This window comes from Nitriliruptor sp. (genome assembly GCF_040882075.1).
Classification (GTDB): domain Bacteria; phylum Actinomycetota; class Nitriliruptoria; order Nitriliruptorales; family Nitriliruptoraceae; genus Nitriliruptor.
This window is the reverse complement of record NZ_JBBEBZ010000035.1, coordinates 1-40,461: the sequence shown is the minus strand read 5'-3', so window position 1 is coordinate 40,461 and position 40,461 is coordinate 1. Positions and strand designations below refer to the sequence as shown.

40 protein-coding genes are annotated in these 40,461 nt (G+C 72.3%); 3 read left to right on the top strand and 37 right to left on the bottom strand.

The window, feature by feature from the left end; translation table 11 throughout:
• The 6 genes from WEB03_RS01990 to polX all read right to left on the bottom strand — a co-directional run.
• Window positions 1-814 (bottom strand): branched-chain amino acid ABC transporter permease (locus WEB03_RS01990; RefSeq protein WP_368069296.1); only part of this gene is annotated, 814 nt, incomplete at its 3' end.
• A gap of 1 nt (window position 815) precedes the next feature.
• Window positions 816-1,991, bottom strand: a complete 1,176-nt coding sequence (locus tag WEB03_RS01985) for a hypothetical protein (protein ID WP_368069295.1) — start codon at window positions 1,989-1,991, stop codon at window positions 816-818.
• A gap of 76 nt (window positions 1,992-2,067) precedes the next feature.
• Window positions 2,068-3,576, bottom strand: coding sequence for an ABC transporter substrate-binding protein (locus WEB03_RS01980; protein WP_368069294.1), 1,509 nt, complete (start codon window positions 3,574-3,576; stop codon window positions 2,068-2,070).
• A 47-nt stretch (window positions 3,577-3,623) separates the two neighbouring features.
• Complete coding sequence (locus tag WEB03_RS01975; protein WP_368069293.1) at window positions 3,624-5,027, bottom strand: hypothetical protein; 1,404 nt, start codon at window positions 5,025-5,027, stop codon at window positions 3,624-3,626.
• A gap of 105 nt (window positions 5,028-5,132) precedes the next feature.
• Entirely contained in the window at window positions 5,133-5,822 is a 690-nt protein-coding gene (locus WEB03_RS01970) for a DNA-3-methyladenine glycosylase (RefSeq protein ID WP_368069292.1), read from the bottom strand.
• Entirely contained in the window at window positions 5,822-7,633 is a 1,812-nt protein-coding gene (gene polX / locus WEB03_RS01965) for a DNA polymerase/3'-5' exonuclease PolX (protein ID WP_368069291.1), read from the bottom strand. The genes WEB03_RS01970 and polX overlap by 1 nt, the downstream gene beginning before the upstream one ends.
• Before the next feature lie 54 nt (window positions 7,634-7,687).
• Here polX and WEB03_RS01960 point away from each other — a divergent pair, with 54 nt between their 5' ends.
• On the top strand, window positions 7,688-8,326 hold the full coding sequence (locus WEB03_RS01960; RefSeq protein WP_368069290.1) for a hypothetical protein: 639 nt from the start codon (window positions 7,688-7,690) through the stop codon (window positions 8,324-8,326).
• Here the strand turns inward: WEB03_RS01960 and argH are convergent.
• From argH to WEB03_RS01860, 20 genes are all read right to left on the bottom strand, one after another.
• Complete coding sequence (argH, locus tag WEB03_RS01955) at window positions 8,323-9,735, bottom strand: argininosuccinate lyase (protein WP_368069289.1); 1,413 nt, start codon at window positions 9,733-9,735, stop codon at window positions 8,323-8,325. The two genes, WEB03_RS01960 and argH, sit on opposite strands and share 4 nt — an antisense overlap.
• A 94-nt stretch (window positions 9,736-9,829) precedes the next feature.
• Window positions 9,830-11,050: an argininosuccinate synthase gene (locus WEB03_RS01950; protein ID WP_368069288.1), complete on the bottom strand. Its 1,221-nt coding sequence runs from the start codon at window positions 11,048-11,050 to the stop codon at window positions 9,830-9,832.
• A gap of 70 nt (window positions 11,051-11,120) precedes the next feature.
• Window positions 11,121-11,612, bottom strand: a complete 492-nt coding sequence (locus WEB03_RS01945; protein ID WP_368069287.1) for an arginine repressor — start codon at window positions 11,610-11,612, stop codon at window positions 11,121-11,123.
• Window positions 11,609-11,995 (bottom strand): response regulator transcription factor, encoded by a 387-nt coding sequence (locus WEB03_RS01940; protein ID WP_368069286.1) that lies wholly within the window; start codon window positions 11,993-11,995, stop codon window positions 11,609-11,611. Before WEB03_RS01940 ends, WEB03_RS01945 begins: the two co-directional genes overlap by 4 nt.
• The gene (locus tag WEB03_RS01935) at window positions 11,992-13,221 is read right to left on the bottom strand and encodes an acetylornithine transaminase (protein WP_368069285.1); all 1,230 of its coding nucleotides are present in this window, start codon (window positions 13,219-13,221) and stop codon (window positions 11,992-11,994) included. The genes WEB03_RS01940 and WEB03_RS01935 overlap by 4 nt, the downstream gene beginning before the upstream one ends.
• Window positions 13,218-14,177: an acetylglutamate kinase gene (gene argB / locus WEB03_RS01930; RefSeq protein WP_368069284.1), complete on the bottom strand. Its 960-nt coding sequence runs from the start codon at window positions 14,175-14,177 to the stop codon at window positions 13,218-13,220. Before argB ends, WEB03_RS01935 begins: the two co-directional genes overlap by 4 nt.
• Window positions 14,177-15,400, bottom strand: a complete 1,224-nt coding sequence (argJ, locus tag WEB03_RS01925) for a bifunctional glutamate N-acetyltransferase/amino-acid acetyltransferase ArgJ (protein ID WP_368069283.1) — start codon at window positions 15,398-15,400, stop codon at window positions 14,177-14,179. The genes argB and argJ overlap by 1 nt, the downstream gene beginning before the upstream one ends.
• Complete coding sequence (argC, locus tag WEB03_RS01920) at window positions 15,397-16,437, bottom strand: N-acetyl-gamma-glutamyl-phosphate reductase (protein WP_368069282.1); 1,041 nt, start codon at window positions 16,435-16,437, stop codon at window positions 15,397-15,399. Before argC ends, argJ begins: the two co-directional genes overlap by 4 nt.
• A 95-nt stretch (window positions 16,438-16,532) precedes the next feature.
• Entirely contained in the window at window positions 16,533-16,955 is a 423-nt protein-coding gene (gene arfB / locus WEB03_RS01915) for an alternative ribosome rescue aminoacyl-tRNA hydrolase ArfB (RefSeq protein ID WP_368069281.1), read from the bottom strand.
• Between the two features lie 60 nt (window positions 16,956-17,015).
• Window positions 17,016-18,599, bottom strand: coding sequence for an LVIVD repeat-containing protein (locus WEB03_RS01910; protein WP_368069280.1), 1,584 nt, complete (start codon window positions 18,597-18,599; stop codon window positions 17,016-17,018).
• 111 nt (window positions 18,600-18,710) lie between these two features.
• Complete coding sequence (pheT, locus tag WEB03_RS01905) at window positions 18,711-21,221, bottom strand: phenylalanine--tRNA ligase subunit beta (protein WP_368069279.1); 2,511 nt, start codon at window positions 21,219-21,221, stop codon at window positions 18,711-18,713.
• A 46-nt stretch (window positions 21,222-21,267) separates the two neighbouring features.
• On the bottom strand, window positions 21,268-22,293 hold the full coding sequence (gene pheS, locus WEB03_RS01900) for a phenylalanine--tRNA ligase subunit alpha (protein WP_368069278.1): 1,026 nt from the start codon (window positions 22,291-22,293) through the stop codon (window positions 21,268-21,270).
• 87 nt (window positions 22,294-22,380) lie between these two features.
• A complete protein-coding gene (locus WEB03_RS01895) occupies window positions 22,381-23,400 on the bottom strand; it encodes an ATP-binding protein (RefSeq protein WP_368069277.1) in 1,020 nt (339 codons plus the stop codon).
• A gap of 33 nt (window positions 23,401-23,433) precedes the next feature.
• Window positions 23,434-24,219 carry a TrmH family RNA methyltransferase gene (locus WEB03_RS01890; RefSeq protein WP_368069276.1) on the bottom strand — a complete coding sequence of 262 codons (786 nt, stop codon included), beginning with the start codon at window positions 24,217-24,219 and terminating at the stop codon, window positions 23,434-23,436.
• A gap of 82 nt (window positions 24,220-24,301) precedes the next feature.
• The gene (locus WEB03_RS01885) at window positions 24,302-24,745 is read right to left on the bottom strand and encodes a DUF86 domain-containing protein (protein WP_368069275.1); all 444 of its coding nucleotides are present in this window, start codon (window positions 24,743-24,745) and stop codon (window positions 24,302-24,304) included.
• On the bottom strand, window positions 24,742-25,206 hold the full coding sequence (locus tag WEB03_RS01880; protein WP_368069274.1) for a nucleotidyltransferase domain-containing protein: 465 nt from the start codon (window positions 25,204-25,206) through the stop codon (window positions 24,742-24,744). Before WEB03_RS01880 ends, WEB03_RS01885 begins: the two co-directional genes overlap by 4 nt.
• 51 nt (window positions 25,207-25,257) lie before the next feature.
• Window positions 25,258-25,626, bottom strand: a complete 369-nt coding sequence (gene rplT / locus WEB03_RS01875) for a 50S ribosomal protein L20 (protein ID WP_368069273.1) — start codon at window positions 25,624-25,626, stop codon at window positions 25,258-25,260.
• A 79-nt stretch (window positions 25,627-25,705) separates the two neighbouring features.
• Window positions 25,706-25,900 carry a 50S ribosomal protein L35 gene (gene rpmI / locus WEB03_RS01870; RefSeq protein ID WP_368069272.1) on the bottom strand — a complete coding sequence of 65 codons (195 nt, stop codon included), beginning with the start codon at window positions 25,898-25,900 and terminating at the stop codon, window positions 25,706-25,708.
• 29 nt (window positions 25,901-25,929) lie between these two features.
• Window positions 25,930-26,583: a translation initiation factor IF-3 gene (infC, locus tag WEB03_RS01865; RefSeq protein WP_368069298.1), complete on the bottom strand. Its 654-nt coding sequence runs from the start codon at window positions 26,581-26,583 to the stop codon at window positions 25,930-25,932.
• Window positions 26,584-26,895: 312 nt separating this feature from the next.
• On the bottom strand, window positions 26,896-27,360 hold the full coding sequence (locus WEB03_RS01860) for a hypothetical protein (protein WP_368069271.1): 465 nt from the start codon (window positions 27,358-27,360) through the stop codon (window positions 26,896-26,898).
• A 169-nt stretch (window positions 27,361-27,529) separates the two neighbouring features.
• Between WEB03_RS01860 and WEB03_RS01855 the strand changes: the two genes are divergently transcribed.
• On the top strand, window positions 27,530-27,793 hold the full coding sequence (locus WEB03_RS01855; RefSeq protein ID WP_368069270.1) for a phosphoribosyl-ATP diphosphatase: 264 nt from the start codon (window positions 27,530-27,532) through the stop codon (window positions 27,791-27,793).
• 78 nt (window positions 27,794-27,871) lie between these two features.
• Window positions 27,872-28,717: an ATP phosphoribosyltransferase gene (hisG, locus tag WEB03_RS01850; RefSeq protein ID WP_368069297.1), complete on the top strand. Its 846-nt coding sequence runs from the start codon at window positions 27,872-27,874 to the stop codon at window positions 28,715-28,717.
• Between the two features lie 3 nt (window positions 28,718-28,720).
• Here the strand turns inward: hisG and WEB03_RS01845 are convergent, their stop codons facing one another.
• The 11 genes from WEB03_RS01845 to WEB03_RS01795 form a co-directional block, all read right to left on the bottom strand.
• Entirely contained in the window at window positions 28,721-29,719 is a 999-nt protein-coding gene (locus WEB03_RS01845; RefSeq protein WP_368069269.1) for a transglycosylase family protein, read from the bottom strand.
• Between the two features lie 151 nt (window positions 29,720-29,870).
• Window positions 29,871-32,087 carry a UvrD-helicase domain-containing protein gene (locus tag WEB03_RS01840; RefSeq protein WP_368069268.1) on the bottom strand — a complete coding sequence of 739 codons (2,217 nt, stop codon included), beginning with the start codon at window positions 32,085-32,087 and terminating at the stop codon, window positions 29,871-29,873.
• A gap of 29 nt (window positions 32,088-32,116) precedes the next feature.
• Complete coding sequence (gene ribH, locus WEB03_RS01835; protein WP_368069267.1) at window positions 32,117-32,614, bottom strand: 6,7-dimethyl-8-ribityllumazine synthase; 498 nt, start codon at window positions 32,612-32,614, stop codon at window positions 32,117-32,119.
• Window positions 32,611-34,038 carry a bifunctional 3,4-dihydroxy-2-butanone-4-phosphate synthase/GTP cyclohydrolase II gene (locus WEB03_RS01830; RefSeq protein ID WP_368069266.1) on the bottom strand — a complete coding sequence of 476 codons (1,428 nt, stop codon included), beginning with the start codon at window positions 34,036-34,038 and terminating at the stop codon, window positions 32,611-32,613. Before WEB03_RS01830 ends, ribH begins: the two co-directional genes overlap by 4 nt.
• A gap of 73 nt (window positions 34,039-34,111) precedes the next feature.
• Window positions 34,112-34,765 carry a riboflavin synthase gene (locus tag WEB03_RS01825; RefSeq protein ID WP_368069265.1) on the bottom strand — a complete coding sequence of 218 codons (654 nt, stop codon included), beginning with the start codon at window positions 34,763-34,765 and terminating at the stop codon, window positions 34,112-34,114.
• The gene (gene ribD, locus WEB03_RS01820) at window positions 34,765-35,892 is read right to left on the bottom strand and encodes a bifunctional diaminohydroxyphosphoribosylaminopyrimidine deaminase/5-amino-6-(5-phosphoribosylamino)uracil reductase RibD (protein WP_368069264.1); all 1,128 of its coding nucleotides are present in this window, start codon (window positions 35,890-35,892) and stop codon (window positions 34,765-34,767) included. Before ribD ends, WEB03_RS01825 begins: the two co-directional genes overlap by 1 nt.
• 161 nt (window positions 35,893-36,053) lie before the next feature.
• Entirely contained in the window at window positions 36,054-37,046 is a 993-nt protein-coding gene (locus tag WEB03_RS01815; RefSeq protein WP_368069263.1) for a response regulator, read from the bottom strand.
• On the bottom strand, window positions 37,043-37,723 hold the full coding sequence (gene rpe / locus WEB03_RS01810; protein ID WP_368069262.1) for a ribulose-phosphate 3-epimerase: 681 nt from the start codon (window positions 37,721-37,723) through the stop codon (window positions 37,043-37,045). The genes WEB03_RS01815 and rpe overlap by 4 nt, the downstream gene beginning before the upstream one ends.
• 38 nt (window positions 37,724-37,761) lie before the next feature.
• Complete coding sequence (locus tag WEB03_RS01805) at window positions 37,762-39,078, bottom strand: transcription antitermination factor NusB (RefSeq protein WP_368069261.1); 1,317 nt, start codon at window positions 39,076-39,078, stop codon at window positions 37,762-37,764.
• Window positions 39,075-40,016: a methionyl-tRNA formyltransferase gene (gene fmt, locus WEB03_RS01800; RefSeq protein WP_368069260.1), complete on the bottom strand. Its 942-nt coding sequence runs from the start codon at window positions 40,014-40,016 to the stop codon at window positions 39,075-39,077. Before fmt ends, WEB03_RS01805 begins: the two co-directional genes overlap by 4 nt.
• Window position 40,017: 1 nt before the next feature.
• The coding region (locus WEB03_RS01795) for a peptide deformylase (RefSeq protein WP_368069259.1) at window positions 40,018-40,461 on the bottom strand (444 nt) is incomplete at its 5' end.

Here is a 40,461-nt window from a genome sequence, read left to right as displayed (position 1 = left end):
GGAAGGTCAGCGACAGCGTGAAGCTGAAGGTCAGGTTGGAGACGATCTGCTCGATCGAGGCGAAGAGGGCGCCGGCCAGACCCGCGACCGCACCGGAGATGACGAACGCCAGCAGCTTGTACCCGGTGACGTTGATGCCCCAGGAGGCCGCCACACGCTCGGAGTCACGCAGCGCACGGATGGCGCGACCCGCCTTCGACGCCGTGACCCGACGGTCGATGACCCAGACCAACGCGAGGGCGGCGATGCAGAGGTAGGCGTAGGGCACGTCGTCGAGGGCGAAGGCCGGACGGGGCGCGGGCATGCCGGCGCCGCCGCCGGTCACCGCGGGGATGCTGAAGACGACCTGTTCGGAGAAGAGCCCGAACGCGAGCGTGACGAGCGCCAGGTACAGCCCCTGGATCCGGAGCGCGACGCCGCCGAGGAGCACGGCGACGATCGCTCCGATCAGCACGGCGACACCCGCCGCGACCAGCCACGGCAACCCGAGCTCGGTCAGGGCGTAGCCGGATCCGAAGGCTCCGAACCCGAGGAACGCCGCGTGACCGAGGGAGACCTGACCGGTGTAGCCCACGAGCACGTTGAGGCTCAGGGCGACCATGGCGAACACGGTGACGCGGGAGACCACGTTGACGTCGGTCGCGGGGACGACGAGCGGGAGCAGCAGGACCAGCCCGATGGCGGTGGCCAGGACCAGCACGCGGGCGATGATGCCGCGCGGTGAAGGACGCCAAACCGCCGCCTTCGCGGTCGGCCCGGACGGATCGGTCGAGGGCGCAGGGGCAGCGGAGGGGCGCACGATCGTGCCGGCCACGTCAGGCCTCCTTCCCGAACAGGCCCCTGGGGCGGATCAGCAGCACCAGGAGCAGGACCACGAAGCTGGCCAGGGTGGGTGGGCTCGGGATGACGCTCGTGAGCCCGTAGGTCGTGGCGATGGCGTTGGCCAGGGCGGCCACGAGGCCGACCAGTACGCCGCCGACGACGGCACCGGTCATGGAGGTCATCCCTCCGAGGACCGCAGCCGTGAAGGCGGGGATCAGGAAGGTGGTGGTCATCAGCCCCGGGGTCAGACCGGCGAAGTACCCGGCCCCGAGGATCCCGCCGAGCGCCGCGAGTCCTCCGGCGAGGCCCCAGGCGAGTGACGACATGGCGCGCGGGGAGACCCCGTGCAGGGCCGCAGCGAACGGCTCCTGCGCGGTCGCGAGGAGGGCGGTACCGAGCTGGGTCCGGAACAGCAGCGCCAGCCCGGCGGCCACCACGACGAGCACGGAGAGGATCACGAGGTTGTGCGCGTTGGTCTGCAGGAGGCACCCGTCGTCGCCGCGAACGAAACACACCGAGCCCTGGAGGACACGCGGGAACGTGCGCGACTGGAGCTCGAAGACGACGACCTGGCCCCCGATGAGCAGGAAGGAGACACCCGCCGTCGCCACGAGGCTCGTGACCGGGTTGGCCTCGGCGAGCCGCTGGACGACGAGGGTGTTGACCCCGATCGCCAGGACGGCCCCCGCCAGCACGCCCACGAGCGCGAAGAGGACCAACCGCACCAGGCTGATGCTCGCGGGGTCGAGGATCGCCGCGCGGTCGAACCCCGTCAGCAACATGAGGACGAGGAAGGCCGGCACGGTGCCGAGCTCCCCCTGGGCGAAGTTGAGGACCTTCGTGGAGCGGTAGACCAGCGCGATGCCGAGCGCGACCATGGCGTAGACGGCGCCGACCGAGACCCCGTCGACGACGACGCCGCCGACGTCGATCCGGCTCGCACCGAGCGCCGCGATGGCGACCAGGCCGACCACGCCGGCGAGCACGGCCTTGCGGTGCTCGGTGACGAACTCGGTCGCCTGGTCGAGCCGCGACGGGCCGGAGGGCTCGCCGGTCGACGACTCCGCGAACCCGGGTTCGACCGGGAGAGCAGCCGTGGTGTCGGCCGATGCCGAGTCGTCGTCCTCGCTGACGACGCGCACGCCACCGGCGTTGCGCTGCTCAGTCACGGATCTCTCCTCGCTGACGGGCAGGTTCGGCCGAGCCGGACAGCCGGCCTCGGTGCTGCTCCAGTGGTTCGACCGGTCAGAAGCCCGACTTGAAGGTCCCGCCGTCCTTGTAGGTCCGCGAGCCGCAGTCGGCCTTCAGGACGTGGACGCCGGTGCTCCCGAAGTTGTTGTTCGGGCTGAAGTTCACGTCGGGGAAGACCCCGGTGCTGACCTTCCCGGCGTTGGCGACCACCTCGCGGTAGTCCTCGCGGGTCAGGTCGGTACCGAAGATCGACTCGTACTTCTTGAACAGCTCGTGCTGCATCTTGGCGGTGCCCCAGATGGCCCACGCGATGTCGTCGATCGGCACGTTGAACTTGGCCGCCGCCTTGCGGAAGTCGGGGTCGAGCTTGTCGGCGGTCTCGAGGGCCGGGAAGGGCGACAGGAACGTGCCCTTGCCGACGTGCGGGCAACCGGAGTTCAGCACCGCGTTGAGGCCCTTGGTGATACCGACGCCGACGTACTGGAAGTCGTAGCCCTGGTCCTTCGCGGTCTGGGCGAAGCGGATGTAGTCGAGCGGCGAGGTCAGCATGTAGATGACCTTGACGTTCGCCTGCCCGAGCTGGCGGGCGTAGGTCCCGTACCAGGAGGTGTCGCCCTTCGGGTGGCGGAGCGTGCCCTCGTAGTCGATGCCGGACAGCGATCCCTCCCAGCCGGCCACCGCATCGTCGAAGTTCCGGGTCTGGGTGACGATGGCGGCCGTCTTCTGACCCGAGAAGTTCTTCTTCACGTACTGCGCGAGGAGCGGACCCTGCTGCTTGTAGGACATCGAGGCCGCGAAGTACCACGGGTTACCCGCCAGACCGGCCTCGGTGACACCGGCCGACGAGTAGGGCACCCGTGCCTGGCCGGCCCACTGCCCGCAGGCCTGGATCTGGTCGGTGCCACCACCCCCGGTGAGCGAGAAGGCTCGGCTGGCGAGCTGGCGGCAGACCTGGCGCGCGTTCGACGGCTCGTACTTGTCGTCGGCGAAGATGACGTTGACCTTGCTGCGACCGAGGACCTTCTGGCCCTTCTCCTCGATGACCCACCGCCAGTACAGGTCGCGGGCCTTCTCGAAGGAGGTCGCAGGCAGCGGCGCCGCACCGGTGACCGGAGCGTGGACCGCCAGGGTGATCGCATCGTCGGTGACGCCGGTGCGGTCGCTGCCGCGGGGTCCACGCTTGCCACCCCCGCCGTCGCCGCCGTCGCCGCCCCCGCCGTCACCGCCACCGCCGTCACCACCGGAGCCGTCACCGCCACCGCCGTCACCACCGGAGCCGTCACCGCCACCGCTCGCGGGATCGGATGGGTCGCCAGGTACGGCCCCCGACCCATCGAGGTCGCCCTCGCCGCCGAGGTCGCCCTCCTCACCGAGCGCGAACTCGCCGTCCTCGAGGAACTCCTCGTCCCCGATCGGGAAGCCCTCCTCGTCGACGGCCCCTTGGCCGCCGCCGGCGGCCAGCGGGCCACGTTCGACGTGGACGCCGGGCTTCTGCCCACAGGCGACGATGGTCAGTGCCAGCGCGAGGGGTGCTGCGAGGGCGCGCAGGGTACGACGGGACATGGTTCGGTCTCCTCGGTCTCGGATCCGCTCGGCGGACCAGACGTTCCTCAGATCTGGGCGGGGCCGGATAGCGACGCGGCGTGCCGCTCGAGCATCCTGGTCATGGCTCCCCCGGTGCTGGTTGCCCCCGCCGGGAGGGGTGCGAGTAGCGCGGAGCCGGTCAGCCAGGCACCCCCGAGCAGCAGGGGCACGACCGTCCAGACCCACCAGGGTGTCGACGGGCCGCCGCGGGCAGGTGCCGCAGCCTGGGCGTCGAGAGCGACCTCCTCGCCGCCCTCGCCACCCTCGCCCTCGCCACCGCCGGCGATCTCCGGGTCGTCGGCCACCGCGACGTCGTCGAGCTCACCGAGGTCACCGACGCCTCCGACGGAGGCGTCATCGAACCCGGGGGCGTCATCGAAGCCACCACCGTCGGCGAAGTCGGGTGCGTCGGCGAGACCACCTTCGTCCTCGAACCCGGGCTCGTCACCGAAGTCGAAGCTGTCCGGGTCGAAGGCCTCGGCGGTCTCGATCGTGGCGGTGACACCTTCGAGCGCCAGCGCGATCTGGGCGGTCGTCGTCGTGTCGCCGTCACCGAACGCGAGGTTCGGAGCGCCGGTGGGCCGGAGCAGGACACCGTGGTTCTCGATCTCACCGCTGGCCCAGGCCTGGGCGGTGAACGCGAGGTCGACGGTCCAGACGCCGGCGGTCTCGTCGTGGAGACCGTTGCCGCCGAAGGTGCAGTCGACCGCAGCGACCTCCGCGCCGTCGAACTCCCTCGTCGGCATCGCCGCGGCGTCGCTGGCCTGCGGGGCGCCGCCCGGCTCGAACTCCTCGAGCAGCGGGCAGGCCTCGAAGGCCATCACCGTGGAGGTGTCGATCGGGTCCTCCTCGAGCGCCGCCGCCATGCCCGCCGCGAAGACGGCCGGGTCACGGGTGGCGATCGTCTCGAAGGCGGCCAGGATCGCGCGACGGAAGGCTGGCGACCCGGTGTGGTAGGTCGGCTGCGCCTCGGGGAAGGTCAGCTGGAACAGCATCACGTCCTCGCCGTCGGGGACGGGAGGCGCGTCGAAGAGGATGGCGGTCTGGTAGCGGGGAGCGCCGGCGAAGTACGAGACGGCCGCAGTGTCCGGCGGTACCGGTTGCACCGGCGCGTCGACGGCGTTGTCCTGGACGGTCTTGATCCCGCTGACGATGCCCTTGCGGATGTCGTCGGTGGAGTCCGGGCAGAGCTCGGGCGCGACGACGCAGACGGCTGCCGGCGGGACGCTGTTGGTGATCGTCGGCGGCAACGAGTCGGTGGCGGGCGCGACGTAGAGGGTGGACGCCTGGATCTCGACCGGCTGCCCTTCGTCGGTCTGCGCGGCAGCGGTGGCTGCGCCTCCGACGCCGGAGGCGAGCACGAGCAGCACGAGCCCCGCGCCGATCCGCCGTCCGACCTTCCGACGTCCTTCGGTTGCCGACCCGTGCATCGCGACCCTCCCGGTCCTCTGCCACCTAGTTCTCCGGGGCCGCAGCGGGTTCCTGCCGGGGTGCGCCGCGCGGCCACGTCACAGGTCTGAACGATGGACGGACGCTCAGGTGACGCGCCCGCTGGTCGTTCGTCCGTGGCCGCTCGTCCCATCGGATCGAACGGCACGGGGTGAGCGAACGTAACGCGACACCTCAGCGGCACCGAGGAGGTGGAAGCGCCAGGGCACGTCGGCCGCGCGGCTGACGCCGACCCGCGGCCCCGCGGTCAGGTCGCCGGGCCGTGGACGCCACCCGTCGTCGGCGAGGAGGAGGCTCCCGTGCCCCTCGATCAGGTCACCACCGTCGTGGGTCGGCGCGTCGATGCCGAGACCGCGGCAGAGGCTGCCCGGTCCGCGGAGCAGGTCGCGGTCGGTCCGTGCCGTCGGGCGACGTTCGCGCACCGCGTCGTGGCCCTGGAGCACGACGGCCGCACGCAGCAGTACAGCCGCACCGATCCCGTCCACTTCAGCGCTCACGTTGGCACACCAGTGCACGCCGTAGGAGCGGTAGACGTACGCGGTACCCGCAGCGGCGAACATCGGCTCGACCCGTGCCGTCCGTCGCCCGTAGGTGTGGCTGGCCGGATCGTCCTCCCGGTAGGCCTCGGTCTCGACGATCCGTGCCACCACCTGCGTCCCGTCGATCGACCGGACGAGCAACGCCCCGAGGAGCGCCCGGGCGGCATCGACCGCGTGGGGTTCGAGCCTGGAGCGCTCGAACCGTCGCACCTCACCTGCGCGATCCAGCGCGGACATCACGCGCGTTTGGCGGCGCGGACGTCGTCCCGCCAGGCGAGGAACCGGTCGGTGTCCCAGGTGTTGGCACAGCGTTCCCGCGGCAGCCCACCCCGACGGGCGTTGCCGACGCCGTGACGGAGCAGATCGAGCTCGTGGACGGTGTGCGCATCGGTCGAGATGACGAAGGTGACGCCCCGTCGGACCCCCTCGCGGATCACCTCGGCGCTCGCGTCCTTGCGGCGCAGGTTGCTGTTGACCTCGATGGCCGTCCCGGTCTCGGCCGCAGCATCGAGCACCTGCTGGAGATCGAGCTCGATCCCCGGCCGCTTGCCCATCATCCGCCCGGTGAGGTGGCCGATCGCGGTGACCGACGGGTGGCGGATGGCGGTCACGACCCGGGCGGTCTGCTCGGCCACGGGGCGGGTGAAGTGGGAGTGGACCGAGGCGACCAACCAGTCGAAGGTGGCGAGGAACTCGGCGTCGTAGTCGAGGGCGCCGTCGATGCCGATGTTCAGCTCGGCACCGTGCAGGAGGGTGATGTCGCCCCGACGCTGCTCGAGGTCGCGCAGCTCCCGTCGCTGATCGAGCATGGCGACCTTCGAGATGCCGTTGATCCGCAGGTCCTCGGCGTGATCGGTGATACCGAGGTAGTGCAGACCTCGGTCCACGGCGCCCTGCACGAGGGCGTCGAGCGGATCCTTGCCGTCGCCGGACCGGTCGGTGTGGTCGTGCAGATCGCCACGCATCGCCTGGAGGGTGACGAGGTCAGGGAGGGCGCCGTCAGCGGCCTGCTCGACCTCGCCGACGTCCTCCCGGAGCTCCGGCGGTACCCACGCGAGGTCGAGCGCGGCGTAGATGTCCTCCTCGGACGCGGCGGCGATCACCGCACCCGTGGCGGTCCCCGCTCGGACCTCCGCGTCGGCGGCGCCCGGGTCCGCTTCGGGTGGCAGCTCGGCCAGCGCGTACTCGTTGAGCGTCCACCCACGCTTCAGCGCCCGCTGGCGGAGCCGGATGTTGTGAGCCTTGGACCCGGTGAAGTAGACGAGGGCGGCACCGAAGCTCTCGGGTGGCACCACGCGCAGGTCGACCTGCAGCCCGTCGTGGGTGGCGATCGAGGTCTTGGTGTCGCCGGAGCCGACCGTGCGCGCGACGTCGGGCAGCGACACGAACGCCTCGGTCACGGGTGCCGGATCATCGCTGGCGACCAGGACGTCGAGGTCCCCGACGTCATCGCGGTACCGGCGGGCGCTCCCGGCGTAGGCCGCGTCGACGACACCTGGGACCTCACGCAGCCGGTCGACGATGCGTTCGGCGATGGGTAGCGCGTCGACGAGGGGGACGCGCTGCTCCTTCGATCCGAGGCCCGAGCGCTCGACCGCCTCGCGGAGGTTGTCGGCCGTCTTCTCCCCCATACCTGGCAACGCGGCGACGCGTCCGTCCGCGAGCGCGGCACGGAGCCTGTCGAGGTCGATCACGCCGAGCTCGCTCGAGAGCAGTTCGACACCCTTCGGGCCGAGGCCCGGCACCTTCAACAGGTCTCGTTTGCCGGCCGGGTGCTTCTCGCGGAGCGCGTCGAGCTTGGCGATCGACCCCCCATCGACGTACTCGCGGATCTTCTGCGCGGTGCTCTTGCCGAGGCCGCGGACGTCCGACAGCTCGGACACCGACATCTCCGCGACGTCCCGCGTGAGGCCCGCCACCGCCCGGGCCGCGTTCTGGTACGCGCGGACCCGGAAGGCCTGCGGTGACCCCTCGTCGATCTCGGTCAGCACCGCGAGCTCGTTCAGCAGACGAGCGACCTCGTGGTTGGTGCGTGCCAGAACGACCACCCCCTCGAGCCTCCGCGTCCGCTACGACCGACCCACACGATGGGAGGCGCACCGGTGGACGTTCGACTCTACGCGGACGATGCGCGCCTGCGCCTGCGCCAGGTGGCCGGTGACGCGGTGGTCCTGGCGGTGGTCTGGTGGGTCGTGCGGACGGCACGACGGTTGTCGGCGGCCATCAGCGAGTTCGGCGTCGTCGCCGACGGGCTCGACCGTTCCGGGCGCACCGTGGCGACCGCGGCCGGGCGCGCGAGCGATGCGGTCGACGGCATCCCGGCCGTCGGCGGCGCCCTGTCGGCCCCGTTCCGCACCCTCGGTGGGGCCGGCGACGGGTTGATCGGCGCCGGACAGCAGGTCGCCGACGGTGTGGCGGCGGTCGCCTTCTGGGTGCCGGTGGTGCTCGCGGGGCTCGTCCTCAGCTGGGTGGTGTCCAGCTACCTCCCACGGCGGATCCGCTGGATCCGGGAGGCTCGCGACGTCGAGCACCTGCTCGGGTCGGCCGACGCGGTGCAGCTGCTCGGCGTCCGCGCCGCGGCGACCCGTCCCCTCCGGATGCTGCGACGGGAGGTCGCCGACCCCGCCGCGGCGCTCGCAGCGGGCCGGTACGCCGAGCTGGCTGCCGTGGAACTGCGCGCCGTGGGCCTCTCCCCCGCCCGCCTCGCGACACACGGCCGAGCTGCGGATCCGGCGGGTTAGCGCGCCGCTCCGGCGTTCCGTTCAGCCGCCCCCCGGGCGCGTTCGAGCTGCGCGGTCACGGACGAGGTCGCGGTGCCGTTGACGCCATCACGGCGGTCGACCGCCGCCCGCGGGTCGAGCAGGTCCGCGACGGAGGTGTCCAACGCCGGGTGCGCCGCCGCGATCTGCTCGGGTTCGAGCCCATCGAGGTCGACACCCTCGGACTCGGCGAGCCGGACCACCTCGCCGACGACCTCGTGGGCCTCGCGGAACGGCACGCCACGACGCACGAGCTCCTCAGCCAGGTCGGTGGCGAGCGCGAACCCTCCGACGGCCGCGGCGGCGAGCCGGTCCTGGTCGAAGGTGAGCGAGCGGACCGTGCCGGTGATCGCCGGCAGGACCAGGCGGAGGGTGTTCACCGCGTCGAAGACGGGTTCCTTGTCCTCCTGCAGGTCGCGGTCGTAGGTGAGCGGGAGCGCCTTGACCGTCGTCAGCAGCGCGACCAGGTCGCCGATGACCCGCCCGGCCTTGCCCCGGACCAGCTCAGCGATGTCGGGGTTGCGCTTCTGCGGCATGATCGAGCTGCCGGTCGAGAACCCGTCGCCGACGCGGGCGAACCCGAACTCGGCGGTGGCCCAGAGCACGATCTCCTCGCCGAGCCGCGACAGGGTGACCGCGAGGATCGCGCACGCGGACAGCACCTCGAGGGCGAAGTCGCGCGACGCGACGGCGTCCATCGAGTTCTCGATGACGCGCTCGAACCCGAGCGCGTCGGCGTAGGCCTGCGGATCCAGCCCGAGGGTCTGCCCGGCGAGGGCGCCGGACGCGAGCACCGAGGTGTCGAGCCGCGACCGTGCGTCGCGGAGCCGTCCGGCATCGCGGTCGAGCATCCACACGTAGGCGAGCAGGTGGTGGCTGAGCAGGACCGGCTGCCCCCGCTGCAGGTGGGTGTAGCCGGGAGCGAGCCACCCGAGGTGGGTCTCGGCCTGGTCGACGAACGCGTCCTGGAGCGCGCCGATGAGCTCCACCAGTTCGTCGCAGGCGTCGCGGCACCACAGGCGCAGGTCGCTGGCGATCTGGTCGTTGCGTGACCGACCGGCGCGGAGCTTGCCACCGAGGGGTCCGAGGTCCTCGACGAGCCAGCGCTCGATCGCGCCGTGGACGTCCTCGTCGGTCGCGAGGAACTCGAACGCGTCGTCGGCGAAGAGCGCCGCGCACCGGTCGAGCGCGTCGAGCATCGCGGCGTGCTCGTCGTCGTCGAGCACGCCGATGCGGTGCAGCTCACCCGCGTGCGCCTTCGAGCCGGCGAGGTCCTGGCGCCACAGCTGCCGATCGAAGCTGGTCGATACGCCGAGCTGCCACGCCGCCGCCGCGGGTCCTTCCGCGAAGCGTCCGCCCCAGAGCCGGCCTCCGCCGGTGGCCTCGGTCACGACGCGTCCCGACGATCGGGGACGCCGCCGTGCAGGTGGGTGAAGGGGACCTCGCCGGTCGGGACGTCGACCTGGACGTTGCGGAGCCGGAGCATCACAGGGCGTCACCCTGCTGCTGGGCGCGGGCGGCCCAGGTCTTGAGCGGCAGGCCCCAGAGCTTGACGAAGCCCTCCGACAGCGTCTGGTCGAACTGGTCGCCCTCGTCGTAGGTGGCCATGTCGTAGTCGTACAGCGCCGAGTCCTGGCTCCGCCGACCGACGACCGTCGCGCTGCCCTTGTAGAGCTGGACCCGGACCTCGCCGTTGACGTACCGGTTGGCCTCGTCGATGAACGCGTCGATGGCCTTCTTGAGCGGTCCCCACCACAGCCCGTTGTAGATCAGCTGGGCGTAACGGCCCTCCTCGACCCGCTTGTGGTCCGCAAGCTCCTGTTCGAGGCAGAGATCCTCGAGGTCGCGGTGGGCGGTGATGAGGGTGATCGCACCCGGGCACTCGTAGATCTCGCGGCTCTTGATGCCGACCAGCCGGTCCTCGATCATGTCGATGCGACCGACCCCGTGCGCGCCGGCGCGAGCGTCGATCTCGGCCACGAGGTCCGCGAGCGGCAGCTCGCGTCCGTCGAGGCTGACCGGCAGCCCGTGCCGGAAGGCGATGACGACCTCCTCGGGCTCATCGGGGGCGTCCTTGACCGACACGGTGCGCTCGTAGACGTCCTCCGGCGGCGCCTCCCACGGGTCCTCGAGGATGCCGCACTCGGCGGTCCGGCCCCAGGCGTTCTCGTCGATCGAGTACGGGCTCTTCTTGCTCATCGGCGGGATCGGGATGCCCCGCTCCTCGGCGTAGTCGATCGCCGCGTCGCGGGACAGGCCCCACTCGCGGATCGGCGCCAGGGTCTCGAGGTCGGGCGCGAGGCACATCGTGCCGACCTCGAAGCGGACCTGGTCGTTGCCCTTGCCGGTGCAGCCGTGGGCGACCCCGGCCGCACCGGTCTCGCGGGCGACCCGGACCAGGTGCTTGACGATCAGCGGACGCGACAGCGCCGAGACCAGCGGGTACTTGCCCATGTACATCGCGTTGGCCTTCAGGGCCGGCGCGATGAAGTCGGTCGCGTACTCCGCGCGTGCGTCGACCACCACCGATTCGACCGCGCCGCAGTCGAGACCGCGTTGCTTGATCTCATCGAGGTCGTCGACGCCCTGACCGACGTCGACGGCGCAGGCGACGACGTCGACGTCCTTGTGCTCGTTCAGCCAGCGGATGGCGACGGAGGTGTCGAGGCCACCGGAGTAGGCGAGGACGATACGGGGCTTGCTCATCAGGCTTCCGTTCGGATGGGGAGGCGAGGTGGGTCGGGGCGGATCGGCCGCATCGGGTCGCGCGAGAGGGTCACGCCGACGCGGTGGGCAGGAGGGTGGCGCCGTCGAGGCAGGCGCGGAAACGGTCGGCGAGCGCGGCGCCGCCGAGCCGGTCCGAGGCGACCACGAGCACGGTGTCGTCGCCGGCGACCGTCGCGAGCACGTCGTCGAGCTCGGCGAGATCGACGGCGGAGGCGACGGGGTGCGCGCACGCGGGCGGGGTCCGGAGGACCGCGAGGTTGCCGCTGGAGCGCACCGACACCACGAACTGGCGGACCACGTCGTCCACCCGCTCGCGAGCCGTCGCAGGTCCCGGATCGACCGCCAGACGGTAGACGAGCGCGCCGTCGGAGCCGCGGACACGCACGGCACCGAGCTCGTCCAGATCGCGTGAGACCGTGGTCTGGTGGGTCTCGATGCCGCGATCCGCGAGCGCCTCGCGGACCTCGCTCTGGGAGCCGAGATCGAGCTCGCCGAGCAGCCGGCGGAGCTCGCGCTGTCGCGTGGTCTTGGTCGTGGTCACGACGTCGGTCCGTCCGTGGCGGCCGCCAGCATCTCGCGGACGCGTTCGACCAGGACCTCGGGGTCGAACGGCTTGTCGATCACGGCCCGGACGCCGAGCAGCTCGCGGCAGCGGCGGGCGCCCAGCGTCGAACCCGTCATCACCAGGATCGGGACCGGCAGCGAGCCGTCGTGCTCCTCGAGCAACTGCTGGAGGACCCGGGTGCCGTCGATGTCCGGCATCATCACGTCGAGCACCACCGCGTCGACGTCGGCGTTGCGGACCTTGAAGAGGCCCTCGAGACCGTCGACGGCCGTCACGACCTCGTAGCCCTCGAACTCGAGCAATCCGGTGACCAGCGCTGCGACGTGGGGGTCGTCCTCGACGATCAGGATGCGGGTCACGGTGTCACCTCCGGGTCGGACGACGCCGAGACCTCCGACAACGCGTCGCGGAGCGTCGCCAGGGCCTGGTCGACCTCCTGGCGCGTCACGGTCAACGGCGGCGCCAGACGCACGACGTCGGGGGCGACCGCGTTGACCAGCAGGTGCCGGTCACGGCAGGCCGCGACGACGTCCGCGGCGACGGGCGCGTCGAGGGTCAGTCCGAGCAGCAGGCCGGCCCCGCGCGTCCCGGCCGCGTGAGGGGCACCGCGGACGAGCGCTTCGAGCCCCTCGCGCAACCGCGATCCACGAGCACGGGCGGTCGCCAGCACCCCGTCGGACTCGATGGTCTCGATGACGGCGTTGGCAGCGGCGCACACGACGGGGTTGCCCCCGAAGGTGGTCGCGTGATCACCGGGTTCGAAGACCTTGGCCGCCTCGCCCCGGGCGATGCACGCGCCGATCGGGAGCCCGTTGGCCAGCGCCTTGGCGACCGTGATGACGTCCGGGACCACATCGGTGTCCTGGAAGGCGAACCACGGACCGGTGCGCCCCATCCCCGTCTGCACCTCGTCGACGATCAGCAGCGCTCCGGCGCGATCGCAGGCGTCACGGGCGGCCCGGAGGACCTCGGCAGCGATGGGCCGCACACCCCCCTCGCCCTGCACGACCTCGAGCAGCACCGCGCACGTGTCGTCGCCGACCGCGGCGCGCAGCGCATCCGGATCATCGTGGGCGACGTGGTCGACGAAGCCCGCCAGCGGCGCGAACGGTGCGTGCTTGCTCGGCTGACCGGTGGCCTCGAGCGTCGCCAGCGTCCGGCCGTGGAAGGAACCCTCCAGGGCCACCACGCGGACCTTGTCGTCGTGCTGTCGCTTGCCGTGCTTGCGCGCCAGCTTGATGGCCGCCTCGTTGGCCGTGGCGCCGCACTGGGCGAAGAAGACCGTGGCGTCGTCCCAGCCGACGATCCGGCCCAGACGTTCCGCGAGCTCCACGGCCGGTTCGGTCAGGAACAGGTTCGAGGTGTGGACGAGCTTGCTGGCCTGGTCGGCGACGGCCGCGGTGACCGCCGGGTGGGCGTGGCCGAGGCTCGTGACGGCCAGGCCGGACAGGAAGTCCAGCCACGAGGCGCCCTCGCCGTCGAACAGGACCGTCCCCTGACCGCGGACGAAGGCCGCCGGCGCCAGCGGGTAGGTGTGCATCACGTGGGACGCGGCCCGGTGCTGCAGCTCGGTGAGGTGGCTCACGAGGATGCCCTCTGCGCGGCAGCGACCGCGTCGCGTGCCTGGTCGTCGCGGATGGTGTGCCCACCGGCGGTGACCATCGTGCCCACGCCCTCGTCGGTGAAGATCTCGATCAGGACCGCGTGCAGCACGCGGCCGTCGAGGATGTGGGCCTGCGGGACGCCGCCGGTCACGGCGCCGACGATGGAGCGCACCTTCGGGCGCATCCCGGCGTGCAGCTCCTCGTCGTCGAGCATCCGCTGGAGCTCGTCGACCGAGACCTCGCTCATCAGCGCCTGACCGTCGCCGCCGAAGTCCTGGTACAGGCCCGGGACGTCGGTGAGGTAGACCAGCTTGCTCGCCCCGAGCGCGGCCGCGATGGCACCGGCAGCGAGGTCGGCGTTGACGTTGCGCTCGACCCCGTCCGCGTCGCGACCGACCGTGGCGACGATGGGCAGGACGTCGTCGCTGAGCAGCTCGCCCAGGTAGGTGGTGTCGACGTGCTCGACCTCGCCGACGAGGCCGAGATCCTCCCCCGCCGGGCCGATGGCCGGCCGCACGCGCAGGAGCCCGGCGTCGGTCCCGGCCACACCCACGCTCGGCGCGCCGGCTTCCTGGACCAGGCCGACGAGCTCGGGGTTGACCTGGCCGAGCAGCGCCATGCGCACCACGTCCATCATCGCGGCGTCGGTGACGCGCAGGCCCCCCACGAAGCTCGATCCGACACCGAGCCGGGTGGCCAGATCGCTGATCTGCGGCCCGCCGCCGTGCACGATCACCGGTCGGAGGCCGACGAAGTGCAGCAGCGCGACGTCGGCGGCGAACGACCGCTTGAGCTCGTCGTCGATCATGGCGTTGCCGCCGTACTTGATCACGACCGTCTGCCCGTGGAACCGGGTGATCCAGGGCAGGGCTTCGCGGAGCACCGCCGCCTTCTCCTGGGCGACAGCGCTGCGCTGATCGAGCGGTTGGACGGCCATCAGGTGGTGTACTGACTGTTGAAGCGGACGTACTCGGGGGTGAGGTCGCAGGTGAGGACGGTCGCGCTGGACCGGCCGCTGCCGACGTCGATGCCGACCTCGATCTCGGGGCGCGACATCGCGTGCGACGCCTGACCGCGGTCGAAGCTGGCCGCGACGCCGAAACGGCAGACCGTGATGCCACCGCAGGTGACGCTCACCCGTCGCGGATCGAGGTCGACGCCGGCGTTGCCGAGCGCCATCAGGATGCGCCCCCAGTTGGGGTCGGCGCCGTGGATCGCCGCCCGGACGAGCAGCGAGGTGGCGACGGCGCGCGCGAGCGCAGCAGCGTCGTCCTCGGTGGCGGCGCCGCGGACGGTGATCGCCGCGACGCGGGTGGCGCCCTCGCCGTCGGCGACGACCTGGTGGGCCAGGTCCGCGCACACCGCCTGGAGCGCACGACCCAACGTCTCGACGCCGGGTGGGGACGTGGCCAGGCCGCTGGCGAGCACCGCGATCGTGTCCGAGGTGGAGCGGTCCCCGTCGACGCTGATGCGGTTGAAGCTGGTGTCGGTCGCCCGCTGGAGCAGGCTGCGCAGGATCTGGGGGTGCACCGGAGCGTCGGTGGTCAGCACCACGAGCAGGGTCGCCATCGTGGGTTCGATCATCCCGACGCCCTTGGCCATCCCGGCCACGGTGCAGCTGCCCTGGTCGTCGGTCACCTGGAAGCCGACCTGCTTGGTCCGCGTGTCGGTGGTCAGCATCGCCTCCGCGGCAGCTGGCCCCCCGTCGGCGGTGAGCGTGCTGGCGAGCCCCGGGAGCGCGGCCTCGATGCGTTCGATCGGGAGCGGGACACCGATGATCCCCGTGGACATCACGAGCACGTCGGTGGTCGCCGAACCGATCGCCGCCGCGGTCGCCTCGGCGATGCGGGCGGTGTGGACCTCACCGTCCGGCGTGCAGACGTTGGCGTTGCCGCTGTTGATGACCACGGCTCGGGCGCGCCCGTCCGACGCGTGACGTTCGCTGAGGGTGCAGGCCGAGGCCTTGACCTGGTTGGTGGTGGTCAGGACGGCGACCGCCGCCGGCTGGTCGGCGACGAGCAGCCCGAGGTCGGGCTTCCCGGACGCCTTGACGCCCGTCACCGTCCCGGCGGCACGGAAGCCGGGCACCGCCGTCACGCCGCCCTCGACGGCGGTCAGGCCGCTGCGGTCGCTCGGCCCCCAGCCCGGGAACGGGATCACGGGTAGAGGCCGATCGCGGTCAGGCCCGTGGTCTCGTCGAGCCCGAGCAGCAGGTTGAGGTTCTGCAGCGCCTGCCCCGCGGCGCCCTTGCCGAGGTTGTCGATGGCGCTGGTGACCGTGACCCGACGGGTCCGGGGGTCGAACACGGCCGACAGCTGGCACCCGTTCGATCCGGCCAGCGCCTTGGTGTGCGGGAAGGTCCCCGGCGGCAGGACGTGGACGAACGGCTCGTGCGCGTACGCGATGTCGAGCGCGTCGGCGATGGCTGCGGCGTCGACACCGTCCACGACGGTCCCGTAGGCGGTGGCGAGCAGGCCCCGCGACATCGGGACGAGGTGGGGGGTGAAGGTGATCGGCCCGACGTCGGCCGGCAGCCACCGCTCGATCTCGCCGGTGTGGCGGTGGGCGGGCGCCCCGTAGGCGGTGAGGTCGCCGTGGACGTGGGCGAAGTGCAGGCTGTCCTTCGCCGCGCGACCGGCGCCCGAGGCGCCCGACTTCGCGTCGACGACGATGCTGCCCGGCTGGAGGAGGCCCACGAGCGGCGCCAGCCCGAGCAGGGTGGCGGTCGGGTAGCAGCCGGGGTTGGCGACCAGGGTCGCTGCGCGCACCGCATCGCGGAACCCGAGCTCGGGGAGGCCGTAGACGGCACGCCGGTCCGCGGCCGGGTCACCGGCCGCCAGATCCGGGCGGGGGTGGTCCTCGCCGTACCAGGTCGCGAACCCCTCGACGCTCAGCCGGAAGGCCGCGGAGAGGTCGACGACCGGGACACCAGCGTCGAACAGGGCGGCACCGAGGTCGAGGGCGGGGCCGTGCGGGGTGGCGAGCACCACGGCGTCGCACTCCCCGAGCGCGTCGAGGTCGACCGCGTCGAAGACCCGAGCGCCGGCGAGGTTCGGGAACAGATCCGAGACCGGGGTCCCCGCCTGCGAGTGGGCCGCGACGATGGCCACCTCCACCGCCGGGTGTCCGGCCAGCAGGCGCAACAGCTCCGCGCCGCCGTACCCGGAGGCGCCGACGATGCCCAGGCGGTGCGCCACGTGCGAGCTCCGGGGTCGAGGGAGCGGTGAGCGTGACACATCACGCAGCCATCTGCAAATCTAAGCATCCCGACGCATAGACCGGCACGGTCGGTTCAGGCGTCGGGGCGTTTGCGGAGCTCCTTGACCTCGCTGCGCCGCTTCTTGGCGCGCAACCGCCGCTCCTTGGAACCGCGCGAGCGGCGGGTCGGTCGCCGGGTCTTCGGCGGCGTGATCGCCTCACCCACCAGCGCCTGCAACCGCGCGATGGCGGCGTCGCGGTTCTGGTGCTGGCTGCGCTGCTCGGAGGAGTGGAGGATCAGGACACCGTCGTTGGTGATCCGCGATCCGAGCCGGTCGAGGATCCGGGCACGCTGGGCCTCGTTCAGCGAACGCGACTCCCGCACGTTCCAACGCAGCTCCACCTTGGAGTCGGTGGTGTTGACCCCCTGCCCGCCCGGACCGGAGGACCGGGATGCGGACAGGTCGAGCTCCGCCTCGGGGATCGAGACGCCGCGTGCGATCGGGATGCTGGCCACGGGAGGACGGTAACGGCACCGCCCGTGGTCGGGCGGTGCCGTCCCCTCCCCCCGGTCGGATCAGTCGCGCGGCAGCAGGCAACGGAACGGACCGAGCTCGCTCGGATCGACCGTGGGCAGGATGGCGGCGAGCTCGTCGAACTCGGCCGGCGAGAACCAGCGACCCGGGGTCCCGGCGTCCGCGGCGGCGTCCGTCCCCTCCGAGAGGTCGACGCGGTAGGCGTCGAAGCCTCGGCGCTGGTCGTTGCCGAAGATGTGGAACACCCCGTCCCGGTCGACCGACGGGGCCTTGACGGCCCAGGTGTCGGCGTCCTCGAACCGGAAGCTGGCCACCTCACGCATCCCGACGCCGGTGTCGCCGAGGGCCACGCCGACCAGACCCGACAGGTCGACCACACGCACCCCGCCGTTGTAGAAGGCGATGGTCATCAGCTGCTCGTCCTCGTGCAGCTCGAACACGTGCGCGGTGCAGGTCCCGAGCCCGTCGGTGGTCGGGCCGAACAGCGCGACGTTCCAGTACCCGACCTTGACCGGGTTCTGTTCGCGGTCGCCGGTGACGTCGTAGACGTGCACACCGCCGTTCGGGCACTGCCCCGTCGGGGAGGCCCCGGCCACCTCGTCCTCGACGATGAGGAAGTCACGTTCACCGAGGATCGGATCGTCGATGGTGATCGGGCTGGCCTGGTGCTCGACGTTGATCATCGGGTCGACGAAGGAGCTGATCAGCTCGGGCGCCGCCGGGTCGGTGGTGTCGATGATGACCGTCTGCGAGAGCGCCGCCGAGTACGCCCGTGTGCCCTCGGTGTTGAAGGTGATGTCGTGCGACTCGGTGCCGAGACCGGGACGGATCGGCAGCGGCACGAAGGCGACCTGCTGCGGTGCGGACAGGTCCCGGATGTCCACCACCTCGATACCGACCTCACCGACCACGGAGACGATCAGCTCGGAGTTCGAGTTGTAGAGGTAGTCGCCGCTCGGGTGCACGGTCTGGTTGTGCGAGCCCTTCGGGAACGACACGAACGAGGCGAGGGTCGGCGCCAGCGGGTCGGTCACGTCGGCGATGAACGTGCCGGGTCCCAGCTCGCCGGGGCTGCCGAACCCGAGCGCCTCCGCCTCCTGGAAACAGGCCGAGTCGGTCCGTGTCTGGGCGGCGTACCCGCTGTCGCGCGTGTAGGCGACCAGCCAGCGGCCGTCGCGCTCGAAGACCTGGACGTCACCCTGCGCGATGGCGCAGTCGTAGACGCTCACGAGCTCCGGCGCTTCCGGGTCGGTCACATCGATGATCTGGAGCCCGTTGGTGTAGGCACCGGCGAAGGCGAACGTCCGCTCCTCGGTGACCGTCTCGACGCGGGCGGGCGCCTTGCCCTTGCCCTTCCCCTTGCCGCGCGGCGTCTCGATCTGCCGTTCGACGCTGATGGTGGCGAACTCGAGGTCGCTGCCCTGGTTCGGGGCGGCACCGTCGCGCCCCTCGTAGGTGATGTTGGCGACGTGCTCGATGTTGTGGGGCGCGTCGGCCACCGTCAGCGACGGCACCCCGAGCCCGACGTCGACGCCGGCGAGGTCAGCGCCGCTGACCGGCAGGAAGCCGGTGCTGAGCGCTGCGGCCGCAGCCAGGACCAGGAGACGCGATCGGGTGGGGCGCACGGTGACCTCCGCTCGGCGCGGGACGTTCGCCCGGCCTCGGTGGTCCCTTCCGCGTCGCCCCGCCCATCCCCTACCGACCGCGCGCCGTTCGCGCACCGCGGACCGCTGCCATCACCGCCGGAGGGTCGCGCCGACCGCCTCCGCAGCGGTGGCGACCGCCTCGATCACCTGCTTCTCGTCGGCATCGGTGAGCTGCCGTTCAGGGGACTGCAGCCGGAGCCTCACCGCCACGCTGCGGTGGCCCTCGCCGACCTGGGCGCCGCGGTACTCGTCGAAGAACCACAGCGCATCGAGCAGTTCGCCCGCCCCGTCCCGCGCGACCCGCTCCAGCGTGGCGTACGGGACGCTGTCTGGGGCGACGAGCGCCACATCGATGGTGAGCGCGGGGTGTCTGGTCAGGGGACGAGCCGTCACCGGGTCGGTCCCCTCCGCCACGGCCCGGAGGAACGGCTCGAGCAGCAGTTCGGCGACGACCACCGGTTCGGGCAGGTCGCGTCGATCGGCCTCGTCGGGGTGCAGCTCGCCCGCGATGCCCACCTCGTGGCCACCGAGCTGGAGCGCGACGCTCCGACCGGGGTGGAACCCGTCGCGTTCCACCGGGACGCGGACGAGCCGGTGCGCTCCTCGTCCGACCGTGGCGCGAGCGACGACGCCGTCGAGCACGGCGAGCAGGTCGGCGACCGCCCACCGGTCGTCCGGGTCGAGCCAGTCGTCCCCGAGCCGCAGCCCCTGCGCGGCGAGGCCGAGCGTCCGCGGTTGGACCGGCAGATCGCGGCCCTCCGGGTCGCGCCACCGCCACCCGGGGCCGCCGAGGACCTCCCGCGCGCCGTCGAGCGACACCTCGATCGCGTCGCCGACGGGCCGGAACACCCGACCGACCTCGAACAACGCGGTCCCGGGCCGTCCCTGGCCGACGTTGCGACGGACCGCCTGGAGGAGCCCTTCGACCAGCGACGGACGCATCGCTGCCGCGTCCTTGGCGAGCGGGTTGGCGAGCTCGACGCGGCCGTCCGTCGGCACCACCCCTTCGAGCGCCTCGACGCCGACGAAGGGGCGCGTGACGGCCTCGTGGAGGCCGGCGGCGCGGACGAGGTCGCGCATCTCGCGTTCGAGCCGCTGCGCCACCGTCAGGCCGCCGATGGTCGTCAGTGCCGGGAGCCGCGCGGGGATGGTGTCGTAGCCGTGGAGGCGTGCGACCTCCTCGGCGACGTCGGCCTCCCGTCGCAGGTCGCCGCGCCAGGACGGCGGGGTGACGAGGAGCCGGTCGGGACCCACGATCTCGACCTCGGCATCCGACCGGCGGAGCATCGCCGCCTGCCGTTCGGTGTTCAGCGCGTCGACGGCGACCAGCGCCCGCACGCGGGCGGTGTCGACCTCGACCGGATCCGTCACCACGAAGTCGGGCGGTGTCGCCGCCGCCACGGTGGTCGTCCCGACGGCTCGCGCACCGGCGAGTTCGGTCAACAGCGCGACCGCCCGTGCCGCGGCCCGGGCGGCGCCGTTCGGATCGACCCGTCGTTCGAACCGCTGGGAGGCTTCGCTCACCAGGTTCAGGCGACGCGAGGTGGCACGGATCGAGGCTGGCTCCCAGACGGCCGCCTCGATCAGGACGCGGGTGGTGCCGGCGGAGACCTCGGAGTCGCGGCCGCCCATGACCCCCGCGAGGCTCACCGGCCGTTCCGCGTCGTCGATGACCAGGTCGCCGGGCTGCAGGGTCCGTTCCTGGTCGTCGAGCGTGGTCAGTTGCTCCCCACCGGTCGACCGGCGGACGGTCAGCGATGGGCCTCGGAGCTGATCGAGGTCGAAGGCGTGGAGCGGCTGGCCGAGCTCGAGCATCACGTAGTTGGTGACGTCGACGACCACGTCGATGGACCGTACGCCGCACTGGGCGAGCCGCTGCTGGAGCCACGGTGGGGACGGCTGCACCGCCACGTGCTCGAGCGACCAGGCGACGAACGAGGCGCACCCCTCGGTGTCGAGCGTCACCGGGATGCCCGCATCGGGGTGCGGTGCGGGGACCTCCGGCGCCTGCCAGGTGGTGTCGAGGATGGCCGCGAGGTCGCGGGCGACGCCGAGGATCGACAGGTGATCGCCACGATCCGCCTGGACCGCGATCTCGATGACCGGCTCGCCGATGGGGAGCAGGTCGGCGAGGGCGACCCCGAGCGGGGTGCCCTCCGGCAGGACGAGGATGCCGTCGTGGTCGTCGCCGAGCTGCAGCTCCCGGGCCGACGCGATCATCCCGTTGGACACGACCCCACGGATCTCGCGCTGCGACATCTCCATGCCGGGGATGGCGGAGCCGGGGAACGCGTGGGCGACCACGTCACCGACGTCGAAGTTCACGGCGCCGCAGACCAGCTCGATCGATCCCTCGCCGCCCTCGCCGGTGACGTGGGCGACGCGGAGCTTGTCGGCGTCGGGGTGCGGTGCCCAGTCGAGCACCCGGGCGGTCCGCACGCCGCGGGTCCCCGCGCCGGGGGTGGTGACCTCCTCGACCTCGAGGCCGTTGCCGCTCATCACCTCGACGAGCGCGTCGACGTCGATCGATCCGTCGGGACGTGCGACGGACGTCGACGACAGGTCGACGTGGGCGGCGAGCCAGGACAGCGGGAGCTTCAAGGGTGTGCCTCCTCGAGGGGCGAGGTGCGGGCCGCAGCGGGCCGGTTCAGAACCTGGTCAGGAAGCGCACGTCGCTGTCGAACAGGTCACGGATGTCGCTGACGCCGTGCCGCAGCATGGCCACGCGTTCGACCCCGATCCCGAAGGCGAACCCGGTGTAGCGGTCCGGATCGATCCCGCACGCCGTGAGCACGTTGGGATCGACCATGCCGGCGCCGAGGATCTCGAGCCATCCGGATGGATGTCCTTCGAAGGTCACGTCGATCTCGGCCGACGGCTCGGTGAACGGGAAGAACGACGGGCGCATCCGGATCTGGCGGTCGGCGCCGAACAGACGCCGCGCGAAGGCGAGCAACGTGCCACGCAGGTGGGCCATCGTGATCCCCTCGGCGACGACGAGCCCCTCGACCTGGGTGAACACCGGTGAGTGGGTCGCATCGACCGCGTCCGCGCGGAAGACGCGTCCGGGACAGACCACGGCGATGGGCGGTTCCTGGGTGGTCATCACCCGCGCCTGGACCGGCGAGGTGTGGGTCCGCAGGACCACGTCGTCCTCGCGGGACACGTAGATGGTGTCCATCTCCTGCCGCGCGGGGTGGTCGGGTTCGATGTTGAGCAGGTCGAAGTTGTAGGTGCCGGATTCGACCTCGGGCCCCTCGGCGACGGCGAACCCCATGCCGACGAAGACGTCGAGCATCTCGTGCTCGACCTGCGTCAGCAGGTGCGGACGACCGACCGGTAGGCGCCGCGCCGGCACCGTGAGGTCGAGGCGTTCGGCCTCGAGCCGAGCCCGCAGCGCGTCGGCGGCGAGCTGGTCACGTCGTGCGTCGTAGGCCGCCGCGAAGGCGGCTTTGAAGGCGTTGAGCTGCTGGCCCCGCTCCTTGCGCTCGTCGGGGGTCAGGTCCCGCATGCCCTGCTGCAGCTCGGCGAGCGGCGAACGCTTGCCGGTGAACCGCACCCGCACCTCGTCGAGCGCGTCGAGGTCGCTCGCGTCCGACGCGGCCCTGGTGGCCTCGTCCTGGAGCTCGTTGAGGTCGGTCACGCTGGAGCCGTTCGGGGTCGGTTCGGTCACGTGGTCGTCGGCGGCCCAGCGTAGACGCGCGTGGTACGGCAGCCGGTCGCGCGCCGAAGCGGCCCATCGCCGACGTCCGGAGGGTGGTCAGCCCACGCGGTCGACGGGGAGGTGCACGTGGAAGTGGGCACCGGTGGGCGCGTCGGCATCGATCCAGACCCGTCCGCCGTGCGCTTCGACCAGGCCGCGCGTGATGTAGAGACCGAGGCCGGTCCCCGCGCGGCGCACGCCCCGCCCGCGACCGAACTTCTGGAAGACGAGCCGGTGCTGATCCTCCGGGACGCCGGGTCCCTCGTCGGCGACGACGATGTGCAGCTCGTCCCCATCGAACTCGATGCGGACCTCGACGCGCCCCTCGGCGTACCCGAGCGCGTTCTCGACCAGGTTGACCAGCACCTGCTCGAGCTTGTCGGCGTCCACCAGCAGCGGCGGGAGATCGTCGGCAGCGATGAGGTCGATCACCCGGTCGCCGCCGGCCTCGTGGTGGCGGGCCTTGTCGATCACGGCGGACGTGAGCGCCAGGACGTCCACCCGGCTGCGGTGGAGCTGGACCCGTCCGGCATCGATCCGCGAGACGTCGAGCAACTCCTTGAGCAGCCGGGTGACGCGATCGGCGTCGGCGTCGATGGTCTCGAGCATCGCCCGCTTCTGCTCGTCCGAGAACCGGTCCCAGCGGGCGAGCAGGGTGCGCGTGAACCCCTTGACGCTGGTCAGCGGTGAGCGGATCTCGTGGCTGACCGTGGCGACCACGTCACCTCGGACGGCGTCGAGGTGTTCGCGTCGGCCGGCGCTCCGCGCGGTCAGGACGAGCTGACCACCGTGCCAGCGGCCGGCCACGGCCACGGGCCGGTCGCGGTGCCCGTCGGCCACGCGCAGGACCCGCTCCGCGAGCCGGTCCCCGACCGTCGGCGGCGTGACCGAGATCCGGAAGCGGGTCCGGGCGTCGTCGCAGAGGGTCAGGACGTCGTCGAGCGCCCGGCCGACAGCGTCCGGCCCGAGACCGAGGAGCGTCGCCGCACGATCGTTGACCGTGGCGATGCGGCCGTCGTCGGCGATCACCACCACGGCCTCGGGGAGGGTGTCCAGGATCGAGCGCTCGTCGGCCACGCACCACCTCCCCACGAAGATCGCCGCCCGACCCTACAGGTTCGGCCGCGTTCGCAGGGTGCGCACCACCGCGAAGCAGGCGACAGCTGCCGCTGCGGCGACGTTGAGCGACTCCGCGCGCCCGACGATCGGGATGGCCAGGGTGCCGTCGAGCTCGGAGGCGTCGGCCAGCCCGTGCGCCTCGCTGCCGAGCACGAGCGCGACCGGTGCCTCGCCCGGATCGAGGTCGTAGACCGAACGTGGCCCACCCGCATCGAGCCCGAGCACCGTTCGGCCCTCCGCGCGGCAGGCTCGCAGCAGCGCCGCCCGGTCGACATCGACGGCGATCGGCAGGTGGTAGGTCGAACCGACGGCGCTGCGTGCAGCCTTCGGGCCGAAGGGATCCGCGCTGCCGGTCAGGACGACCACGCCACCGGCTCCGGCGGCATCTGCGGTCCGCACGATGGTGCCGACGTTGCCGGGGTCGCTGACCCGATCGAGCACGACCACCAGCTCCCCGATCAGCGCACCACCGAGGTCGCAGGCCGGTGTGCGGGCGACCGCCACGATCCCCTGCGGCGTGGCCGCGTCCGCGATGGCGGCCAGCACGTGGTCGGACACCTCCGTCACCCGCATCCCGGGTGGGAGGTCGAGCCCCTCGGCCCGTCCCGGCGCGATGAACACCTCGTCGACCACACCGGCGGCGAGCGCCTCGGCGACCGCGCGGGGACCCTCGACCAGGTGCTGACCACGCCGAAGCCGCTCCCGCCGGCGCGCGAGCGCGGCAGCGTCACGCACCCGCGGGTTGCGGGTCGAGGTCAGCTCGGGTCCCTCGGTCACGGTCCCTCGTGCGGTTCGGCAGGTCCACCAACCGGTACGGGCCCGGCGGGTGCGTGACGGCACCGATGCACGGGGCGTCCTGTCACTCTTCGGTAGCGGCCCGTGCGTACGCCGCGAGATGCATGACGTAGCTCGGGTACAGCTCGCGCGCCGAGGCGACCCCGGCCGCGAGCTTGTCGAGGTCGATCTCGTCGTAGAGGTGAACGATGACGTTCCGCAACCCCGCCGATGCGGCGAGTCCCTCGGCGAGCTCATGTGGCAGCGCTCCCGCGTCCGCCGCGCCGGCGAACGATGCTCGGTACGTCTCGGGCGAGCGCCCGACCGACGTGCTCACCACGTGGGTGTTGAGCTTGACGGCCGCCTCGACGAGCACCGACAGAACGCGCTCGGTGGTGGCGAGCCGCTGCCAATCAGACCGCAGTTCCTCGACGCCGTTCGGCTCGAGCTCATCGAGGCGACCGAGCGCACGACGGATGTCGCCGAGCCGGCGTTGCACCGCGTCGATGTCGAGGCGTCGCGGCGTCACACCGTGGTCCTCGGACGGACCCCTTCGGCCATCAGCTCGAGGTCGAGCAGGCGGAGCCAGCGCGTGTCGAGGTGCTGGGCGAGCGCTTCCATCTGCTGCTCGGCGAACCTCCCCGGGACGCGCTCGTGGATCGGGATCCCCTCGTAGACGGCGGCGCGCAGCACCACGTTGGCGGTGGCGAGGTCGACGAGATCGACCAGCTCGGAACCGACCAGGCGGTAGATGTCGGACAGCAGCTGCCAGTGATCGATCCGTGACGCAGCGAGGTAGCCGAGGTCGAGATCGTGCGCCGTGGCCTCCTCACGCGAGGCGCTGCCGAACAGCACGAGCAGGTCGAGATCGTACCGCTCCGCGAGGCGCGTCACCTCGTCGTCCTCCACGGCGAGGTCGAGACGCCGCAGCGCCTCGGAAGCGTCGGAGCTCAGCCGGTCCACACCGCTGAGGGTACGCGAGAGACCCACCGAACCTCACGAGGCCGTCATGCCCGGCGTACGACTGAGCGGTCGGACGGTTCAGGCCGCGTCCGACTCGAGCGCCTTCTTGGCGGTCGCGACGATGGCCCCGAAGGCCGCCTGATCGCGGACGGCGAGGTCGGCGAGCACCTTGCGGTCCAGGGTGATCTCGGCGAGCTTCAGCCCGTGCATGAGGCGGCTGTAGGACAGTCCCTCGACGCGGGCCTGCGCGTTGATCCGGGTGATCCACAGCTGGCGGAAGTCACCCTTGCGGGCACGCCGGTCGCGGTAGGCGTACCGCTCGGCGTGGTAGACGGCCTCCTTGGCCACCTTGAACCGGCGGCTGCGGGCTCCGCGGAACCCCTTCGCACGGTCGAGGACGGCCCTGTGGCTCTTCTTGGCGTGGACGCCACGCTTCACGCGCGCCATCGTGGTGCTCCTTCGTCGGCTGCCAGGGGGCAGCTGCGGTGGTCTCGTCGCGCGTCCCGGATCGACCCGGGACGTCGCGTCACTTGTTCAGCAGACGCTTGATCTTGGCGGCGTCGCCGGGAGCCAGGACGGTGTCGCCCGAGAGCCGGCGCTTGCGGGCCGCCGACTTCTTCTCGAGGATGTGCGCCCGGTTCTTCTGGCGCACCATCACCTTGCCGTTCCGCGTCACGCGGAAGCGCTTCTTCGCGCCGCTGTGGGTCTTCTGCTTGGGCATGTCGTGTTCCTGGCTGTCGTTCGGGTTGGTCAGTCGGTGGTCGGCTCGGCGGCGGGTGCCTCGTCGGCGGCCTGATCGTCGGGGGCCTGGTCGTCAGCCTGATCGTCCGCCTGGTCGTCCGGGGCATCCGCGGCCGCGGCGGCGTCGGCGTCGGCCTTCAACGCGGCCTTGTTCTTGTGGGGCGCGAGCACCATCACCATGTTGCGGCCGTCGACCTTGGGCTCGAGCTCGACCGAGGCGAGCTCCTGCATGTCGTCGGCCAGACGGTCGAGCAGGACCTTGCCGAGCTCGGTGTGGGTCATCTCACGACCGCGGAACATGATCGACGCCCGGACCTTCGACCCGGCCTCGAGGAAGCGGCGCACGTGGCCGGATTTCGTGCCGTAGTCGTTGGTCGAGATCTTCGGGCGCATCTTGATCTCTTTGACCACGATCTGGTTCTGGCGCTTGCGCGCCTCCTTGTCCTTCTGCGTCTGCTGGTACTTCTGCTTGCCGTAATCCATGATCCGGCAGACGGGTGGATCGGCCTGGGCGGCGACCTCGACGAGGTCGAGCTCCTGCTCGCGCGCACGGCGCAGGGCCTGGGCGAGCGGGACGATGCCCACCTGCGTCCCGTCGGCGTCCACGAGGCGGACGCGCGGGACCTTGATGTCGGCGTTGAGACGCTGCTGCTGGTCGTTGATGCTGCTGCCTCCTCGGCGTGGGGGGTGCGGTCGCGGTCGGCGTCCGTGGTGCCAGCCCGAGGGGCTCGACACGCCAGAACGGCGACCCATCGGGCCGCCGTTCGCGTCACCGGTCCACACGTGGCGCCCCGCGCGAGGCGGGGCGGGGCGGACGGGGACCCGGGCAGGCGACCTGTCGGGTGGGTGGCACGGAGCGGTGGCGAGCTGTCGCTGCCGGTCCGGCACCTCTTGGTATGCGGTTGGCACGTGCCGCGAGGGCGCGTGCCCGATCAGGCTACCACCCGCGGTGAAGGGCCGCCGTGGCGGGGACGATCAGCGTCCCGGGACCCACAGCCGCGACCCGGCCGCCGGTGGCTCATCGGGAGGTGAGGTCGGCGCTCCCCCGGCGCTCTGCGTGGCAGCGGTGGCACCACCACCACTTCCGGCGGGTGCAGCGGCGGCGTCACCGAGGTCGTCGGGCTCGACGTGGCCCTGAGCAGCCGCCTCGGCGACCTCACGTTCGGCTTCGACCTGCGCGACGCGGAGCTGGGCGAGCACGTCGTCCACCTGCTGCAGCATCTCGGCCGGCAGGTGGGGCCGAGCCCCATCGACAACCGACGCGGACAGGTCGAGCAGCAGCCGGCCGTCGCGCCGACCGAGCTTGACCTGCGCGGCGTTCAGCAGCGCCGAGATCACCTCGGCGATGACCTGCCCGGCGGGGGCGCCACGGAGCTGGCTGAGGTAGGCGCGAACCTCCTCCTCGGACGGTTGCTCACCGGGGCCGGGGACGTCGGACACGTGCGCTCCTGAGGTCTGGTCGAGGGGGGACCCGGACACACGCGGGGCGGGCGGCCGGGGTGCTCGAGCCTAGCGTCACCGCCGATCCCGCCCGATCGGCGGGCAACGCCGCTCGCCTACGATCGCTGCCGCGGTGCACGGTCGCGCCCCGCCCCGTCAGGAGCCACCGGTGAAGACCTTCGACAGCCTGTTCGCGGAGCTCCAGCAGCGGGCTGTGGAGCGTCCTGCCGGTTCCGGGACGGTCGCCGCCCTCGACGCCGGCGTGCACGCCATCGGCAAGAAGGTCGTCGAGGAGGCCGCTGAGGTCTGGATGGCCGCGGAGCACGAGGGCCCCGAACGCACCGCCGAGGAGATCAGCCAGCTCCTGTACCACCTGCAGGTGCTGATGCTCGCCGCGGGGCTCGAACTCGACGACGTCTACGCTCACCTCTGAGCTGTCCGGCAACCCCCACACCCCCGTCGAGCGACACGTTCGCGCTCGACCGCGAGCGACCACCACGAAGGCCCGTTGATGTTGCGCGTCGCCATCCCAAACAAGGGCACCCTGTCCGAGGCCGCCTCAGAGCTGCTCGTCGAGGCGGGCTACCGCCAACGACGCGACAGCCGCGAGCTCGTGCTCGTGGACCCCGACCACGACGTGGAGTTCTTCTTCCTGCGGCCACGGGACATCGCCACCTACGTGGGCTCGGGGCGCATCGACCTCGGCCTGACCGGTCGCGACCTGCTGCTCGACTCCGAGACCGACGCCGAGGAGGTGCTCGCGCTCGGCTTCGGCGGATCGACGTTCCGCTACGCCGCGGTCGCGGGATCGGTCAGCAGCGTCGAGGCCTTCGCCGGCAAGCGTGTCGCGACGTCGTACGCGGGCATCGTCCGTCGCGATCTGGCGGAGCGTGGCATCGACGCGGAGGTGGTGCGGCTCGATGGCGCGGTCGAGACCGCCGTCCGGCTCGGCGTCGCGGACGTGATCGCTGACGTGGTCTCGACCGGCACGACCCTGCGCCAGGCGGGCCTCGAGGTCGTCGGTGACCCGATCCTGCGCAGCGAGGCGGTGCTGATCCGGCGTACCGGGGCACCCGACGACCCGCAGGTCGAGCAGCTGGTTCGCCGCATCAACGGCGTGATCATCGCCCGTCGCTACGTGATGATCGACTACGACGTCCGCGTCGAGCACGTCGACGCGGCCCTGCCCCTCACCCCCGGCATCGAGTCCCCCACCGTCAGCCCGTTGCACGACCAGGGCTGGGTCGCGGTACGGGCCATGGTCGAGCGCAAGGGCACCAACCGCGTGATGGACGAGCTGTGGGCCATCGGCGCCCGCGGGATCCTGGTCACCGACATCCTGGCGTGCCGGCTGTAACGATCAGCGGTAGCTGAGCTTGGTGGAGCACGCCGGCCAGGCGCCCCAGCCCTGGCGGGACAGGAGGATCTCGGCGCGCTCGATCTGTTCGGTCTTCGTGGCGTGGTGCGGGTAACCGCTCCCGCCGACCCACTTCCACGACGAGAGGTTGAACTGCAGCCCGCCGTAGTAGCCGTTGCCGGTGTTGATCGACCAGTTGCCGCCCGACTCGCAGCGGGCCAGGTCCTCCCAGATGCGCAGCCGGTCCGCAGCAGCCGTCTCGGCAGCAGCCTTCGCTGCGGCTTCCTCCTCGGCCTTGCGGCGGGCCTCCTCCTCGAGGCGGCGCTGCTCGGCGAGGCGGTCGATCTCGGCCTGCTGCACCTCACGCTCGGCGAGCGTGACCGGCGTCACGGTCGGGACGTACCCGAGCGCGCGGGCGAGGAAGATCGCCGACTGGCCCCGCGTGATCGGTGCGTTGGTGCAGAAGTGGGTGGCTCGTGTACCGCAGCCCGCCGTGATACCCGCCGCGGCCAGGCGCTCGATCGCGGGCCCGTGGGTCGTGCCGCCGTCGAGGAAGAAACGCTCCTCGGTCGCAGGCAGGTCGAGCGCTGCGTCGATCATCGAGGCGAGCTGGCCCCGGGTGATGGCGGTCGCCGGGCAGTACTCGGTCGGCGTGCATCCCCGGACCACGCCCGCGTCGGCGAGGGTCTCGATCTGCGACGCGTGCGAGTTCTCGGTGAGGTCGGAGAAGGTGACGGTCTCGGATGGCTCGAGCTCCAGCGCTCGGACCAGGAAGGTGGCGAGCTGGTCGCGGCGGAGCAGGTCGCTGGGGCAGTAGGCGTCGTCGCTGCAACCCTGGGTGATGTCGTTGAGGGACAGCGCGGTGACGGCCGGCTCGTAGGTGGTGCCGTCGGTGTCGGCGAAGCCCGTCGCAGCGGCTTGCCCCTGGGACATCGGGAGGGTGAGCGCGAGGAGGGCCGCGAGCAGGACGAGCAGCGACCTGCGGGCGTGGCGGAGCAGCACGGAGCGATCTCCTGGGGTGAAGGGACGCCCGCATCACGCGGGCTGGGAGGGCGGCACCCGGACGGCTCACGGGGCGGCGCTGGAGAAGGTGACCGGCCGTGCACGGATGGGCAAGTCAACGGACAGTGTCCGTGTGGATGAGGCCCGCGGGTCAGCCCGTTGGTTGCGCGGTGAACAGATCGGCCCCCGGGACCGCGGCGTCCGGGGACGCGATCACCGTCAGGGAGCGCGTGGCACGCGTCACAGCGACGTACAGCTGGTGGAGGCCGACGCTCGACGACGATGCGATCGCGTCCGGCGCGACCACGATCACGTCGTCGAACTCGAGGCCCTTGACCGTGCGCGGGTCGTGCACCCGCACCCGTTCCGTGCGCTCCGCGACATCCGGCACCGCCCCCTCGACGGCGGCCTGGAGCGCGGCGAGGTCCTCGTCGGGCCCGATCACCGCGACCATCCCCTCGTGGCGGGCGAGGAGGTCGACCACCGCCGCGGCGGCCAACGCCGGCAGGTCCTCACCCCGCTGCAACCGGGGTCGCCGGCCGGCGCTGCGGACCGCCGTCGGCACCGCAGCCGGGTCGTGACCCGCCGCTGCGAGGACCTCACGGGCGACGTCGACGATCTCGGAGGGGGTGCGGTAGTTGACCGACAGGCGGGTCACCTGCACGTCGCGGCGTCCGATCAGCTCGGCGATGGCTGCCCAGGTCGCAGGCTCGGCCACGCGGCTGCGCTGGGCGAGGTCTCCGACCACCGTCCACGACGCGTAGGGGCCGCGGCGGGCCACCGTGCGCCACTGCATCGGGCTGAGGTCCTGGGCTTCGTCGACCACGACGTGAGCGAAGTCGCGGTACCCCGGTGCCGCGACATCGGCGATCTCGACCTCGACCCGGAGCCGGTCGCTGGTGAGACGGATGCCCCCGTCGTCGCGTTCCGCTGGTCGTTCGCGTCTCGCCGGCGGCGGGCCGAGCAGCGCCGCGACCTCGTCGAGCAACGCGACGTCGTCGGTGGTCCAGGCGGCCGCCCCGGCCCAGGCTTCCACGAGCAGCGCACGCTGGTCGGCACCGACGAGGTCACCTGCCACCGAACGGACGTCGACCTCGCCACCGGCCAGCCGCCCGAGGACCTCGACGGGGTCGAGCACCGGCCACCAGCAGCGTCTCAGCATCGTCACGCCGGCAGCGTCCTCGATCGCGGCGTCGAAACCCGACCCGCGGCGTTCCTCGGGCGGTCGGCCGCCAGCCGCACGGTGGGCCGACCGCCACGCCTTCCAGAGGGCGGCGCGCAGCGAGTCCTCAGCCGCGTGCGCCCGCCCGTGGTAGCTCGCGCCCGCCCGGTCCGCGCGCACGCCCTCGAGTAGACGTCGACGGACCGTCGTGAGCGTCCGTGCGTCGACGCGGGCGGTCGTGGCCTCGAAGGTCACCCGCGTGTCCGGGGGTAGCGGCGGCGGGGCCTGCTGCACCAGCCGCCGGCAGACGGCGGCCATGGTCAGATCTCCCTTGACTGCGGCGACCTCCGGGCGGTCCCAACCGGCCACCACGGCACCCGGTGGCGCGAAGCCACCGAGCGATCGCTGCACCGCGCGGTCCTCGCCCAGCGAGGGCAGGACGCGTGAGGTGTGCTCGGTGAAGGCGGCCGAGGGGCCGACGACCAACACGCCTCGGCCTTCGAACCGTTCACGGTCCTCGTACAGCAGGTAGGCCACCCGGTGGAGGGCGACGACGGTCTTGCCCGTGCCGGGACCACCGGCGACCACGAGCGTCCCCGTCGCCGGCGCTCGGATGATGCGGTCCTGGTCGGCCTGGATCGTCGCCACGATGTCGCCGAGGTGGCCGGTCCGCACGCGCGACAGCGCCGCGAGCAGGGCCCCCTGGCCCGTGACGGCCGTGATGTCGAGGCGGTCCGCGGCGTCGGCGTCGAGCACCTCGTCGTCGAGGTCGTGGACGCGGCGGCCGCGGGTCGACAGCGTGCGCCGGCGGACGACACCGTGGGGGCGTGCCGGCGTCGCCCGGTAGAACGCACCGGCCGCCGGTGCTCGCCAATCGACGAGCAGCACGTCGCCGGTTTCGTCGATGACCGAGACGCGTCCGACGTGGAGCGTGTCACCGTCGGTCAGGTCGAGCCGGCCGAACGCGAGGGACTCGATGTCACCGAAGGTCAAGCGGGCGGCGCGGACGGCGTGGTGGTGGGCGGTGACGTCCCGCTCGAAGACGGCCTGGAAGGTGCCGCTGCCCGGCTCGCGGTTGGCCGCGACACGGCGTGCCTCGGCACGCTGGCGCAGGGTCTCGACCCGGTCGTGGACGAGGTCGAGGTGCGTCTGCTCCTCGGCGATCGCGGCCCGCTTGGCACCCGGCGCGGGTTCACGCTCCCCCACGTCGGCACCAGGCTCGGGATCGGCCGGGTTCACAGCCCCTGGAGCAACCGTGCGGTCTCGACCGCCGCCAGCGCGGAATCGGCGCCCTTGTTGCCAAGCTTGCCGCCGGCCCGCTCCACCGCCTGCTCCCAGGTGTCGGTCGTCAGGACACCGAACGCGACCGGGATGCCGTGCGCGCGGGACACCGCCGACGCGCCGGACGCGCACTCCCCCGCCACGTAGTCGAAGTGCGGGGTGGCGCCCCGGACCACGCACCCGAGGGCCACGAGCGCGTCGACCTCACCGGACGCGGCGAACCTCTCGAGGACGACCGGCAACTCGAACGCCCCGGGGACCCACGCGACCTGGATGTCGGACGCCATCGCCTTGTGCCGCAGCAGCGCGTCGACCGCGCCGTCCACCAGCTGCTGGACGACGGTCTCGTTGAACCGAGCAGCGACGATGCCGACGCGCAGACCCGCGGCGTCGAGGGTGCCGGTGTGGACGCGGACGTCGTCCGCATCCGGGGTCCGGGCGTGGGAGCTCACGGCTGGTCCTCTCGTTCGGTGGTGCGGGGAGCGTCGGGCCGCGCGGCCGCGGCCCCGACGGGCGCTGCATCCTCGCGCACCAGCGTGTCCGGTGCCGCATCGTCGTCGGGTGGCGGCGCCATCGCGCTCCCCCGAGGGCTGGGCTTGCTGACCCGCCGGGGCGCGGTCGAGCGTTGCCCGGCGATGTCACCGACGCCGGTCGAGACCGCCTCGACCTCACCCGACATCACGTGCCCCATCCGGGCCACCTTCGTGGCCAGGTACGCGGCGTTGTCCGCGTTCGGAACGACCTCGACGGGGATCCGGTCGGTGACCGACAGGCCGAACCCGCCGAGCGCCGCGCGCTTCTCGGGGTTGTTGGTCAGCAGGCGCAACGTCGACAGGCCGAGGTCGGCCAGGATCATGGCCCCGGTGCCGTAGTCGCGAGCGTCGGCGGGGAACCCCAGCTGGAGGTTCGCGTCGACGGTGTCCACGCCGGCGTCCTGGAGCTCGTAGGCCTGCAGCTTGTGGAGCAGGCCGATCCCGCGACCCTCGTGTCCCCGCAGGTAGACGATGACGCCCTCGCCCTCGTCGGCGATGCGGGCCATGGCGAGGTCGAGCTGGGGACCGCAGTCGCAACGCAGCGACCGGAACACGTCACCGGTGAGGCACTCGGAGTGCATGCGGACGAGCACGTCGCTCTTGCCCTCGGGCTCGCCGTGGAGCAGCGCGATGGATTCCGAACCGTCGAACGCGGCGCGGTAGCCGATCATGCGCCACGCGCCGTACGGCGTCGGCAGCTTGGCGACCGCGATCCGCTCGACCTGGGCGCTCTCGTGCTCGCGTCGGTAGGCGATCAGGTCTGCGATGGTGACCAGCAGCAGGTCGTGCTCGGCGCAGAAACGCTCCAGATCGGGCAGCCGTGCCATCGATCCGTCGTCGTTGACGACCTCGCAGATCACCGCAGCGGGGCGACGACCAGCCAGCCGCGCGAGGTCGACCGACGCCTCGGTGTGCCCGGGCCGGCGCAGCACCCCACCGGGGTGGTAGCGCAAGGGGAAGACGTGGCCGGGCCGCGACACGTCGCTCGGAACCGAATCGGCGTCGGCCAACACCTGCAGCGTCCGCGCCCGATCCCCGGCCGAGATCCCCGTCGAGGTGCCCTCCACGGCGTCGACCGTCACGGTGTACGCGGTCCCCTTCGGGTCCTCGTTGTGGATCACCATCATCGGGATCTCGAGGCGATCGAGGTCCTCGCCGAGCAGCGGTGCGCAGACCACCCCCGACGAGTGGCGCACGATGAACCCGATCGCCTCGGGTGTCGCGGCGTCGGCCGCCATGACGAGGTCACCCTCGTTCTCACGGTCCTCGTCGTCCACGACCACGACCATGCCGCCGGCCGCGATCACGGCGACGGCCTCGTCGATGCTGGCGAAGCGGCTCACGGTGCCTCCTGGTGCGGGACGTACGGGGATGGGGCGCCGCCGGCGAGCAGGTGCACTCTCCGATCGGCGGCGCTCACGGTGCCTGCTGCTGCGGGACGTACGGGGACGGTGCGCCGCCGGCGAGCAGGTGCTCGACGTGCTTGGCGACGACGTCGGCTTCGAGGTTGACGCGGTCCCCCGCGGTGCGCACCCCGAGCGTGGTCACCTCGAGGGTGTGCGGGATCAACCCGACCCGGAAGGTGGCACGTCCGGCGGTCGTCCGCTCGACGTCGACGACGGTGAGGCTCACCCCGGTGACGGTGACCGACCCCTTCGGCACCAGGTAGCGCGCGACCTCGGCGGGGGCGGCGATCGTCAGCAAGACCGTCCCCGGCTGGTCGTCGCGGGCGACCACCTCGCCGACGGCATCGACGTGCCCCTGCACGAGGTGGCCACCGAACCGAGCGTCCGTACGCATCGCGCGTTCGAGGTTCACGGGATCGCCGGTGCGCAGACCGCCGAGCGAGGTCGCCCGCAACGTCTCAGCCATGAGGTCCGCGGTGAACCCCGCGTCGTCGAACTCGGTCACCGTCAGGCAGCAGCCGTCGACCGCGATGGAGTCACCGATGGCGACGTCCTCGACGACCCGTGAGCAGGTGACGTGCAGGCGTGCCGACGCGGCGGCCCCGTCACCCTCGGCGACGAAGGTGCGGACGCGGCCGATCTCCTCGACGATGCCGGTGAACATCAGGCGACCTCCTGCACGGCGGGGAGCCGGTCGGCGGGGACGCGCTCCCAGATCAGGTCGTCGCCCGCGCCCCCGGACCGCGTGGTGACCCACCCGGTCGTGTCCCCGTCGAGGGCCGGACGGGGGGTGCCGGTCCCGATCCCGACGGCCACGTGACGGACCAACCGGTCGACCAGGCCCGCGGCGAGCAGCGCCGATCCGAGCACCTCCCCGGGTTCGGCCAGGACGGTGTTGATGCCGTGGTCGGCCAGCGACCGGAGGGCGGCATCGAGGTCGAGCGCGCCGCCGTCGGTGACGGCGACATCAATGACCTCGGCTCCCGCTGCGGTCAGCGCCCGGCGGGCGTCCTCGTCGGCATCGGGGCGGGTGATGACGAGGGCCCCGCGGGTGACCACCCGCGCGTCGGGCGGGGTCTGGAGCCGCCCGTCGAGGACGACGGGCCTCGGTTGCGGTCGGTCGCCCAGGGCGGCGTCGCGCACGTCGAGGCCGGGGTCGTCGGCCAGCACCGTGCCGCTGCCGACGAGGACGGCGTCCACCGTGGCGCGCCACCGGTGGACCGCACGGCGTGCGAGGGGACCCGTGATCCACCGCTGCTCGGGATCGGGTGCGGCGAGGTGACCGTCGACGGTCTGCGCGAGCTTGAGGGTCACGTGGGGCCGACCGGTGCGGACGCGGGTCAGGAAACCCTCGAGGTCACCCGCGACCCATGCGCGGAACACCGGCGGCGCGAAACACACCTCGACACCGTTGGCGCGGAGGACCTCGGCGCCCCCGGCAGCCTGCGGGTTCGGGTCGGGGTGGGCGACCACGACGCGGCGCACGCCCGCCGCCAGCAACGCGCCGGTGCAGGGCGGTGTCCGGCCGTGGTGGGCGCACGGCTCGAGGGTGACCAGGGCGGTCGCACCGTCCGCAGCGCCACCAGCGGCGGTGAGCGCCGCCACCTCGGCGTGTGGAGCTCCGGGTGGGCCCGTCCACCCCTGGCCCACCTCGTCGCCATCACGGACCAGCACGCACCCGACGGCGGGGTTCGGGGAGGTCGTGCCGCGGGCACGACCCGCGATCGCGACGGCACGCGCGAGGTGGACGCGTTCGGTGGCGTCCACGGTCGGCGTCGCGGTGGCGGTCACGGACGTCCTCGGGCGGCTCGGTCGGGCGCGCAGGGGCCGGGCGCGGCGTCACGGCCGCGAACGACGGGCCCAGCGGGACGGCAGATCCACCCCGGAGAGGCGCGGAGGGAGCCTACCGGGGAGCGGCTCGCGTCCGGGACGGCGCCGTCGGGCGGGACACCTCAGGAGGGCCCGGATCCCAGCGGCAGATCGACCGCGAGGTCGACGCCCGACCCACGCTCACGCCGGCGGTCGATCGCGTAGGCCGAACCGGCGTCCTGGCGCGACTTGGCGAACCGCTTCATCTCCGTGGCGACCTCGACCATCTCCCCGGGGTGCACGAGATCGCCGGCGGCGCTCGCAGCGGCGCCGATCGACAGCGACAGGACGCCGTACCGCTGCAGGACGCCCCGCCGGTCGGCGACCTCGATGCCGCCAGCGAGCCGGTCGACCGGGTCGTAGAAGGTGGGTGCGAGCGCGTCGAACCGGTCACAGGTGGCGAGAGCGACGTCATCGGCTCGGTCGCTCGGGACGACCACCACGAAGTCGTCACCACCGACGTGGCCGATGAAGGTGTGCTCGTCACCGAGCTCGGCAGCCACCGACTGGAGCACCCCGGCGGTCGCACGGATGGCCTCATCACCGCGCAGGAAGCCGTAGTGGTCGTTGAACGGTTTGAAGGAGTCGATGTCGACGTACAGCAGGACCAGGTCGTCGCCCCGTTCGAGCCGTTCGGTGAGCTCGGTCAGGATGCGTTCGTTGCCCGGCAGACCGGTGAGCGGGTTGCGGGCGCTCTGCTGCTGCGCACGCCGCAACGCCGCCCGGACGTGGGCGAGCAGCACCTCGGCGTCGAACGGCTTGGTCAGGTAGCTGTCCGCGCCCGCGTCGAGACCTTCGACGGTGTCGGCTGCCTGACCGCGGGCGGTGAGCAGGACGACCGGCAGGTGGGCCGTGCGGGCATCCTCACGCAGGTGCCGCAGCGCCTCGAGCCCGTCCATCCTCGGCATCATCACGTCGAGCAGGACCAGGTCGGGTTCGCTGCGACGCGCACGTTCGAGACCGTCGACACCGTCGACGGCCTCGATCACCTCGAAGCCGTTCAGCGTGAGGGTGACCTCGAGGTAGGCACGGATGTCCTCGTCATCGTCGACGATGAGCACCCGCGCGGACGTCACCGGCCCGCCGTCGGCCGAGCCGCGATGGCGGCATCGAGCAGCGCACGGACGGCCGCGCTGCGGTCGTCGCGGTCGAACACCGCGGAACCGGCCACCAGGGTGTCCGCGCCCGCCGCCACCGTCCCAGCGACGGTGTCGACGGTGATCCCGCCGTCGACCTCGATGCGGAAGCTGGCATCGTTCGCGCGGCGCCAGTCGTCGGCCTCGGCGATCTTCGGTAGGACCTCGGTCATGAACGCCTGGCCGCCGAACCCGGGCTCGACGGTCATGACCAGCAGCATGTCGACGTGGGGCAGCAGCTCCTCGACCAGGGACAGCGGCAGCTTCGGCTTCAGCGCCACGCCGACGTGGGCACCACGCTCGTGGAGCTCGTGGACGATCGACAGCGGATCGTCGTCGACCTCCGGGTGGAAGGTGACCGACTCCGCCCCGAGCGCGATGAACTGCGGCGCGTAGGTGCGCGGGTCGCTGATCATCAGGTGGCAGTCGAGGAACCGGTCCGTCACCGCTCGGAGCGACTTCACCACCGGTTGGCCGATGGTCAGGTTCGGGACGTAGTGCCCGTCCATGACGTCCACGTGCAGCCACGGCACCGACGGTGCGACGTCCGCCACCTCGTCGCCCAGCCGGGCGAAATCGGCCGACAGGATCGACGGTGACACCACCAGATCGTGCACCGTCAGGTCCTCCCCTGGGACGCGTTCGGGGCCGGAGCCTACTGCCCGGTATCCGAACCCGGGCGATCCCACACCGCGATGAACATGCCATCGGTGTCGTCGTGGTCGGGCAACAGCTGTTCGCGCGCTCCGGCGACCAGATCGGGCCGGTCCCGGTCGAACGCGTCGGCCACCTCGACGGTCTCGGCCCCGGTCCAGGTGCACACCGCGTAGACCAGCCGGCCGCCCGGTGCGACCCGGTCGGCTGCAGCGCGAAGCAGCCGCGCCTGGAGCTCGGCGAGGTCACGGGCGTCGTCGGGCGTGCGACGCCAACGGACCTCGGGGCGTCGGCGCCCGACGCCGAGGCCCGTGCACGGTGCGTCGAGCAGCACGACGTCGAACCGGTCGTCGGCGGCGATCGGCGGATCCTGCGCGTCGCCGACGCGGACGTCGACGGTCAGACCCTGTCGTCGCGCCGCACCGCAGATCATCTCCGCGCGGTGCGGGTGCAGATCGATCGCCGTCACGGGTGGACCGTCCGGTCCCACCTCGGTGGCGAGGTAGGTCGTCTTGCCACCGGGGCCGGCGCACAGGTCGAGCACCCGGTCCCCCGGGGTGACGCCCGCGGCGAGCACGACCCGCTGCGAGGCCTCGTCCTGGGGGACGGCACGGCCCTCCGCGAGGGCGGGGAGCCGGCGCGGATCGGCGCCGGGCGCACGCACCGCGGCGGGAGCAGCGCCCGGGGTCGCGGTCACGCCCGCCTCGGTGAGCTCGGCGATCAGGGCGTCGCGGTCGCCGGTCGCGCGCAGGGTCAACCCCGGGGGCGCATCGTCGGCGAGCAGGATCGACTCCGTGCGATCACGACCGAACCGCTCGAGCAGGTCGCGGACGACCCAGGTGGGGTGGGCGGTGGTGCGTGCGAGGTGATCGACCGGATCGGTCGCGGCGTCGGGCCACGGCGGACCGGTACCGCGGAACTGGCGTTCGAGCGCCCGGAGGACGCCGTTGACGAAGCCGCTCGCGCCCTTGGCTCGGCCCTTCGGGACCGCTTCGCCGGCGAGCGTGACGCTCGTGGCCACGGCGGCGTGTGCGGGGACCTCGGTCCGCAGCAGCTGGAGGGCGCCCAGTCGCAGGATCCGCCGCAGCGACGGTTCGACGTCCTCGACCGGTCGGGTGAGCACGTGACCGAGGAGCCAGTCGAGCGTGCCTTCGAAGCGCAACGTGTCGTAGGCGAGGTGGCTGGCGAGGCTGCGGTCGCGGGCCTGGGTGAGGTCACCGACCGCGGCGGGGACGGCGGTGTTGGACCAGGCTCCGTCCTCGTCGACCGCCCGGAGCGCGGCGAGCGCCGCACGCCTGGCGGGCAGACCGTCGCTCACGCACCGAGCCGTTCGCCGAGCTCGGGACGCTGGCCGTTGACGAAGGCGGCGGCGTCGACCCGACCCTTGCCCTCGGGCTGCACCACGTCGAGCTGCACGGCGCCACCTCCGCAGGCGACGACGGCGGCCCGCTTGGTGACCGCGACGACCTCACCCGGAGCGCCGGACGGGACCGGCTCACCCGCGACCTCGTCGACGGGGGTGGTGCGCCAGATCTTCAGACGCTTGTCGCGGAAGGTCGTGTGCGCGCCCGGTGCCGGGTCGGCGCTCCGCACGAGGTCGGTGACCGTGCCCGCGGCCGCGGACCAGTCGATGACGGCATCCTGCGGGTTGACCTTCGGCGCCAGCGTCGAACCGTCGGTCGGCTGCGGCACGGGCTGCTCCCCCGCGACGAGCCGTCGGAGCGCATCGAGGAGCACCGGCGCGCCGACGTCCGCCAGGCGGTCGAGCAGGCTGCCGGAGGTGTCGTCGGGGCGGATCGGCTCCTCGGCGGTGGCCAGGACGGGTCCGGTGTCCATGCCCTCGTCGAGCACGAAACAGGTGACGCCCGTGACCTCGTCGCCGGCCCGGATGGCGTGCTGGACCGGTGCGGCCCCACGCCACCGCGGCAACAACGAGAAGTGCAGGTTCACGAAACCACGCCCACCCACGTCCAGGACGGACCGCGGCAGGAGGGCGCCGTAGGCGACGATCGCGCAGGCGTCGACGTCGAGCGCTGCGAGGTCGTCGACGATCTCGCGGGCCTTGACCGGCTGCCAGACCGGCAGGCCGTGGCGTTCGGCCGCCACCTTCACCGGCGGTGGCACGGGCTGCTTCGAGCGACCCTTGGGCCGGTCGGGGTTGGTCACCACCGCGACGACCTCGACGTCGTCGGCAGCCACGAGAGCATCGAGGGCCGGCACGGCCACGTCGGGCGTGCCGAGGAAGAGGATGCGCACGTCAGCTCCCCCGCGGTCGGTCGAGCCGGACGGCACCGTCGCCGCGACCGCGCACACCGCTCGACCCGAGCAGCAGGCCGCCAGCGACCGGGGCCGACGGGGCCTGGCCCTGCTCGGCGAGCCGCTGTTCGCGCATGACCTTCATCGCCGCCTTGCGATCGTGCTCGGCGAGGTGGTCGATGAACAGGATGCCGTTGAGGTGGTCCATCTCGTGCAGGAAGATCCGGGCGAGGAAGCCCTCGAGCTGCACCGTGTGGTCGTCACCGTGGAGGTCCTGGTGGGCGACCTCGACGCGCAGCGGCCGGTCGACGGGGTAGAACAGGCCGGGGAACGACAGGCAGCCCTCGTCGCCCTCCTGGAGCTCCTCGGAGCTGTCGAGGAGCACCGGGTTGACGACGGCGCCGCCGATGATCCCTCCGGGGCCCACCCCCCCGGGGCCCACCCC

Bases quoted from the DNA above. Each gene is read 5' to 3' on its own strand.
- WEB03_RS01980 (WP_368069294.1), bottom strand. From the start codon at position 3,576: ATGTCCCGTCGTACCCTGCGCGCCCTCGCAGCACCCCTCGCGCTGGCA.
- WEB03_RS01975 (WP_368069293.1), bottom strand. From the start codon at position 5,027: ATGCACGGGTCGGCAACCGAAGGACGTCGGAAGGTCGGACGGCGGATC.
- WEB03_RS01970 (WP_368069292.1), bottom strand. From the start codon at position 5,822: ATGTCCGCGCTGGATCGCGCAGGTGAGGTGCGACGGTTCGAGCGCTCC.
- WEB03_RS01950 (WP_368069288.1), bottom strand. From the start codon at position 11,050: ATGAGCAAGCCCCGTATCGTCCTCGCCTACTCCGGTGGCCTCGACACC.
- argB (WP_368069284.1), bottom strand. From the start codon at position 14,177: ATGGCCGTCCAACCGCTCGATCAGCGCAGCGCTGTCGCCCAGGAGAAG.
- rplT (WP_368069273.1), bottom strand. From the start codon at position 25,626: ATGGCGCGCGTGAAGCGTGGCGTCCACGCCAAGAAGAGCCACAGGGCC.
- rpmI (WP_368069272.1), bottom strand. From the start codon at position 25,900: ATGCCCAAGCAGAAGACCCACAGCGGCGCGAAGAAGCGCTTCCGCGTG.
- hisG (WP_368069297.1), top strand. From the start codon at position 27,872: ATGTTGCGCGTCGCCATCCCAAACAAGGGCACCCTGTCCGAGGCCGCC.
- WEB03_RS01825 (WP_368069265.1), bottom strand. From the start codon at position 34,765: ATGTTCACCGGCATCGTCGAGGAGATCGGCCGCGTCCGCACCTTCGTC.